This window comes from Acetomicrobium mobile, from assembly GCF_937920065.1.
Genome location: NZ_CALETC010000208.1, coordinates 1 through 41,186 on the forward strand (window position 1 = coordinate 1; position 41,186 = coordinate 41,186).

Genomic DNA, 41,186 nt, shown 5'->3' on the forward strand with positions numbered 1-41,186 from the left:
CTTAGCGCATAAGTTTTTCCATGGGCATACCAGGCAGTTATGCGTATTTTTTTTATAAGGGCCATTTGCCGATACGAAAGCCGCGTCCTTAATTTGTTTTTCAACGTCGTCGAAGGAAATATTGTCAGTTTTTACCCCGATAGCCTTGCCCTCCCTTAGGAGGTATAGTCCCATTTCCACGGGCTTGTGGGGGAATTGACGCCTTACTACATATCCATAGAATTTTACCTGATGGCTATAAAGTCCCATGAGTGACTTGCTGTCGATACTGGCCTCTTCCGTTATTTTATAATCCCAAAGATGAATCCCCTCTTTGTCATGATAAATCAGATCTATTTGTCCGGCCAGTCGAGTTCCGATGTCCAAGTTGACGGAAAAGGGTATCTCTCTGTGGACTTGGCCTTTGAGCCTTTTTGAGCTTAGTACGTTTTGAAGTGAGAGCCCTAACGGACTTTCTCTAAAAGCCTCAAGCCATCTCATCAAGATGGTCCAATGGGTTTTGTCCTTGAGCACCGGGCGGAGACCGGTTGGCAATAAGCGCAACAAGGCTTCGAGGTCATCGTCTTTTTGTGGGAAAAACCCGGCGAGGCTTTCTTTTCTTAAATCCCAGCGCGCTAATATCCAATGTACCAAGCTTCCAACGTCAGGTCCACCGTAATCCTCCGATCTTGGCAGCTCCCATTTTAATGGTAATCCTTGCTTATATCCTAGTCTGTATGCGTGGGGACACCACGAAATTATTGCATATTCGGTGGCGCTTAACTTGTCAACTGGCGAGGTTGGGATCATCGATGACAATTTCTTCAAAGAAACTGCTTGGGATAAAATTTTCTTGGTCCTTTTCTCGTCCGAAAGCTTGGGCTTGGGTTTGCCAAGGAGAGCTTCTGGGATGACAATTTTTTCGGCTTCAGGCCAGCCCAGCAAAGCTTTTAACCAAAGGCCTGTTCTTTTCGAGGGAGCCCCATCTGAGTCTAAGGCGCAGCTTCCGCAGAGTATTAACCTGTTTTTTGCACGAGTACAGGCGACATAGAATAGCCGTAAGCTTTCTTCGTCTTGTGCTGTGCCTTCAAGGTAATCATGCACTGCCTTCGATGGCGGGCTTTCCTTTTGGCAAAGGGGGTCAGGGTAAGAACTTGCCACGGCACCTACAAAAATCGAGGGAACCAGGGATGAGCCGCTTCGTGGATGTCTGTGATGTTCAAGGCCGAAGACGGCCACTACAGGAAATTCCAATCCCTTGGCGGCGTGAACCGTCATGACCCTCACTACATCTTCATCTTCGCCCAAAGGAGTGGCTTCCTCGTAGGGAACATTAAACCTCGTTGTGTTTTTTAGATAATGAGCTGCTCCAGCAACATCTTTGCCCAAGGCCTCTTCGTATCCCCTTAGAATCTGTATTAGATGCCTCATGTTTGAAAAAACTCTTGGTCTTTTGTGGGGCGGCGCAGAAAGCAGCCACAACGGGTCTTCAAGCAAGTAGTTCAAAGCGTTACTAGGACCGCGCAAAAAAGCCCTGTGTCGCAGATCTTCTATTTTACGAGCAACGGTTGGAAGGTTGGCCTTTACGTATTTCCACGCTCGGCCACGGCCATTGCTGTCTTCTTCAATAGATGAAATGGCCTTTAGAGCGGCTTCTTGAGATAGCCGGAGAAAAGGCGATGATAATAATCCAATCAGAGCAAAGTCATCCTTTGGATCGCTTAAAGTCGATAATAAGGCGGTGGCGTCGAGCGTCTCTGATCTCGAGAAAAAACTTTTTTGTTCTACAAAAACTGCTGGAATATTGTGTTTTTCGAAGGCCTCCTCGAGCGGGTCGTAATAATTTCGTGACGGGACTAAAACCACCATGTCCTTCCACTGAGTTCCGCCTTCGTGCAGCATGTCAAAAAGGCCTGCAAGGTTTGAGGCTAAGAGATTTTTCCTGCGCGTCGCACCGACCTTTTTCCCTTCTCCGTCTTCGGTTGTTGTCTCGAGTAGTAACATTAAATCGCCTATCTTGTTATCATTTGCTGATTGAACATCTTCATTCTTTAAAGCATCAGGATACGCCAATGGTTCGTAAGGATGTCTTAAGGAGGAACTTATGCCTTCACGCCAAAGGTGACCGAAAAGGCTGTTTATCTCATCTAAAAGCTCATTGGTCATCCTGAAGGATTCGCTCAAATATACGTATCGCCCAGATCCTTCTTGTGCCCTTTTTATGTAGTCTGCAAATATTTCAAGATTGGCGTGGCGAAATCTGTATATGGATTGTTTCAAATCGCCCACGATGAATAGCTTTGCCGGCTGGTCATTCTTTGCAGTCTTGATATTTTCAATCAGCATGCTTTGAACGCCGTTTGTATCTTGAAACTCGTCCACTAAGATGTATTTGTATCGGTTAGCTATCTCAGGGTGTTGAGTAACCATGTCTTTTGCCTTAATTAGCAGGTCATCGAATGAGAGGATGCCTAATCTTTTTTTGTGCTCCTCCCAAATAGCCCAAATGATACTCGCAAATTTAAGCAGCATCTCACGAAGCGGCCTATCTTGAGTTGTGTCTTTTATCCATCTTGCCAGAGCCACGTCTTGTGATAAACTTTCACGGTGAATTTTGAGCCCTTCGTGACCTAAACGATGGAACAATAAGGCTTCCAATTCTTCTTTGAATGTTCCTCTGCCTGGAATATTTGAAAGCACTTCGTCATTTAGGTCCACCAAAAAGCGAGCCCATTCAGGAGGGGAGTCAGGATAAGTTTTTTCCCAACGGTTTTGAAAATCTCGCACTCTTTGGGATAGATTATCTTTATTTCCTGCATCTACATTTACTTCCTCGATCCAAAAATTATAAAGGTTACTATATAAGCCTTTACGATCGGCTTTAGAGTTAAAAATGAGTTCTATTGCCTTTTCGTCGATCTTTTCAAGAGTGGTAGATATTCTAAAAAGTTCATCGGGGTTTAGGCTCCTGCTTCCGAAGATGCTGCAGGCTTCTCTTCCAAGATCGATCAAAACCCTAGGGCCATAAAAGTCAAGAACGTCTCTAAATGCTTCATCTGAAATTAAGTCCATGATTTTTTGGTGCCACGGTAAAGGCGCATTTTGAGAGAACCAATTTTCGTCGAGCAAATCCAGGGCGTTGACGGCAGATTCATAGAATATATCCTCCTGTTGCGGAGTAACGATATTAAAATTTGGATTTATCTCCAGGAATTGACCGTAGGATTTTAGCAGGTTCATGGCAAAGCTGTGTATGGTTGAAATTTGCGCTTCATCGAAGCGATTGCAAGCCAGAGTCAGTCTCTCTGCAACAGCCTTCTTTTCTTTAGGCGCAATGTCCGACGTTTCCAAGGCCTTAAGCCAATCATTTAAAGTCGATAAAATTTTATCTTCCATCTCTTGAGCCGCTTTTTCGGTGTAAGTGATGGTAAGTATTTCGTCATGCCTTGCACTTCCTGTTGCGACGAGCCAAGCAAATCTCCACGAGAGCGTGCGCGTCTTGCCGCTTCCGGCGCCAGCGCTTACTACGACTAAGTCGTCTTCCGATATCACCGCCTCGCGTTGCTTAGACGTAGCCACACCCAAGAAAAGTTCGGCTAATGTAGTCTCGTCATTCATTATCCTGTCTTTCCTCTCCTCCGATTTCGCTTTTTCTGCAAAAGGTTTTGTATTGACATTCCTGACATGTCTTTGGATCGTAATGTGGCTCAAAGGATCCCGACATTAAATCCTCTGCCCATTTTGTGAGCGCTTCTTCTGCTCGCTTTGCGATATCCTCCAGCTTTTCACGCTTTATCTTGAAATTTTCCGGAAAATCCTCAGGTACCAAAGCTTTTATGAAGTCCTTATATTCCTTGGAGACGTGACCGATGCACATGCTGTTTCCGTGGCAAAGGTAAAGGGCGCCTATTATTTCTATGTCGTTTTTCATAAAAGCTGAAGCATAAGCGGCAAGCTGAAGGGAGCTTTCGTAGTTATGCGAACCACCAGTCTTGTAGTCCCAGAGGATTTGCCCCTTTTCGTTCAGGCAATCGATGCGGTCGGCTCTTCCAACAAAAGACACAGCGTCGACGTGCATTGTAGGTAACTCCACTTCCCAATACTGAGAGATGGAGAAATTGCCAAGATTTGATTTTATGCCTTCTTGGATTAAAGCCAGTCTTTTGGCTTGTGCGTATAACCGCTCATTATGGCGGAATAACTTTTTATTACTTAAAAGCGAGGGGTAGACCGATTTTACCGTTTGCTCCCAAACTTCTTCTATGCAAGCTTCAAGGCTAGAGTCTTTGTATGTCAAACGCTTGCTCCATGCTTTTTGCCATAGCTGATGAAACAATATGCCACAACGCTGCGGGTCAAAACCTGCCTCCTTTGGTTGGTATAGATTGAGGATGCTTTTGTATGCATAAAGGGCAGGGCATTGAGCCCACGCGTCTATGTCGCTTAAATATCCCTTAAACTTGGGTTTTACTTTAACTACAGGTTTTCTTCTCCGCCTGGAAAGTTTATCCTGTGGTACTTCAGATTCTCTCAGATATCTTTCTCCCTTTGGCATCAGTTTGCTCAAGGGTCTTTCTGTTTTGCCTGTCACCTCGCATAAGCCATCTTTTAATGCGCCTTCCAAAAATGAAGAAAGTTTCCTAGGCTTACCCTGTGCATCGATAGTAGAGTATGTTATCCATGTAGCATCCATTCCAGTGCATAGGTGCCTTCGAAACAGAGCTTCAAGTTGCTGTCTTCTTTCGTGCCTCAGGGGAAGGTGTACGCCAGCAAGGCCTGTGTTTTCATGTATCATCATCCTTGCTTCATCGTTTAAGAGGGGCGGTTCAATTATCTTTCCCGGCCACTTTTCAGTAGTAGCGTTTACAATTGTGTACAGACTGTGAGTCGCAAGCACAGGAGAGTTGTCTATATATAGGGTGATGGAATTTAATTGCTTTTTGGGGGGAAGTAGCCTCGTTTCTTCCGCGAAGCGATACAAGAATTCCCAGGCTTCAGATTCCGAAAGCAAATCTCTTTGGGCCGAACCGAGACTAGGAAGCGATTCCTTTAAAAATAAGGCCTTTCTTTCGATGGCTTCCAGAAATTTGGCTGTTTCAAACAAAGTCTCGTCATATTTGGGATCTGTTATGAGGTCTTGTACCTTTTCTTGGACTTTTATGATATCGCTTAGCAGTTCGAAAAGTTTCTCAAACAACTTTTCCGCATTAATACCCTCTTTAATATCATTGAAAAAGGAATCGCATGCCTCAATGATATTAAGTAAATCTTTCATGTCATTTCGTCTTAAAAAATCCCGCCATTCTTTAATTCCTGAAGGCATTTCTTCATTTAGCAGCTCTAAGAGCTCATCGGATAAATTAAATCCAAGGAATGGGCTGAAAAAGAATCGAAACACGAAAGAAAAGGGCCAATTTTCATCCTTTAACTTTTTTAAGCGCATTAGCAAATCCCAACAGAGGGTTTCACTCAAAAGCGTACCTGAATTAAAGGTCCAGGGGATGCGGTAGACATCCAACACCTCCTCAGTAATCTTTCGGTAGGAGGCCGGTATTTCTATGGCCATATCGCTGAAGGAAAAGCAACCTTTTTCTACCGCAAACCATATATTGCGAGCGAGCGTTTCAAGCTCTTGCCTAGAATCACCGCAAGCAATTAAATGTAAATTTGCCGACTTATCCTGCTTTGATATTTTGCATATCGTTGCACTTTCCGCGAATTGTTGTTCAACGTCATAAAAACTTTGGCCCATCGCGGGATCAGGTTTGTATATATCTATGGCTACCCCAATTTCATCTAAAACTCGTAGCAACTCATGTTGAGACTTCATGAAACTCATAAATCCCACCAATACGAAGGCGTAATTTTTTAGATGACGCCTGAGTTGTTCGAATTCAAGCAGCAAATTTTTAGACAACAAAGGGATTTGGGCACTGTCAGCGAGGTCGTTTTCATCGAGGTAGCTAAAGTATTTCCCGTAGATGTTGCAGAGAAACCCGGTTGGATTTATTGAGTTTGGACATTTGTCGTCACAAGTGCAAATGCGTTTGTGATTTTTACAGCTTAATGCCATGGCAAGGTCTTCCTGAGGGACATCTTCGCCTATGAGTTCATGAAGTTGTTTTCCTATTGTTTCTATGAATCCTGGTTGCCTTATTGCGGGAATCGCGTCCGTTAAGTCCTTTGAAGTTTTCAAGGTGTTTTGAACGAGGTGTCTTACGACTAGCCAGTGATCGGGAGGGTCTAACTGTCGTTTTATAGGAGGACGAATGCCCAACCTTCGGAGGATGTCTGCGAGTCCTCCGTACAAATCGCCCCACCGCCATATGGCGGGAAAGTCGTGCGCAAGGCCTTCTATGGATAATATTTCAAGCAAGAGATTTTTATCTTCCTTAGAGGGCACTATGAAGATGAGGTCTTTGTGCTCATGGTGAATTTCTTTTAGAGGTTCTTCCAGCTCAGTTGCAAATCTGTACGTGTGAATCATAATACTCAAAAAAGGATCACCTCAATAAATTTTATGCTATGTGGTATATTTAAAATCACGGAACATCTCTAGTAAATATCAATTTTTACCTTGCCTTGTGATATTATAATACCTCGTTTTTTCTGATCTTGTGCAGAAATTGCAATTCGCAAGTATCGTAAAAACTGAGTTTTACATTGCATGATTGTTAAATGGAAAAGTTGCAAATTAGCTTTAGGGCACGGGGAGGATGGTTTTAAGTGAGCATGAATAAACTTCGAAAAATGTTGTTACGCTTACGTATCATTTTAAAACAAGAGAAAGACAGCTTCCTGATAATAAGCTTCGGCACTACCATATCCGTCATCGCTACAGTTACTCTCATTATGCCTTACAAATTTCCCGACGCCGGATTGACGGGTTTGGCTGTGCTTTCGTCTTATGTATTTCATATTTCTCCGTCGTGGTTGTTTGCGATTGGAAACGCGGCTTTGCTGATTTGGGGATGGAAGGAGCTTTCTCCACGATTTGTGGTACTTACCATTTACGGCGTTGGATTATTTTCCCTGCTCTTAAAGGTTTTAGAATTTGTGCCCGTCCCTTCCCTGGATGACCTATTCTTGATTGCCGTTTTTGCCGGCGTTATAAAGGGCATCGGTGGCGGGCTGGTCTTTAGATCCGGAGCATCGCTTGGTGGGACGGATATCGTAGTTGTAGCCCTGAGGAATAGATATGGCATTGAGGTGGGCAAGTATGGCTTTTATATGAATCTGGTCGTACTTTTGATCTCGGCTCCAGTGATCGGCATCGAACGTACAATTTACGGATTAGTGGCGATATACATAAGCGGCATAGTTGTTGACGGGGTCTTGCGGTCATTTGATAGAAGAAGGCAAGTTTTCGTAATATCTCAAAAATACGAACAAGTTAAGGACTTTATCATAAAGGAGTTAGGGCGAGGAGTGACCTTGCTTCATGGGGAAGGTGGATTTACCGGAAAAAGTCAGAAGGTCGTCATGTGTCTTTTAACCCCAAGGCAAACGATGGACTTGAAGCGTTTTTTGGCATCGACAGATAAAAGAGCATTTATGGTGGTAGCCGAGGCATCTGAGGTAGTAGGCAAAGGCTTTAAATCTTGGAAGGAGTTTTAGTTACCGGGATTATGGCGATTAATGCAATTTGATTCACTTTTTGAGGCTGGTGATGGATTTGGCACCACTTTATGGCTTATTACTCCTAATAGGGGGAGTAGGTCTGTTTTTATATGGTTCAAACGAATGCCCTGACAACATTAGAAAATACCTTGGGAAAAGCGGCAAGGCTTTTCTGTCTCACGTTGGGGCCAAAAGAGGCTCATCTTTTCTTTTTGGCACGCTACTTTCGGTTATGATGCAAAGCAGCGCCGCGGCGTCGTCTTTTGCCGTAGGATTGGTCGAAGTTGGATTGCTAGCCTCGGAGCGTGCCCTTTTAGTTATAATGGGCGCAAGCGTGGGTACTGGCTTGATTGTGTATTTTTTGAGCCTCGACTTAATCCTTTTTAGCCCGCTGATATTCGCGGTTATAGTCTTTTTGGGGCGTTTTACGAAAAGGCGCTTAAAAGAGTATTTTAAGATAGCTGAAGGCATCGCAATCGTGTTTTTTGGAATGTCTTTGATCAAGCTGGGATCTTACCCGCTAGTTTATTCAAGTCATATACAAAATCTTCTTTCTTTCCTGACTCAATCGGCCATTCTTTTGGCGGTGACGACGTATTTGCTTACTTCGGTTGTTCAAAGCAGCACGGCCACTTTAGCTATCGCAATAGGAATGGCAAGTTCGGGTCTTTTGCCCTTTAGCGCCATATTGCCGCTGGTTTTAGGGGCTTATGTTGGATCCTCTAGCTCCGCCCTTTTGGCGGCTTTGGGGAAAAAGCGAAAATCTCAAGGACTTGCATGGAGCGCATTTTTGTACAGAGCCTTTGGAATTGTTCCGATGATTCCTTTGGGCTTGCTCTATCTGAAAGTCGGAGAAAACTTACCCATATCAATGGGTGCCCATATAGCGTTATTGCAGATGCTGCTCGTCTTGGTAAATGTGATTGTATCGTTGCCTTTTACTTCGGTTCTTTCGAAAATGGGAGAAGGGCTAGCCAGTTTGAGTGAGAAAGAAGCTATAGAACCTTTATATTTGGATTGGGACTTTGTAGACGTCACAGCGTTAGCTGTCTCGCTTCTTTCGAAGGAGATAGTACGAACATCCAATTTTTTGGAGGAATTTTTATACGGTTTATTTTATGGTAACATTGACGAAGACCATCTTTATTTACTAAAAGCGAGCTTACCCGATCTAGTGAACTCCTGTATCTTTTACCGTTCGGCCATTACATGGGTTTCAAATGAAGATCAATCGCTTACAAGGGAGTTCGTCATCACCTCCTATTCGCTAAACGCTCTTAAAAATATGGTTACCCTCGCAACTGAAAGGCTTTTCCCTTTGATGACAGGGAATATAGATATGAGAAACCCTCTTCTTTCTTTCAAGTGGGAGGATGTAAAGAGGTGTTTTTTCGACGTTTTCACGAGCAGCTTAGGCGCATATGCCCTTGATGACCCATATTTTGCAAACAAAGCATTTCGATCATATAGTAAGCTTTCAGTGAAATTGGGAGAGGCAAAGAACGAATTAATGTTGTCTCATTGTACGATCGAAGATGGCATGGATTTGATCGATTTATTGACGTTGCTCGATGCTTTTTTAAGGGAATCGCTGGAATTTGCACGCGCTGCCAGGCGTTACGAAACCGAATATGATGAAAGATCATTTGTTGATTTACAAGGGGAGAAGGAATTTGATCTTTAGAAAACGAAACACTAAGGAAAAAAAGGTCGGAGGACTTTTTGAGCGCGATAAGAGCTGGCTTTTTAAACAGCTGTACGCGATGGCTGATTTAGTTGAGCGAGCAATAGACGATGCGTTAGGAGCCATAATGAAAAAAAGCGATGATCTAGCCCTTGAGGTCATCAGAAAAGATGACGATGTAGACATTATCGAGGTCGAAGTCGAGCAGGAATGCTTGCGCTTATTGGCAATGCGCCAGCCCGTGCGCGAGGACCTGCGCTTCGTTTTCACTATAATAAAAATAATAACCGAATTGGAGCGCATAGGAGACCAAGCTGTAAACATAGCAGAAAGAGCCCTTGAGCTAAATAGAGAGGGCTTAATTAAGCCCTTGATAGATATACCTAAGATGGCAGATATTGTAATAGAGATGGTAAGAGAAGCCATTGAAGCTTTTGAGGCAAGAGACATAGACAAATTGATGGAAGTCTATAGACGTGATGACGAGGTGGATGCTTTAAACAGGGTGAATTTTGCGGAGACTATCCAAATAATGGCTTCGACGAAAATGGATGACCCCTACTCCGTGAAGAAGGCAACGGATTTGTTATCTGTTTCAAGGTACTTAGAACGGGCGGGAGACCACGCGACCAACATAGCCGAGCGTGCCTTTTTTAGCGTGACGGGAGAAAGAATCAAGGAAAAGCTTTTGCGTACAAGCTAAGAAAGGAGATGGGCATGCATTGAATTTCGCCATGAATCTAAAAGATAAACTACATCAAGCAGGGGCGTCGTTGGTTGGGTTTGCAGATTTAACGGGGGTTTCCCCTGAAGCAGATATGCCATTTGGGATATCGATAGCTTACGCCTTAGACCCAACGATAGTGTCACAAATCGGCGAGGGGCCCACGAGCGAATACGCAGCACTTTATCACAGAGCGAATGACATTCTTGGAGCGTTAGGGAATTTGGCATCGGAGATGATCGCCTCGCAGGGATGGAAGGCAAAATGTATCCCCCCTACCGCTAAAGTAAGCGCTGCTGAGCTTTCCACTCCTTTACCGCATAAAACGACTGCCACTAGGGCAGGCCTTGGGTGGATAGGCAAATGTGCTCTTTTGGTGACAGAACGATATGGATCGGCTGTGCGCCTGGCATCAGTGTTAACTGATATGGAACTTCCAATCGGAGATCCCATCGAAAGATCAAAGTGCCAAAGCTGCAATTCTTGCGTCACTTCCTGTCCGGCAGGTGCGCCTTCAGGTAAGGAATGGGACGTATCTTTCAAGAGGGAGGATTTTTTTAATGTTGAGCTTTGCTACAGTGAAACTAGCAAAAATGCCCAGCGGCCGGAAATCGGTGCTACCATATGTGGCATATGCATAGCCGCTTGTCCTTGGACTAAGCGTTATTTAGGATCGAAAAATATCAAAAGTGGAAGGTGATATTCATTGAAAAAGCCTCATGGTATATTTGCTCCTATAGCTACGATTTTTGATGAGTCTGGTGGCTTAGATTTAAAGCGGTTTAGCGAAAACGTAAAGAAGTTCAGTGAAACCAAGCTTTCAGGGTTAGTAGTTCTTGGAAGCAATGGCGAGTTTGCCTTATTGAGTTACCATGAAAAGGTGGCCCTGGTTAAAGCTGCCAGAGAGGTCATTGCGAAGGACAAAATTCTCATAGCGGGCACGGGGTGTGAGTCTCTGCGCGAGACAGTAGAGCTAACCAATGAGTGCGCAAAACTTGGAGCTGACGCTGCCTTGGTGGTTACGCCAAGTTATTATAAAAGCGACATGACGGACGAGGCATTAGAGCGATATTTCACGTTCGTTGCAGATGAATCTACTGTTCCCGTGATGCTTTATAACATGCCGAGAAACACCGGAGTTAACATGAGCGCAAATTTGGTGGCCAAGTTATCAAGGCATCCCAACATAGTAGGCATAAAAGATAGCTCAGGGAATATCACCCAAATAGCCAGCATAATAGCAAAGTGTCCAAAAGACTTTGCCGTCTTTGCCGGTTCCGGCAGTTTTCTTTTGCCCACGTTGATGCTTGGAGGCGTAGGAGGGACTTTGGCCGTAGCTAACGTTGTTCCGAACTATTGCGTAGCCATTTACGATCTTTGCAAAAACGGCGAATTAGACAGGGCAAAAAAATTGCAGCTCGGGCTTCTCGAACTTAACGCTGCTGTTACAACGCGTTATGGCATTGGTGGAATGAAAGCAGCGATGGAAATGGTCGGATTTCATGGAGGATCGCCAAGGTTGCCGATATTGCCTGCGACGAATGAGGCCAAAAGAGAAATATCCGATATAGTCAATGCAGCACTAAAGCTTTTTCATGAAGTTTGTGGCAAGAATTGCCTTTAAAATAAATATAAAAAAATAACAAGGGAAGAATGCCCATGAAATTGCTAGTAATAGTCACGAATGAAAGAGGTAAGGTAGAAGAGGTGTTTAAGGAGTTCCTTGAAATTGGCGTAGGAGGGGCTACTGTTATAGATACTCAAGGAATGGCCCGCATTTTGTATGATAAAAACGTGGATAAAGTTCCTATTTTCGGTTCGCTTAAAATGCTTATTGACGATAAATATCCGTTTAATAAGACTATTTTTGTTGTGCTTGACGATGATCTCGTAAAGCCAGCAATACAAGCTGTGAAAAGGGTTTTAGGCGATTTAACTAAGCCAAATGTAGGGATTATTTTCGTTTTGCCGGTGGAGTATGTGGAGGGCGGTTCTTTAAGTTATTGCCAATCTGATGTTGGCCTTTAATTAATACTAAAGTAAAAGTAAATGAAGGAGTAGATAAGACAGTGCATCCCTTATATTATCTTTCTTTAATTCTTCTTGCCGGACTTTTTCTCGCAAGGATTGTAAATGTGTTCAAATTGCCCAACGTGACGGGATATATTTTAGCAGGAATGCTCATTGGCCCCTCATTTTTAGGCATCATTCCGCGAGAAGTTGTTTCTTCGTTTAACATTATTTCAGAGGCGGCTCTTGGATTTATCGCCTACAGCATAGGCGGAGAGCTAAGTATTAAACATTTGCGAAGAATGGGCTCTTCAATCCTTGTGATCACGCTTGCAGAATCGCTGGGCGCCGTTTTGGTCGTTATAGCCGCGATGGCTTTGATCTTCAAGCAGCCGCTACCCTTTAGCTTCATGATCGGCTCAATTGCAGCTGCAACGGCTCCCGCCGCAACAATTATGGTAATAAGACAATATAATGCCAAAGGTCCTCTTGTAGATACGCTTTTCCCCGTGGTCGCGCTGGATGACGCCGTGGCTATCATGGTTTTTGGCATAGCTGTTGGTATTTCCCAGTCCTTACCCATGGCGAGCACGGGAGTCATAGCGATGATTATGTTAACCGGGAGGCTCATACTTGAAATTTTCATAGCCCTTGGCTTAGGGCTTTGTGTGGGCTTGTTTCTCTCGGTGATCTCAAGATATCTGAGAGGTCATGATACACTTCTGTCTTTTGCTATTGCTTGTATCTTTTTAACAGTTGGAGTGGCGTCCTACTTTAACGTATCGTCCCTTCTTGCATGTCTGGCTCTTGGTGCCGCGGTTACAAATCTGGTGTATCGCAGTGATCGAGTTTTATCCGTTATTGATCGCTTCACACCGCCAATATTTGTAAGTTTTTTTGCTATTTCAGGTGCGGATTTACAGATTTCGGTTCTACGTCAAGTTGGACTGCTTGCAATAGGGTATGTGATTTTCCGAATGATAGGAAAGGTTTTAGGAGCTTACTTGGGAGCAAAGTGGACAAATGCTCCTGCCGTTGTTCAAAAATATTTAGGCTTGGCCCTAGCCCCTCAAGCCGGAGTAGCGATAGGGCTTTCCCTGGTAGCTGAAAAGGCCCTTCCGGGCATAGGGATAGTGCTTAGGAATATAATTCTTGGTTCCACAGTTATTTATGAATTAATAGGCCCCGTCGTAGCAAAGCAAGCACTTATGATGGCAGGGGAAATATCTTCTGACCGACAGTAAATTAAATAACTTACAGCGATTAAAAATTTAAGCCTATAGATTAAGTTTTTGATCGCTGTAACAATCCAGTCACGAAGATAAGTCATGTTTACTTTTCTTATTTACTAACCAAAGTCCCAAGGCGACTAAAGATGCGCCAGCGATGTCCCTGGGTGACAAGGTCTCTCCCAAAAGCACAACGGCCGTAGCTGTGGCCGTCAACGGGTTAAGGTACATGAAGACGCCAACTTGAGATGCTGGGAGGACATAGAGAGCATCGTACCAAAATATATAGGCAACCCCTGAGCATAACACGCCTAAAAAAAGTAAGCTTGCCCAAGCCTGCCAAGAAAGCGAAAAAGACATGCCGGAAATGTAGGCGGGGATGTTTGAAAAAAGCCAACCAAAGGACATGACATAAAAAAGGGAGACGATCTGATCTTTTCCCCCGAGGAACTTTCTGGAAAATACCGTGAAGGCTGCCCAGTTGACTGCGCTTAAAGAGATCAATATGTCACCTACCCTTATGCTCTCAGGCATAAGGGAGCTGCCTTCCCCAAGTACCATCAACACGCCTAATGCAGCCGAAAAAAGGCCTATCAATCCTGTTTTGGCGATCTTTTCTTTTAAGAACATCCAGCCTAACAGGGCAATGATCACGGGGGTGGTCGATACAATCCAGGCGGACGTAGCTGCTTGAGCCGTCTTCAAAGCTTCTGCTTGAATTAGGTTATGAAAGGTTACTCCCATAAATCCAAGTATCGCAAGATAAATCAGGTCCTTCGATGGCAGGGATAGGTTAATATTCTTTTTGACAAGTAGCGATACCAGCAATACCCCAATGCCTGCTAAAGAACGTACCCATACTATCATCGATGGAGAAGCTTCTTCTACGGCTATTTTCATAGCTACGAAAGAGGCACCCCAAAACATCGTAGCCAATGCTGCTTTTGCGAAGGCTTTGTATTTTGTTTTTAAGTCCATTGATTCACAAGGCTCCATTCGGCTTTTACATTTTAAGAATTTTTAACGTATTGCCGTCAAAACGACTCTATCATAACTAAAGAATTTGTCACGAATATGTATAACGTATAACAAGAAACGCTCGGCTACAATTATAATAGCCGAACGTTTCTTGTTGCACAATTCGCTTGTAAGTGGCTTAAAATTCCTTATATATCCCTTTTTTGGCTCCACAAACGGGGCATTGGTTTGGAAGTTCATCAGTTACAGTGTGTCCACAAATGGGGCAGATATAAATTTTATTTACTTCGAAGTCTTTGCCTTGTTCTGCGGCCTCCTTTGCTTTCTTGAAAAGCTCGGCATGTATCTTTTCGGCTTCCAGGGCGAAGGTAAAGGATCTAACCGCTTCCTCTTCTTTTTGCATCTTGGCTACTTCTAAATATGCAGGATACATTTGATCTACCTCAAATTCTTCTCCTATGATGCCGCCCTTGAGGTTTTCGGTAGTGTTTTTTAAACCGAACACTCCGCCAGCTGTTACAGGATGGTCTCCTATGTCGCCGTTTAGGACGTTAAAATGATTTCCGGCATGGACTTGCTCGGCGTAGGCGATCGCCTTAAAAAGACGAGCGATGTTGGGAAAACCTTCTTTTTCGGCTACTTCGCCCCAGGTTAAATATCTCATGTGGGCCATGCACTCTCCACCATAAGCTGAACGCAAGAAATCTGCAGTCATAGCGTTTTTTACGGCCATTTTGCAATCCCTCCTCGATGGATTATAATCTAGGCATCATATACAATTTAAAATTAATTCAACTTGCTTGTCAAGATCTCATGGCGAGTGACATTTGAATCTAACAGAGTAAAATAGCATTGAAATTGGTGAGGGATGCTTGAAATATTGGATCAACATTAGAAGAAGCAAAAGAAGAGAAGCTTGTCAAATCTTAAATTGTCGGGGAGGAGTAGAAAATGAAGCAGACCTCGGAAAGCAAGAGCATCGAAAGGGCTTCAATGCATTTTATACTTATGATGGGATTGGTAAGCCTTTTTGGAGATATGGCTTACGAAGGCGCTAGAAGTTCTACGGGAGCCTTTATGGCCACTCTTGGAGCGAGTGCCGGAATAGTCGGATTTGTCGCAGGATTTGGAGAGCTTCTAGGTTATGCGGTGCGCATATTTTCCGGCCACTTGGCTGATCGCACAAAAGCTCACTGGCCGTTGGTATTTTTAGGTTATGGCCTAATTTTATGTGTTCCCCTACTTGCCCTTGCCCCTACATGGCAGATAGCCACCCTATTCATATTATGCGAGCGATTGGGAAAGGCCATAAGAAGTCCTGCCAGGGATGCCTTGCTTTCTTATGCTACCAAGCGCGTCGGAAGAGGTTGGGGTTTTGGAATACACGAGGCCATGGATCAAATAGGTGCCATAATTGGCCCGCTTATAATGTCACTTGCCTTATACTTCGGATTGGGTTTTAGAGGGGGGTTTTCCCTTCTTTTAATACCCGCTGTTTTGCTTTTAGTTGTGTTGACGTTAGTGAAAAGGACGACGCCGGCTCCACAAAAGTTCGAGATGGAAGAAAAAGTAGGTGAAGATGCAAAAGAGGGCAAATTGCCGATGGTTTTTTGGCGATATATGTTATTTGTCTGCTTTGCAGGAGTTGGGCTCATTCCTTTTCAGATAATGGCGTATCACATGAAGACTGGCGCCTTCGTTGCAGACGTAAATATACCAATATATTATGCTATTGCCATGGGCATTGACGCTTTGTTTGCGCTAATCGTTGGGAGGCTATACGACAGCATAGGTTTGAGAAGCCTGCTTTTCGTTCCCGTGTTTACGCTTCCTATACCCTTATTTGCACTTGCCAGAGATCCGATTTCTCTTGCCATAGGAGTTGGCTTATGGGGGTTGGTTATGGCCGTTCATGAAACTATAATGCGTGCGGCCATTGCGGATATTGTTCCTCCGGCACGTCGAGGTACGGCATATGGCATATTTAACGCCGGTTACGGAATTTCGCTATTTTGCGGAAGCTTCATTATTGGGTGGCTTTACGACATATCGTTAGCTTACGTAATTCTTTTCGTGTTGATAGCCATACTTCTTTCTTTTATGACCTTTGTGATGTTCTTGGGAAAATACAGATGATTGAAAATATATCTCTAGTGCAAAAAGCAGGCCACTTTTCTGCCGTCCTTCACCTCCTTTAAAGGAGGTGGGAGCTTACATTTGTCGAAAACATAGGGGCACAAGCTGAAATAAACACAGCCTTCCCAGCTTGATGGAAGCGGTTTCCTTTTGGCCTTGATTTTGATCGGCCTGCCGAGCCTTGGCAGGGCGGCTGAAAGCGCCTTTGTATATGGATGTAAGGGATCTGTGAGCAATAGTGCGGTGGGTCCTTCTTCGCATACCAGGCCTCTATAAAGGACTATGCCCTTTTGTGTGATGGTCTTTGCAAGCAGCAAATCGTGGGTGACAAAGACAAGAGACATACCTCTTTGGTGATAATTTTTTAATTGATTTACGAGGTCCCATCGTGTTGATACGTCCTGCATGGACGTAGGTTCGTCGGCAAAAAGCAACTTCGGATCCGTGATGAGCGCTCGAGCCAGCATTATTCTCTGGCGCTGTCCCCCTGAAAATCCTTGGATCAACTTTCTGTTCCACAGACTTTCTTCTATGCCAAGGTCCGATAGAAGCGCCTTTGCCTTGTTAATTTCATCTTTTTTCAAACTTGAGTGCGTTACAACAAGTGGCTCGAGGACAGCTTGAAGGGCCGTAAGGGTTGGAGGTAAGCCCCCGAAGGGATCTTGTGAGATATAGCCGCAATTACGTCTGATTTTACGAAGCTCTTCGTGGCCTATTTCGTCCAAAGATTTACCAAAAAGGCGCACCCTTCCTTTAGTCGGTTCTATGAGGCCAAGAAGGAGTCTCAGCAAAGAGGTCTTGCCGCTCCCGGATTCCCCAACCAAGGCAAAACTTTCGCCAACTTTCACGGAAAAGGACACGTTTGTCAGGGCCGCTTCAGTTTTTTTGTCAAAAACCAGCGTTACCTTTTCTGAGCAAGCTATTTCTTCTATCAATGTTCTTCCTCCATCATGGATAGGGATCTTATCAAATCAATGGTATGCGGATGTTTTGGACGGTTTACAATCTCCTCGCTACTTGCGATCTCTACTATGCGACTTTGATGCATGACGGATATTTTATCGGCTATAGAGGTGGCCAAAGCCAAATCATGGGTGACGATGAGCATGCCCATGTTGCGTTGTCTCACGATCCTCTTTAAAAGATTGATTATCTCGGCCTGTGTGATGACATCCAAAGCAGTGGTGGGTTCGTCTGCCAGCAGGTAGTCCGGGTTGCAGCACAGAGCCATGGCTATTGCGCATCGCTGTTTTTGCCCGCCCGATATCTCGTGAGGGTACCGGAAAAGAAATTTAGGATCTAAACCCACTTCCTTTAAAAGCTCGCCTGCCCTGTTTATCGCGTCTGCGGGTTTTAGGTTTAAGTGTTCCTCCATCGCCTCGACGAATTGTCTTTTCATTGTCAAGACGGGAGTAAAGGCGTTCATCGTGCCTTGAAGTACCAACGATGCCTTCTTCCATCTGATCTGCCTTTGCTCTTCTTCGGGAAGGCTCAAAAAATCCAGATGATCGAAAAAGACCTTGCCCGATATCTTTGATCCTCTTGGCAAAAGGCCGAGACAGGCGTAAAGAAGGGTGCTTTTGCCGCTTCCCGATTCGCCGACCAAGGCTAAAATCTTTCCGGGCGAAAGGGTCAAAGTGGCTTCCTCGACAGCTTTGACTCCGTTTGGATATGCGACGCTTAAAGAGCGAACTTCCATCATCTTTTCAAGCTCTCCTTCAGTCGCGGATCTGCTTGCTCTTCCAGCTTTCTACCTATGCCCATGAATATCAAGCATATCACTACTATTCCAAACCCCGGCGGAAATATCAGCCACCATGCACCGCTGGTGAAAGCCCCAAATACATGGGCTTCGTGCAACATCCTTCCCCACGAGGGCATTAAAGGATCGGATAATCCAAGAAATGATAATCCCGCCTCAGCCAAGATCGCTCCAGGTACGCCCAGTGCCATTTGAGCAAGCAGCAGGGGTAACGCCTCAGGTATCAAATGCCGCGTTAAAATGTACCTCGTTGAAGCTCCCAGGGCGCGCAAATTTTCAACGTAGGGAGCTTCCCTCAAGGACAACGTCATGGAACGCACCACTCGGGCCGTTCCCATCCAGGAAAAGATGGACAACACAAGCACTATTTGCCATAAGCCTCTTCCCCAAACGCCCGATATGACCATCAAAATGGGCAGGGTCGGTATGGCAAGCAGGACGTCAATGACCCTCATTATCGAAGAATCTATGAGGCCGCCAATATAGCCTGCCAGAAGGCCTAAACCCATTCCAAGTGTAGAAGCTATAATCGTTGCAGAAATTCCCACCAGCAAAGAAATTTTGATACCCGCCACGAAGAGTCGAAACACATCTCTTCCTCTCTGATCCGTTCCAAATAATCCCCATCTACCTACGTGAATGGCCACTTTCAAATTTATTCTCGCCTCCGAGTCGGATTTTACTGTTAATTTGTATTCGCCTCTTTCCGAAAAGACTAAACTTGGAAGATCAACGAAGGGATCCAAACCCAAGTAAAATTTTAAGGGCACGTCCCTTGAGTCGATATCAACATTGAAGTATTGACCGCCTGAAAAGTCTGCAAGTTTATAAATCCGGTCCGGGGTGATAAGCAAAAGAAAGGCTTCTTTTGGGGGGCTTTCGAAGGAGACGGTACCCTCAATTGAAAAGGTCGTAGGAGGTTTATCGTTCCATCGAAATGAAAGAGTCTCTTCCTTTACGTTAAACGATAACGGTCTGGCAGAGCCCAGGTCGAGCCAGAGAGGTTTGGAAAAGGGAGGAGCCACCGCTTCGTTTGCGGGTCCCATGAAAAGAGGGGCCAAAAAGCTCAATAAAATTAAAAAGAATAAAAATAAGGTGCCATAACGTCGCAAGGTCATCGCCTTACCTTTCTAAAGCTTATCCTCGGGTCTACGAGGGTATAAACTACATCCGCAAGAAGGTTGCATATCACGGTTATGAGCGCAAGCAGATAAAAGGCCGCTCCGGCCGCGGGGTAGTCGTGTCCCGAAACAGCCTCGAGCAGAAACTTTCCCACTCCGTGAAGCGAAAAGACGGTCTCCGTTATTACTGCCCCGGATATGACCCCTGGCAGGGAAAGAAAAAAGATCGTTATGATAGGTGGAAGCGCTGTCCTAAAGGCGTGTCTCCAAAGGATTTGACGTTTCTTTAAACCTTTAGCTTGGGCGAGCAAGATGAAGTCCTCACCCAGCGTTTTTACCATCAAGTTTCTTACGTAAAGTGCCCATGATCCAAAGCCAAGCAACACCAAAGAAGCGACGGGTAAAGCCATGTGCCATATCCTGTCAGTCAAAGAGCTCAAGAAACCTACTGGCGGCGGTATGGAGGTGCTTCCCCTGAGCGGAAAGAGGGGAAAGGTATGTGCCAACAATAAAAGAAGTACAAGTTGCACGAAAAAGGAGGGGAAGGAAAAAGAGATCGCTCCTGACATCAGCACGACCCTTTCAGTGAATTTGCCCCTTCCCTTTGCGGCCATCACGCCAAGAAAGGATCCTAAAATGGCAGATAGACAAAGCGAGGGCAAAAGCAGGGCCAATGTATTGGGAAGCCTTTCGGCCAGCTCTTGCCATACCGGCTTTTGTGAGAGGAAGGAAATCCCAAATCTAAAGGTAAGCATTTGCTTGACGTAGATAAAAAATTGTTGGACCATTGGCTTGTCCAAACCGTAGGACCTCAAAAGCTCTTGCTTTGCTTCGGGCGAAAAGCGAGGGTCAAGCAAGGTGCTCGTTGGATCGCCGGGCATCAGTCTAAAAAGAAAAAAGTTGAGCGATAAGACCAATACTATCACTAAAAGACCCGTAAAAATTCTACGAATCCAATAGTTTTCATGCATTTGAGAAATCCATAGCTTAAACTTTTTCAAGGAAGAACTCTCCTCCAATAAAGTTCGTTTTTGTGGAGCTTGACGTATTCTCCCGGCTTGTAGCTCGAAAATGCGAACGGTCCTGTGCCGATGATCTGTTCCTCTGGCAACGTTCTCCAGTCATTTATGCCTGATAACACGTGAGCAGGAAGCATGGGAAGCCCCCCAATTTGGTGCAGGTACCAAAAGCTTCTCTCCAAGAAGGTTATGGCGACGACGTTTCCCGTCACTGTGATGTCATCTACGTCTTTAACGCTATCAAAGTACCTAGGAATGGAATGCTCTCGGATAAATTCTATCGTAGCCTTTACATCATCTGCAGTAAAGGGTTTGCCGTCTTGCCATTGGATGTCCTCTCTAATAATAAAAGACAAACGCGTCCTTTCTTTCCCGCCATCGCCAACAGTCTCAATTTTCCAGCTTTTTGCAAGCCATGGAACGTCTTTTAAGGTGAAAGGATCTGTGCCAAGCAATGATTCGTATATCAAAGAAAGAACTTGCCAGTCGTAGGCGCTGGTTGCAGAGAGGGGGTTTAAGTTGCGGGGTTCCTCAGGCAAACACCAATAAAAGGACTTCCTGTCTTCTTTGTGCTCTAAGGACAAAAAGGAGTATATGTTATCGGGAGTTATATATTTAGATGTCACGGCATTCTCCCACTCCTTTTGCAAGGCCGTTATGTAATACCTTGAATATATCGGAACCTGGGGAACATATTTATAAAGCAACCTTTGGGCTTTTTCGGCGGCGATGTATGCTTCTTTTTCGTCTTTTGCGTATTTAAGGTCCTCTAACGCCTCGTCTAAATCAGGTGCTTTTATACCGCTGATATTGTAACCACCTATTATGTCCATGGAGGAATGATAAAAGGCGTATAAGTTGTCGGGATCGCGAGAGAGCCCCCAGGCTATGACGTAAGCATCAAATTTGCGCTGGTCTAAGCGTGCTATCATCATGGAAAAATCCATGGGTTCCGTTTCTATCGGAATTCCTAAGCTTCTCATGGATTCGCAGATTCGTTCTGCGATCTCTGCCGTGGTAGGAGCCACTTGGGCCATTGGCGTCATGAGTTTCATCCTGGACAAAGGTTTAGTTTGGCCAGGGTAAATTAAGATGCCCTTTTCATTCCAGCGCCAGCCACTTCTTTTAAGTCTTTCTTTCGCCCTTTCGAGATTTGAGTCTGGGATTGAAAGTTCTAATAAATAGGGAGACGCAGGTGGCAAAAAAGAAAAAAGCGGCAAGGCGTAACCTCCAAAGATATCGCGCACAATCTGTTTCCGGTTTACAATCTCCCATATGGATTGCCTGAGCTCCACTCTATCCCAGGGAGGTCTTCTCAAGTTAAGACCAAGATAGAAGGCGTGAAAACCCTCTGCCAGGTAAAGGTTTACTTTATCGCTGTCACCGAGTCTTTTTATGTCGGAAAAGCGAGCTATATCTCCCAATAGGTCCACCTGACCGCCTTCTAGTGCCAAAAGTTGAGCATCGCTATCTTTTATGATTAGACAATAAAGATCTTCAATATGTGGCATGTTAAATTCTTTTAGGGGCGCAGCCGAGGCGGGCGGTAAAAACAGAGCAGCCACAACTAAAACGATCATGAAAGAGCAAAAAAAGTATGCCTTTCCTTGGATTTTATTTTTGCCAAAAGTCACTGGTATACCCTTTAAAGGTGTATTTAACACTCGGGCAGTGGTGCCCAAATGCCTTCAGTTGCATCACGCATAACGGGGCAGTAAACTATCCCCGATTTTCCCGTCCTTGAACAAGCGTTGCATGAGATGCACTCAGAGGGCTCTCTATTGCCATCAATCCAGCGATTGATGAGGTCGGGCTCTGCGATCAGCGGACGCGATAATGCAAAGCCGTCAGCTACGCCTTTATCGTAAAAATTGGCCATTACCTCAATAGAGCGCAAACCTCCCACGAGGATCACATGCGTACGCCCCTTTATTCGTTCCCTTATTGCCCTGGCCTCTTCGGCAAAATAACCCTCGTTTTTTCCTGCTATTATGCCTGTTCGAGAAGGCGTGAGGGTTTCGTTTCCGTAAAAGGTTCCTCCTGAAACTTCAATGGCGTCAACTTTTGACTTGGCTAACTCTTCAGCCAGCCTTATTCCTTCCAAACTTGTGTAGCCTTGTTGTATTCCTTCCATCACGGATATCTTGACCCATAGGGGAAAGTCATCTCCAGCGCGGTAACGAATTTCTTCTAAGATCTCAAAGATTATGCGTGCCCTTTTTGCGATATCGTCTCCGCCGTATGCATCTTTTCTTTTATTAAAGAGGGGAGACAGAAATTGCGTCAAAAGAAAGCCGTGAGCTAAATGTATCTGAGCGCCATCGGCGTTTGAGTCTTTTGCGCGTACAGCTGCTTTTGCAAAGTTAGAGATAGTTGAATGAATCTCAGAAACGGTCATCGCCCTACAAGATGTTCCGGTTTTTGGGTTTTTAACGTCCGAGGGCGCCAAGGCAGGTTCACCTTCTTTTGCTTTGAAAGCACCTGCGTGCGATAACTGAAATAATATTGGACATCCTGCTTCGTGTACCTCATTTACTAACCTGCTAAGTTCGAGAACGTCATCGTCAGAGCATATGGAAAGCTGACGAAAAGAGGCTTTGCCTTCTACGTTTACGTAAGCGTGTCCAGTTATAATCACTCCAACGCCGCCGGCGGCAAGTTCTTTATACCTTCCTATTAAAGCGGAAGAAGGATTACCCGTCTTTTCATCAGCCCCTGACAAACATGTAGCGGACCGTATGATTCTATTTTTTAAGCCTACTTTTCCCAGCATTACCGGCTTAAAGATGATGTTTTCCATTGATGACACCTCTTATCCCTCCTTTTCTTAAGGTGTCTCTATGCTTAGATTATATGTCATTTCGCAATCCTTTGATGTAAAATATAAAATTGAAAACGACTGAATAACTTTTTTGAATACCATCGAATAAAAAGAGGAGATAGATATGAAACGTTATTTTGCGGGCATAGATGTTGGTTCTTCTGCGATCCATAGTGCTATCTTGGATGAATTTGGCAGAGTTGCCTATGTGTCCCCTAGCGTTCCTCATTTTGGCACTCCCTTTGATAGGCTTGCCGAAGTGTGGAAAGATCTCGTGGCGAATTCTGTTGATGGCAAAATTGTCTCTACGGCTTTTACGGGCATAGGAGCGCAATATTTCAAAGACGTCTTTCCAGAACTATTATTTGATTATGAGAGCGTGACAATTCCAAAAGGAGCCTCGCTTTTGTGTCCCGATGTGGTCTATATCTTTCATATGGGTGCAAAGGATTCTTACTTTTTTAAGGTGGGCCATTTGGGAGAAGAGATTAATTTGCTCGAGTGGTCGGCCAACAGCAAATGCGGGGGCGGCTCGGGCACACTGATCGAAAAGCAGTTGAGGCGTCTCTACCTCAAGGAAGACGAATTGCTTTTTAACTCAAGCAGTGCCAAGGAAAAGATGGAGTTAATGCAGAGCTTATATGAAATGGCAGAAGAAGACCTAGCTATGCACGGCGTAGCACGAGGTTTTAATGCTCGATGCGGAGTCATTATACAGTCGGATTTGATACACGAGCAAAACGAAGGCGCAAATCGGGATTACTTGGTGTCGTGCCTTTACGCTACAGTTGCGCGAAATTATAGAAATGATGTCGTTGGCGTGAGAGATTTAGACCAATCGGCGCCTTCCATAGCAACTGGAGGCGTTTTTGCAAGCGACTATCTATTAAAGCGAGTTCAAGATCTTTTGGGATTATCTTTAAAACGACCAAAGCATTTTAGAGCGGTTGCTGCGATTGGCGTGGCCCTTGAGGCCATCGAGAAAAACAACACCTACGTTATGGATTTTTCAAAGCTCGAGGAGATTACCTCCTTTGTTAGAGGCAAGCGTCCCTGCGCACCACCGCTTCACGCTTATTTGGATAAGGTTCATGTGTATGATGGAGAGATAGAAGATGTAGAAGTTAACGATGTTAGAAATGTGACCATCGGTGTAGATGGGGGCTCGACCACGACCAAGGCTGCCGTAGTGGACGTTTCCACCGGGGAGCTTTTGGACAAAATATATATAAGTACCCATGGAGATCCAGAAGGGGCGTTAAAGGAAGTTTTCAGATATTTGTCGAGAAGGGCAGATAACTATAACGTCTTGGGCGTATGCACGACTGGGTCGGCCAGAAAGTTATATGAGCGAATCCTCGTAAGTCGCGCTAGAAAGGAAGCCTTGGAAGCGGAAGGCTACTTCGTGCTCGACGGCGCCGTAGATGAAATAACATGTCATGCTGTTGGCATTAAATTTCATGATCCTGCCATAGATACCATCTTCGAAGTGGGTGGACAGGACATGAAGTTTACAACCTTTAAAGTTACAAATGGAGTTTCAACCGACGAAATCGAAGAAGCGCGCATGAACTATTCTTGTCAAGCTGGAGCTGGCCAAACTCTTGAGAATATGGCTCAACTTTTGGACCTCGATGTCAAATCGAGCTTGCAGGAAGCCGCGTTGAAGGCCGATATCGTGCCTTTAATAGATTCTACCTGCGGTGTCTTCATGGAAATGGAAGAAAACAGGCTCATATCAGAGGGCTTTACAAAAGAACAAATCGCTGCCGCGATCATTAGGTCTACAGCTGCAAGTTACTTCAATAAGTTTGTGGGAGGTCCGCAGCACGTCAAAAACAAATGTTCCTGTCAGGGCGGTCCGGCTCTGGGCAAGGCTTTTCTGGCGGCCATGGCTCAAGTCACAGGCAAAGATATTTATGCCTACCCTCACAGAGAGCTTTTTGGAGCTTGGGGGGCGGGTTTGTTCTTGCGCAATCAAATCTTACAACTTCAAGAGGAAGGCAAAGAAGTGTGCTCGGCCTTCAGGGGATTCGAAGTCGTGGATATGGTCTTTGAGAAGCGCGACGTCATGTGCAGCGATCACTTCGGTCCTCTCTCTTGTGGGATGAGAAATTGCAAGTTAAAGGTGTTCTCGATTGGCGGGGAAGAGGTGATAACTGGAGGCTTTTGCCCCAGGGGAAATAGCGAAGGAATGGGGCAAAGCAGGAAGGATTACGTAGAGATATACCATAAATTGCTTGAAAAACATTTTGATGGTGTCTTATATGAAAATCTTGACGCAGACAAGCAGCCTGATTTGCCAACCGTGGGCATACATAGGGGCGGAGCAACCTTGGGAGATCTGGGCATATGGACATCGGCGATCTTTAAAAAGCTTGGCTTTCTCCCAGTGCTGACTCCCAAGTCAAATGACGAGATAGCTCAAGTTGGCATAAACATTTCTCCGACAGAGTTTTGCATAGCTATGAAGCTTGTGATAGGTCATGCAGCGTTGTTGCATCAAGATAAAAGAATTAAGCATCTTTTTAACCCCTGTTTCATCGAAGAGGTAAGGCCCATAAAGCCCCATCGTAAGTTCTGTATTTACACGGAAGCCGAAGGGTTCTTGCTTCAGGACATATTGGGAATAGAACCTGAGAGGGAGTTTTTGAGTGTTCTTTACTTAAATGACGAAGAGACAACTGCTAGGGCATTGCTCGACGAATTTCGCAGGCTAGGCTATGATTTTACCCTTGATGATATCTTGGCAGCGATATCTTATGCCAATGAAAAACTAAAGATCTTTAAAGAAGAGCTTTACCGATATGGAGACGAGTTTTTAGAGGAGCTCGAAGAATCTGGGGAAGTAGGATTTGTTGGTTTGGGCAGAGATTACGTAATATTGGATCCTCAAGCCTCATCTAACTCCGGATCCATGTTTTCGAAGCAGCGTGGCATGAGGTACATCCCGCAGAGTTTTTTAGAGAAATATTTCAAGGACATCCCAATCGATGAGCTTTCTTACAACGAATATTGGTATCAAAATGCCCATATCCTTCAGGCTGCTATATACACGGCAAGAAACCCAAAACTTTTTCCGATAAGACAGATGAACTTCGCCTGTGGTCCTGACTCTATGAAGTTTTACCATGAAAGCGAGATCTTTAGGAGGGCAGAAAAACCCTTCCTTCATCTGGTGACCGACGCTCAAACTAATAACGCTCCCTTCGTCACTCGAGCCGAAGCTCATGAGCGAGTTGTGCAAAAGGCAAGACCTAGAAACGATCTGTCCTTATCGGATTTTGTCCTCTTTCCTCACGATAACGAGAAGGAGAAATTAAACTTGGGGTCTCGCATATGGCTTATACCTTACATGGGAGAGGCAAGCCGCTTGGGTGCCGCTGTTTTAAGGCATTATGGCGTGACTGCTATGGCGATGCCTACGGCTACACCTGAATCTAAGGACGCAGCAAGTCGGTTTATAACGACTGAAACGTGTTTCCCCTTGCGAGGTGTGATAGGAGACGTCATGGCAACCATAGAGGATTTGGCTCAGGAACGGGGCAAAGAGTGGGTCATAAACAACATCGTAATATTTTTGCCAACTACCTCCGGTCCGTGCAGATTTGGCAAATACGGAGAAGTGCTGAAGATATTTTTAAAACAGGAAGGAATTGATCGCGTTCCCATAGTGAGCCCTTCCACGGACAGCAGTTACATAGAGATTGAAGCTCCAGAGCAATTCGGTGGGACCTTAAGCAAGGCCAACGCCCTTTTAAACGTATTTAGGGCAATCAAGATGGCCGATATGGTTGACGATTTAATTCGTAAATTTCGCCCTTACAGCGACGATAAAAAAGCCTTCGATGAATTATGCTCACAGCGCATGGACTTATTGGAAAAGTTGTTGATTGAATGCGGGGCCTCATATTCTGTCTTAAAAAAGTGGACTAAAGAGACCATGGACCTTTTTTTAAAGGAGGTGCCTAAGGCAAAAAATCACTCACTGCCCCTTGTTCTTTACGTGGGAGAAATCTACACGAGACAACACGATCCCTACACTGAATACGTCATAAAACGTTTAGAAGAAGAGGGATTGGAAGTAGTTAGGGGAAGCATTACGGAGTGGCTTGAATACATAAATTACTTAACAATTAGAGAGGACCCCAAGTTTGCCTACAAATTTGCTCAATTTTACATGGAATACGCAGATTGGCGCTTTAAGCGAATCTTTGGCGAAGTTGCAAAAGAGCGCAAGGTCTTGCCCAAGCCAAACGTCATCATTGAAGACTTGCAGGAAAGCAGGCGCTATCACGGCGATATTACGGGAGAATCTCCATTGGTAATAGGGATTTTTTTGAAGTTTTTGCGCGGAGAGTTGCCAGGCAATGGGCAGAGGGTGTGCGGGATCTTCCACGTTGGCCCCTTTACCTGCATGCAGGAGGGCGTAGCAATGGCCAAGATGGACGCCATGTTAAAAGAAGAGGCCAAGCGCGATCCGAACTTGGTAGTTCCCATGGTTCACGCTTTTTTTGGAGATTCGGCCAATACTAATTTAGAAGCCGAGATAGCTGCCTTTAGGGAGCAGTGTCGCCTTAAAGCTAAGATGAATCATCCTTTGGATCGCGGCAAAAGAAGGATAAGCCCTGCCATAAAGGGAAATCTCGTCATTCAGGAAGAGTCCTCACGCTGAGGAAAAGCGCGAGGCTGTAGCTAGATTTACCGGTTCACGAATACGCCTTCAAGAACGGATTCAACGTCGTGAACCGGTGTTTTTTGTTGACATACATGCTATATACTGCTACTATCCGCTATGTACTGACGAAGGGGAGGAGTGCAAATGAATCGCGCTCAAAGATTAGAGGCCATTAAAGGGATTCTTGAAGAGGCAACCTCGCCAGTGAGCGGTTCTTATCTTGCAGAGCTGTTTGGTGTTAGTCGTCAGACGATAGTCCAAGACGTAGCACTGCTAAGAAACCAAGGCTTTGAGATAGTTTCCACGCCATCTGGTTACTTTCTCGATAAGGTCAAAAAGATACGCGAAATTATCGCTGTTCGGCACACTAAAGAAGAAGTTTTTGACGAGCTGCTTGCGATCGTGGAGGCGGGAGGGAAGGTACTTGACGTGATGATAGACCATCCACTGTATGGGGAGCTTAAAGGCAGCATTGGAGTTGCTTCAAAGGAAGAAGTGATGCGCTTCGTCAGCATGCTCGAAAGCTCAGGTCAGGAGCCGCTGCTTTCCCTTACAAGGGGTTTTCACTTGCATACCATAGAAGCGGACAATGAAGAAACGCTAAAACGTATAAAAGAAACTTTGAGAAAGCTGGGTTTTCTTTTTCTAGGTTAAAAACTTGAAAGGTTGTGATCCTTTTGACCAGAAAGGAAAAGTGTTTAGTTGTTTTTGCCCTATTTCTTGGGATCTGTAATGTAATAGTGCCTTATTGTTTTCTTCGCGAAGGCGGATCCTTCGTCTTTTGGACGTCGGTTACTGCCTTTGTGCTCATAACAGGCACGATATATACAAAAAATTGGAGCAAAGGAGAAAGGAAAGAACTATGACCGCTTCCTTTTTGATGTTCAGCATAGGCATTTGGTTTATCGTTGGTACGTACATTTCTTACACATCTCGACAAAAGGGCAAGGTTGATTTGGAAGATTATTTCTTGGGGAGTCGAAGAATTGACGGATTTATTTCAGCGATGACCTATAGCGCAACCACCTACAGTGCCTTTATGATGGTTGGTCTTGTAGGGCTAACTTATCGCTATGGCGTAGCAGCCCTCGGATTTGAGCTGATATATCTTATGGGCACGGTGATTTTGTTGCTCTTGTTTGCTCCCAGATATTGGGTTGCTGGGAAGAGACATAATCTCATTAGCCCTTCTGAGCTTTTAAGTTTTAGATATGAAAACAAAGGCGTCGGAGCCATTAATTCCATGCTGTGTCTTGTAATGCTCATACCTTATGCCTCGGTTCAGCTTATGGGTGCTGGTTATCTCGTTGAAACGTTATCCGACGGTTCTTTAAGCTACACCACGGGAACCGTGATTGCTGCAATTGTAACCTTCGTCTTTTGCTGGTGGGCAGGATTACGTTCCGTTGCTCGCACAGATGCCTTCCAGGCTGTAATAATGTTGATAGCAAGCTTCTCACTTCTTGGCTACCTCGTGTTTGAATTGAAAGGCGTCGGGTTTTACCGCACTCTTATCCGAGAAAGAAGTGATTTGCTTAGCGTAAACTGGCCGCCATCCTTTTTCATCGGGCTGACGTTGCCATGGGCGTTTTTCGCCATAACAAACCCACAAGTAGTTCAGCGCCTCTTCATACCAAAGGATAGGGCTAGTATGAAAAAAATGATCCTAGGCTTTTCCTACTTTGGATTTATTTACACATTAATATGCTGTGTTTTAGGGTTGATGGCGGCTCTTTTGATCCCGGGTTTAGACCTCCCCGATAACGCCATGCCCATGTTGTTAAAGCAAGTTCCAGCTTCGATCTCAGTCGTCGTCTTCGTGAGCATTATGGCTGCGGCGGTATCTACAATGAATTCCATAGTTTTAACCTTGAGCAACATGTTCGGAAGGGATTTGCTCAAAGCTTTTTATCCTGAACTTTCTGAGGAGAAAGAATTGGCGTTTTCGAAAATAGTCATAGTGGTTCTGATAGCCGCCTGCCTATTATTTGCTCAATTGAGGCTTGATTTAATCGTTGTGTTGTCATCTTTAGCATCGGGAGGTCTGTTAGTGCAGTTGCCCTCTGTCTGGGGAGCCTTTTTTTGGCGAAAAGCTACGGCGAAGGGTGCGATGGCAAGCATATTATTTGGCGGAGTGACGGTGGGATTTTTGACGCTCGCTAACTATAAATTTCTGGGCCAATGGCCAGCCGTGTGGGGGCTTTTGGTTGCAACCGCTAGTTTTATCCTGGTAAGCCTAAAGACAAAAGCGCCTAGCACGGCTAAACGCTTCTTGGATGGCCTAAAGGAAGAAATGCTGGCGAAATTTTAGGTTTGGCCTTTGAGGATCATGTCTCTTTTGTGAGGTTTTGTTCCTTTGAAGTGACATCATATAGGGTCTTCATTTATATTTCCGTTGAGCCTCGCATCGTCTGTGGTAAGATATCTAACGAGTGCAAAAGGAAGGAGTGTCGCTTTTTGCTCGTGCGCACACACCTTTGGCTTTCGGGGAGAGTTCAAGGGGTGGCCTTTAGGTATTACGCGACGATTAAAGCTAAAGAGTTTGGAGTTGCCGGTTATATAAAGAACCTTGGCGACGGCAGGGTCGAAGTCGTGATTCAAGGAGAGTCAGAAAGCGTTAAAAGAATGATTAGTTGGTGTAGCAAAGGACCACCTCATGCTATCGTCGAAAACGTAATTTTAATTTACGAGGATCCCGACCCGGGGTGTGTTACCTTTCAAGTGGAAGGTTGATTGATTAAATGAAGAAAATATCTGTTTTTGGCGCTGGCAGTTGGGGCACGGCATTAGCTAATTTACTCGGCGAAAATGGGTATTCTGTGACGCTTTGGTGCAGACGACTAGATCAGGCGCGTGCCATCAACATGAGGGGCGAAAACCCCAATTATTTAAGAGGATATCGCATATCTCCCAATGTCATGGCCACTTCCCAGATTGAGGAGGCCATGGGGTCATCTAAATGGGTGATAGCCTTGCCTACCCAAGCTATAAGAGGCTTTTTAAACAAAGTTGCGGGAAAGATGACAAAGGTACCAGACATATGTAACGTTGCCAAAGGCATCGAAATTGAATCCATGTCCACTGTCAGCGGGATCGTCAAAGACGTTTTGGGCGATGTTACTTATTCTGTCTTGTCTGGGCCAAGTCATGCAGAGGAGGTAATTCAAGGTCTTCCAACTGCTGTAGTAGTGGCCTCCTCGAGTTTTGAAGTTGCAGAGCAGTGGCAAACAATCTTTTCTCGCCCTAATTTTAGGGTTTATACTTCAAACGACGTTAGTGGCGTAGAGATAGGAGGAGCCGTCAAAAACGTGATCGCTATAGCTGCTGGTATTGTAAAGGCGATGGAGTTAGGCGATAATACTTTGGCTGCTCTGGTTAGCCGTGGGTTGGCTGAAATAATGCGATTGGGTGCAAAGACTGGCGCGAATCCTCTGACGCTTTCAGGGCTTGCCGGCGTTGGAGATTTAGTCGTGACTTGTTTTAGCGATCATTCCAGAAATATGCGTTTGGGTCTTGCTATCGGTAAGGGCAAAACCATGGAGGATGCTTTAAGTGAATTGGGACAAGTAGCGGAGGGAGTTTTTACCGCTAAGGCCTTGAAAAAAATGGGCGAAAATGTGGGAGTAGAACTTCCAATTGTTGATGTGGTGTATGATATATTGTACAATAACCTTCCGCCAGCCGAAGCCTTGAGAACTTTGCTATTGAGAGACCCTAAGCCTGAGTTGCCTCCAGCTATGCAATGGATGTAAAATTTAACATGATGTTGTTTTTAAAGCAATTTCAACAAAATTTAGGAGGGATTATTTATGGCAAAAGCGGTTGTTGATAAGGATGTTTGCATAGGATGCGAAGCTTGTGTAGGCGTTTGTCCGGCAGAGGCGATAAGCGTTGTAGATGGCAAGGCTCAAGTAAATCCCGATGATTGCATAGAGTGCGGAGCCTGTGTATCCACCTGTCCTGTTTCGGCAATATCTCAGTAGGGTGTTCATTTTTAGTGTCTTGAGGGCCTAGGTGACTAGGCCCTTTTTTGTGAGGGTAAAGATGATCAAAGATAAGTTATCTAGATCTTGTGATGTTTTAAGGCTCTTCAGGGAAAATGGATTTGAGGCTTACATTGTCGGAGGAACGGTCAGAGATCTCATATTAGGATCGCGCTTTACTGATGTGGATATCGCAACGTCTGCTCAACCAAAGGATGTAATGGATATTTTCCCTGAGGCCAAGATAGTGGGCAACGAGCCGTTTTGCACCTTGGTCATTCCTCAAGAAGGATGGACGATCGAAGTAACGCCCTTTCAAGGGGATACTTTATTTGCCGATCTTTCTCGGAGGGACTTCACCATAAATGCCATGGCGATGAATTTCGTCGGAGAGTTGATAGATCCCTTCGGCGGCCTCCAAGATATAACAAAAAGAATCATTCGTTTTACAGGTTCTCCGGGAGACAGGATCAAAGAAGATCCCATACGGTGCATCAGGTTGTTTCGCTTCGCGTCAACTTTAAAAGGGTTTAGCATTGACGGTCCTTCGATGGAAGAAGCAAAAGAAAGTCTGCCTTTATTTGAAAATATACCGCCTGAGCGGGTTGGCAAGGAAGTTTATAAAGTTTTAAGAGGAAGCCCCTTTAGGTTCTTGGAACTCTTGCATGATACGGGGTTTTTAGCTCCGGTCTTACCTCAAATCTATGCCCTTAAAAACGTTTCACAAGACCCATATCTTCATCCTGAAGGAGATGTGTATGAACATACAAGGTTGTGCATAAAAAACGCCGAAATACTGACGAACAGAATCGATGTACGGGCCGCCGCATTGTTTCACGATATAGCAAAACCAAACACCATAAAAGAGGAAGAAGGTCGAATACGATTCATCGGCCATGAAAAAGATGGAGGAAAATTAGCTAAAGAGATAATGACTCGATGGGCGTGGCCCAGTTATTTCGTTAGAAGTGTTGCAGCCATGGTGAGATGGCATATGGTTCCCCTAATTTCTTCAGCACCCAGGCGAATACCTAAACTTTACATGCAGTATGGGAGATCCTGGCTGGATGGCCTGTTTTTGCTTTCCTACATCGATATAACCTCAAGTAACGGAGACTATACTAACTGGATGGAAAACCGGGAAATAGCCCTGTCTTGTGTCTTTAAGTTCTCTGGCAAGAGAAAGTTGATTTCCGGGCGGGATGTTATGGATATCCTCAATATAGAACAAGGTCCCGAGGTTGGGCGGATTCTTTCCTCGATTTACGAACTAATGGCCAGGGGGAAGATCAAAAGCCGAGATGATGCCCTTAATTACCTCAAGCATATGATAAAATATAAATAGTAATGGATAGCCTGAAGAGAACAAAATTAATAATCAAGCGGGGTGATTGCAAATGGCATGGAATCCGAGAGAAATAATGAAAGAGCTTGAAAAAAACATAAAAGAAGTTGGGAAAGAAAGACCTGAGGTTCAAGCTTTCCTAGAATTTACCGGTAAATTGATGGCGCCGAGTGCATTGGATTTGAAAACTAAGGAATTGATATCTGTAGCTATAGCTGTATACATTAAATGTAAGTACTGTATTGTGACACATGTTTATAATGCCTTGAAAGCTGGAGCCACTGAAGATGAAATCATGGAGGCAGCCTTGGTGGCTGTTCAATTTGGCGGGGGTCCTGCAATAAGCCATTGCGTTACCTTAGTGAATGAAAGTATCAAGGAATTTGCCCATGAATTTGAAAATTAGACCTTAGCACGATAAGTTTCTTCGGACCGGGGTTAAAGTTTAAATTAATCACAAGGTTATTAAAAAACCGCCTTTCAACCTGAGCTTAAAGGACGGGTTGAAAGGCGGTACATATTTCAGCGGGCAACTTTCAATAGTCCTTGTGTTCCCACGTATACCTTTGCGATGGCACGCATGAGGGGAGATGTGGATAGTATGGAAAAGGAAAACAAAATAAGGATAACCTCACAGTATTGGTTAAATCAAGTGAGGGCTCGCGGTGGGCATTTTATGATTTTAATACGCACTAATATAGCTGGATGATGAATGGCCTACGTGGGCCCGGCGGGCCTGATAGGTCGTCCCGATGAAGGTGAAGAAAGCGACTATTTGCCCTGTAGCGTGGAAGGAGCTAACGACATTACCTGTTGGATGCATAAAGATGTAATAGAGCACTTAAAAGAAGTTAAGCCTACAAGGGAAGGCGATTATTTATTTGCTTGTGAAGGGGCAGGAAAGCTGCGATTTAAATTTTGTGATGCAACTTAGTGAAGTGTGATTTTATTTGTGCAAAGGGCTCTGCATGAAAAACAAATATTCTTTATCTTTTGATTTGTTCTAAAAAAGACTTCAGTGGCTGTGCGTTTGCCACGTCTGACCTCTTTAGCCAGGCACGCCTTGCCTGGGCCACCCCGAAGAACATGTATTCCTGCTCGTGTATATCGTGGGCATCAGTGCTTATCACAAATTTACAGCCCAGATTGAAAGCTTGTCTTATCTTTTTTTCCGATAAATCGAGCCTGCTTGGATGGGCATTTATCTCGAGCAATGTGCCAGATGAAGCTGCTGCTTTAAAAATCCTTTCCCAGTCCGCATTGGCTTCTTCGCGCACTCCGAAGAGCCTGCCCGATGGATGCGCTAAAATATGAACTAAGGGATGAGATATGGCTTTAATATACCTCTCGGTCAATTGTCCTCTGTCTTGCCTCAAATTAGAATGAAGGGCAGCTACGACCACGTCAAGGCGCTCAAGAACTTCATCAGGATAATCTAAAGTGCCATCGGTTCGAACCTCTACCTCGGCACCTTTAAGGATGACCAGTTTGCCTTCAAATATTTCATTTAGCTCGTCTATTTCGTGCCATTGATCCATTAATCTCCCGATAGATAATCCTCCCGCTATGCCTAATCCCTGTGAGTGGTCAGTTATCAGAATGTAGCTTCGACCTAGAGCGTAGGCTTTTTCAGCCATCTCCTTTATGGATCGCTTTCCGTCACTCCAAGTAGAATGCATCTGCAAGTCACCTTCTATATCGCCAACTTCCACGAGTCTTGGTAACTTACCTTCCAGGGCCAAATTTATTTCTATCGTGCCTTCTCTTATCTCTGGTGGTATCCAACTCATTCCAAGTTTCTCGTATACTTCTTCCTCGCTAGAACACAATATTTCTTTGTTGTTTATTTTGTCGGTCAAGGCATATTCGCTCAAGCTCAAGTTTTTCTTGAGCGCGATTTCCCTCAGGGAGATGTTATGTTGTTGGCTGCCAGTAAAATACTGCAAAGCCGTTCCCCATCTCGAAGGCTCAACTATTCTCAAATCGCCTTGAAGACCGCCCTTAAATCTAATGCTCGTTTTCGTTGGTCCTGAAAGTAATACCTCTTCCACTATTTCCAAATCAGTGAAAGCTTTAATTATTTTATTCGTTGCATCTTTTTCAGCCGCCACTAGAATGTCCAAGTCACCTATCGTTTCCTTCATACGTCGCAAAGAACCTGCAGGAGATACGAAGACCACTCCCTCAAATTCGCCTAAACGGTTAACTATAATTCGAGATAAATCCCAGCCCTCCCCCAAGGGATATCTTGAGACCAAGCGCCTTTCTTTTAATGCCATGATGCCTTCAAGTATTTTGCTTTCGATCTTTGGCCCAAAACCGGGCAAGCTCCTTAAGGTCCCTTCTAGTGCCGCCTTTTCCAGTTTTTCCACCGAATCAATGCCCAGCTTTTCCCAGACCAGTTTAATTCGCTTTGGGCCCATTTCCGGCACTTCATATAATGAAAGCAGTCTTTCGGGAATTTCCGCTGTCAGTTTATCGTAAAATTCCAGCTTTCCATTTTCCAATATCTCGGTTATTTTCTGGGCAATGGCCTTTCCTACCCCTGGAATCTCCGTCAATTTTCCCTCTTTGTACAGCTCGACTATATCCCTTGTCTCTCTTCGCAAGTTTTCTGCGGCGCGCCTGTAAGCATTAACTTTAAATGGGTTTTCGCCTTTTATTTCTAGTAATATAGCTATACGATCGAATAGGTTCGCTAGAAAGTCGGCATCTATTTCGCGTCGCACCTATAACTACCTCCCAAGGATGCATAACTTTCTTAATATTGTCTCAACCTATGGTTAGAAATATCATATACTCAAATTAGCCAAACTTACCAATCGTTCTAGATTTAAACTTCATTGGCAGGCGAGAGAATTGGTTGATGAAAGAAAATATAGGAAAAAAGGACCCCTATTTCTACCCATCGTCATCTTGGCGATAGGCGTGATGGCCATATCAACGGGAGCCACTATGATTCGTCTTGCCGATGCGCCGGCTTTGGTTATTTCAGCTTACCGGGTTGGGCTTGCCTGCCTTATCTTAATTCCATTGGCTTGCCTTTTTGCAAGGAAAGAGATAAAGTCACTCGCCTTTAATGATGTCAAAATTGCTCTCGCTTCCGGAGTTTTTTTAAGCATCCATTTTGCTGCTTGGATTTCCTCCCTAGATTATACTACCGTGGCCAGCAGCGTGGTGCTTGTCAATACCAATCCCATATGGGTTGCCCTATTGACGCCATTCTTGAGCAATGACAGATTTACGAAGATGTCGATACTTGGAGTGGTTTTTAGCGTAACTGGAAGCGTGATAATAAGCGCTGGAGATTTTTCTTTGGGTGGGAAGGCCCTGCTTGGTGATTTTCTCGCCATCGTGGGCAGTTGGTGTACTGCCTTTTATCTTTTGTTAGGACGCAGGTTGAGGCAAAAGGTCTCACTTCTTTCCTATATAACCATATGTTACTCTACTGCGGCGGTGGTATTGTTTGCCATCGCAATCTGTCTTGGGTATTCATTGTGGGGTTATCCTTCGAAGACGTGGTTGTGTCTTTGGGGTCTTGCTATTTTTCCTCAAATCATTGGGCATAGCAGCTACAACTGGTCCCTCAAGTATTTTTCAGCGGGCTTTGTGGCAGTAGCTTTGTTGGGCGAGCCCGTGATGAGTCCTATATTAGCTTATTTCATATTGGGCGAAACCATAATGCCAGTGACAATATTTGGTGGTTCTTTGGTGTTAGCCGGTATTGTGCTGGCTGCACTTGGAGAGCGCAGATAAATTATAGAAATATTAGCTTGTTTAACCTGAATAAAAGGGGCGGCATTTACGGTTAGCTTTATGACATTAATAGCATCATGCCAACACTAGTTTTTTGGCAAGCTCTTCACGTTTTCATAAAGGAGTGCTACTATATTTGCAGTAAAGGAATCGAGTGGGGGATTGTAAAAAGGGGGGGACTCTTCAGTGTCAAGTACTACCTCGGATATGGTGGTTGATGCCTTATTGGCCCAATACGAAAGAAATCCACGCTTTTTGCTACAGGTGCTTCTGGACGTGCAGGATAGATTCCGCTATGTGCCAACCAGTGCAATGCGTTCAATAGCCGAGTATTTCGATATACCTGAAAGCAGGGTCTTTGCGGTGGCCACGTTCTATAAAGCACTAAGTTTGACCCCAAAGGGAGAAAAGATCATAAAGGTTTGCCAGGGAACGGCATGTCATCTTCGCGGCGGAAAGCAAATATTAAAAACAATAAGCGAAAATTTGGGAATAAGTGCTGGTGAAACCACTGAGGATGGGATCTTTACTTTAGAGACGGTGAATTGTCTTGGGTGTTGCGCTATGGCGCCTGTCATGACAATCGGTGATAAGGTTTACGGAAAGTTGAATGTGAATGATGTTGAAAATATCTTGGAGGCGGAGAGAAAAGATGCCCTTTTTCTTAAGGCCAAGTGATCTCGAATATTATCGCGATAGCTTAAAGGAAGATTTGTGGAAAGCTAAAGATAAGCCTAAATTGCGCGTGTGCTGTGGTACCGGATGCGTCTCAAACGGCAGCTTAAAGGTTCTGGAAGCTTTTAGGGAGGCTGTCGGCGAGATTGTAGATGTCGAACCTGTCGTTAAATTTACGGGATGTCACGGATTTTGCGAAAGAGGACCGATAGTGATAGTTTCCCCGGGTGAAATATTTTATCAGAATGTAAGGGTGGAAGATGTTCCTGAGATAGTACAAAGGACCATCCAAAATGGCGAAGTAATAGAGCGTCTGCTTTACCGTGATCCCGTAACAAAAAAGACTTACAGAAGCGACAGCGAAATACCCTTCTATGCTAATCAACAGAGGTTAGTATTGCGCAGATCGGGTCACATCGATCCCACGTCCATCGAGGATTATATAGCCACAGATGGCTATAAAGCCTTGGAGTTGGCCCTTCAGCTTGGCAGCGATGAGATTATTAGTAAGATTACCGATTCTTATTTGCGCGGTCGTGGTGGCGGTGGCTTTAGAACGGGATATAAATGGAAAGCCTGCAGGGACGTAGATGATTACCCTAAGTATGTGATTGCTAACGGTGATGAAGGAGATCCAGGTGCTTTTATGGATAGAAGCTTGATGGAAGGGGATCCTCATAGCGTCATTGAGGGTATGATGATAGGCGCTTATGCTGTAGGTGCTTGTGAAGGCTACATTTACGTCAGAAACGAATATCCTCTCGCAGTGAGAAGATTGGAGATTGCGATCGAGAAGGCTCGCGAGTGTGGTTTGTTAGGCAAGAACATCTTAGGATCAAGCTTTGATTTTGACATAGAAATATGCAAAGGTGGAGGCGCCTTCGTATGTGGTGAATCTTCTGCTTTAATGCGTTCCATCGAGGGATTGCCAGGCGTTCCGAGGGTCAAATACATCCACGCCACTGAGCAGGGACTTTGGGATAAGCCAACTGTCTTAAATAACGTCGAGACATGGGCTAATGTTCCCATTATTTTAACGGGTGGCGTCGAATGGTACAAGACGCTGGGGACTGATAATAACAACGGCACGAAGATCTTTGCCTTGGTTGGAAAAGTTAAAAACACAGGGTTGGTTGAAGTGCCGATGGGAGTGACTTTGCGCAAGATAATATATGAAATCGGCGGTGGGATACTAAAGGATAAAGCGTTTAAGGCCGTGCAGACGGGAGGGCCGTCGGGAGGGTGTATCCCTGCATCTTTGCTGGATTTGTCAGTGGATTTCGACACGTTAGTTGCGGCAGGTTCAATGATGGGTTCAGGTGGCATGATTGTAATGGATGATCGATCTTGCATGGTTGACGTCGCTAAATATTTCATAGATTTTCTCGTCGAGGAATCTTGTGGTAAATGCACCCCTTGTCGCGAAGGATTAAAGGCCTTACAAAAGTTGCTTCATGATTTGACGGAGGGGAAGGGCAGCTTGGACGACGTGAAGCTTTTGGATGAAATGGCAAATGAACTAAGCAAGACCGCCTTGTGCGGTCTTGGTAAAACGGCGGCAAACCCTGTCCTTTCTACTTTGAAGTATTTTCACGATGAGTACCAAGAACACGTGGAAGGTTATTGCCGTGCCGGGGTATGTCAAGGGCTTTTTGTAGCGAGCATAGATGAGGGCCGATGTGTAGGTTGTGGCCAATGTGCTAGGATATGCCCATCGAAAGCTATTTCTGGCGAGGTTCGAAAACCTCATATTGTAGACTCCTTAAGATGCATAGGTTGTGGTCAGTGCCTGGATGTATGCCCAACCAATTCGATAACCTCCATGAGGAGGTGCTCATAATGAAAAAGGATATTAATATTGTTATGGATGGCATACGTCTATCGGTACCATTGGAAACGACCATTCTGGAGGCCGCGGGCATTGCTGGCGTAGAAATTCCCACACTTTGCCATCACGAGGCACTTCCGCCCGATGGCAACTGCAGGTTATGCATGGTAGAAGTATTTCGACCGAAAAGAAGGGGGCAGCTCGTTATATCCTGTATGTATCCGATCCGTGGCCCTTTGCAAATTAAAACTAAAAGCGATGAGGTCATAAGGGCGCGCAGGTTCATTATAGGTCTTTTGTTGAGCCGGGCACCCAAATCCAGGACCATCCAGGCTTTGGCGGAAGAATATAGCGTAGAAATTGACCCTCGATTTTTATTCGACCCCGATGAGTGCGCAAGGTGCGACAGATGTGTCAGAGCGTGCGAGACTCTTGGACTCTCTGCCATTGGGCAGGCTTGGAGGGGTTTTGGCAAGAAAATAACGCCGCCTTTCATGGAACCGCCAAAAGATTGCATAGGATGTGCGGCATGTGCGGATGTATGTCCTACCGACTACATTCAGTGCGTTGACGAAGGCGACACGAGAACCATATGGAATCGCAACTTTACTTTAATTAGATGCCCAATTTGCGGCGAAGCGCATACCACCGAAGAGGCTTTAGAGTATCTTGGGCTCGAAGATCTGGATGCAAGGCTCTGTCCCAGGTGCAGAAAGCGCGAATACGCCGCAAAATTTAAGATTTTTGTGCCATGATTTAAGGATTTCCTGCTAGATTAAATTAGGCGTGAAAGTCTGCTTAGGGGGAAGCAGATTAATAAAGTATCTAAAAAAGAATAGGGGGGATTGGAATGGAAAGAGTGCTTCTCATTTCTCCGGAGAAGTGTGTTGGGTGTGGCAGTTGCGAGTTGGCCTGTTCTTTAATCAAGGAAAGTGAATTTAGGCCCTCTTTATCGCGGATAACTGCTTATCGATTTGAAGCCGGAGTCAACGTGCCCATGACTTGTCAGCAGTGTGACGATGCTCCTTGTATTAGTGTGTGCAAGACCGAGGCGCTTTCGAGGGACGATAAAAACGTCGTTAAAGTTGACTCATCTAAGTGTATAGGTTGCAGGATGTGTGTGATGGCCTGTCCCTTCGGGAATATGTCCTATCATTGGGAGCAAAACACAGCAATCAAATGCGATCAGTGCGATGGCAGTCCCTATTGCGTGGAGTTTTGCCCGACTAAGGCTTTGGAATACGTGCCGGCAGATGCCATAAGCCTCCAAAAGAAGAAGGAATTTTCGGCCAAGTTTGCCAAGATAGTCCTGGAGGTGAGCGAATGATGTTTGGCTACATGGGCAAGGTATTGCGTGTAAATTTATCGACCAAAAAGATAACGACCGAACCCTTAAGAATGGACTGGGCAGAAAAGTTCCTAGGAGCTAGGGGTTTGGGAAGCAGATATTTGATCGAGGAGGTAGATCCAAAAGTTGATCCTTTGAGCCCGGAAAACAAACTGATATTCGCCACAGGGCCCGTCACCGGAACGCTAGCCACATCTGCAGGAAGGTTTAACGTTGTCACAAAAGGACCACTAACGGGGACCATAGCTGCCTCAAATTCAGGGGGTTATTTTGGCCCCGAGTTGAAATATGCGGGCTATGACCTCGTAATTTTTGAGGGCAAAGCGGATAAACCCGTGTATCTGTGGATCTACAACGATCACGTGGAGTTAAAAGATGCCTCGCATCTTTGGGGAAAGGATTGTTACGAAACGACAGACGCCATTTTAGCCGAAAACGACCCAGAGGCGAAAGTAGCCTGCATTGGTCCTGCGGGAGAAAACTTGGTGCT

The 41,186-nt window shown here is 44.9% G+C and carries 34 protein-coding genes; 23 read left to right on the forward strand and 11 right to left on the reverse strand.

All coding sequences use genetic code 11. The features are described 5' to 3' along the window. Both Q7P41_RS08045 and Q7P41_RS08050 read right to left on the reverse strand, forming a co-directional pair. Nucleotides 1-3,597 (reverse strand): exodeoxyribonuclease V subunit beta (locus Q7P41_RS08045; protein ID WP_303883337.1); only part of this gene is annotated, 3,597 nt, incomplete at its 3' end. Continuing rightward, nucleotides 3,590-6,466, reverse strand: a complete 2,877-nt coding sequence (locus tag Q7P41_RS08050; protein ID WP_303883378.1) for a PD-(D/E)XK nuclease family protein — start codon at nt 6,464-6,466, stop codon at nt 3,590-3,592. The genes Q7P41_RS08050 and Q7P41_RS08045, both read right to left, overlap by 8 nt. A gap of 245 nt (nt 6,467-6,711) precedes the next feature. On the opposite strand from Q7P41_RS08050, the gene Q7P41_RS08055 reads away from it, so the two are divergent. The 7 genes from Q7P41_RS08055 to Q7P41_RS08085 are packed head-to-tail and all read left to right on the forward strand — an operon-like array spanning nt 6,712 to nt 13,261. Then, entirely contained in the window at nt 6,712-7,596 is an 885-nt protein-coding gene (locus Q7P41_RS08055) for a YitT family protein (RefSeq protein ID WP_303883379.1), read from the forward strand. A 52-nt stretch (nt 7,597-7,648) separates the two neighbouring features. Beyond that, the gene (locus Q7P41_RS08060) at nt 7,649-9,283 is read left to right on the forward strand and encodes a Na/Pi symporter (protein WP_303883338.1); all 1,635 of its coding nucleotides are present in this window, start codon (nt 7,649-7,651) and stop codon (nt 9,281-9,283) included. After that, entirely contained in the window at nt 9,273-9,986 is a 714-nt protein-coding gene (gene phoU / locus Q7P41_RS08065) for a phosphate signaling complex protein PhoU (protein ID WP_303883339.1), read from the forward strand. Before Q7P41_RS08060 ends, phoU begins: the two co-directional genes overlap by 11 nt. A gap of 19 nt (nt 9,987-10,005) precedes the next feature. Next, a complete protein-coding gene (locus tag Q7P41_RS08070; protein WP_303883340.1) occupies nt 10,006-10,707 on the forward strand; it encodes a 4Fe-4S double cluster binding domain-containing protein in 702 nt (233 codons plus the stop codon). Nucleotides 10,708-10,713: 6 nt separating this feature from the next. After that, nucleotides 10,714-11,631: a dihydrodipicolinate synthase family protein gene (locus Q7P41_RS08075; RefSeq protein WP_303883341.1), complete on the forward strand. Its 918-nt coding sequence runs from the start codon at nt 10,714-10,716 to the stop codon at nt 11,629-11,631. A gap of 35 nt (nt 11,632-11,666) precedes the next feature. Beyond that, complete coding sequence (locus Q7P41_RS08080; protein ID WP_303883342.1) at nt 11,667-12,035, forward strand: hypothetical protein; 369 nt, start codon at nt 11,667-11,669, stop codon at nt 12,033-12,035. 41 nt (nt 12,036-12,076) lie between these two features. Then, a complete protein-coding gene (locus tag Q7P41_RS08085; protein ID WP_303883344.1) occupies nt 12,077-13,261 on the forward strand; it encodes a cation:proton antiporter in 1,185 nt (394 codons plus the stop codon). A gap of 69 nt (nt 13,262-13,330) precedes the next feature. On the opposite strand, the gene Q7P41_RS08090 is transcribed toward Q7P41_RS08085, so the two are convergent. Both Q7P41_RS08090 and Q7P41_RS08095 read right to left on the reverse strand, forming a co-directional pair. Then, on the reverse strand, nt 13,331-14,224 hold the full coding sequence (locus Q7P41_RS08090) for a DMT family transporter (RefSeq protein ID WP_303883345.1): 894 nt from the start codon (nt 14,222-14,224) through the stop codon (nt 13,331-13,333). 178 nt (nt 14,225-14,402) lie between these two features. Further along, nucleotides 14,403-14,957: a rubrerythrin family protein gene (locus Q7P41_RS08095; RefSeq protein WP_303883346.1), complete on the reverse strand. Its 555-nt coding sequence runs from the start codon at nt 14,955-14,957 to the stop codon at nt 14,403-14,405. Between the two features lie 218 nt (nt 14,958-15,175). Between Q7P41_RS08095 and Q7P41_RS08100 the strand changes: the two genes are divergently transcribed. After that, entirely contained in the window at nt 15,176-16,360 is a 1,185-nt protein-coding gene (locus Q7P41_RS08100) for an MFS transporter (protein WP_303883347.1), read from the forward strand. 14 nt (nt 16,361-16,374) lie between these two features. On the opposite strand, the gene Q7P41_RS08105 is transcribed toward Q7P41_RS08100, so the two are convergent. Genes Q7P41_RS08105 through Q7P41_RS08130 form a run of 6 tightly spaced genes read right to left on the reverse strand, consistent with a single transcriptional unit; the run spans nt 16,375 to nt 23,062 of the window. Next, nucleotides 16,375-17,295, reverse strand: a complete 921-nt coding sequence (locus tag Q7P41_RS08105; RefSeq protein WP_303883348.1) for an oligopeptide/dipeptide ABC transporter ATP-binding protein — start codon at nt 17,293-17,295, stop codon at nt 16,375-16,377. Continuing rightward, the gene (locus Q7P41_RS08110; RefSeq protein ID WP_303883349.1) at nt 17,292-18,062 is read right to left on the reverse strand and encodes an ABC transporter ATP-binding protein; all 771 of its coding nucleotides are present in this window, start codon (nt 18,060-18,062) and stop codon (nt 17,292-17,294) included. The genes Q7P41_RS08105 and Q7P41_RS08110 overlap by 4 nt, the downstream gene beginning before the upstream one ends. After that, nucleotides 18,059-19,240: an ABC transporter permease gene (locus Q7P41_RS08115; protein WP_303883351.1), complete on the reverse strand. Its 1,182-nt coding sequence runs from the start codon at nt 19,238-19,240 to the stop codon at nt 18,059-18,061. The genes Q7P41_RS08110 and Q7P41_RS08115 overlap by 4 nt, the downstream gene beginning before the upstream one ends. Further along, nucleotides 19,237-20,214, reverse strand: coding sequence for an ABC transporter permease (locus Q7P41_RS08120; protein WP_303883380.1), 978 nt, complete (start codon nt 20,212-20,214; stop codon nt 19,237-19,239). The genes Q7P41_RS08115 and Q7P41_RS08120 overlap by 4 nt, the downstream gene beginning before the upstream one ends. A gap of 26 nt (nt 20,215-20,240) precedes the next feature. Then, a complete protein-coding gene (locus Q7P41_RS08125) occupies nt 20,241-21,896 on the reverse strand; it encodes an ABC transporter substrate-binding protein (protein WP_303883352.1) in 1,656 nt (551 codons plus the stop codon). Between the two features lie 23 nt (nt 21,897-21,919). Next, complete coding sequence (locus Q7P41_RS08130; RefSeq protein WP_303883382.1) at nt 21,920-23,062, reverse strand: NADH:flavin oxidoreductase; 1,143 nt, start codon at nt 23,060-23,062, stop codon at nt 21,920-21,922. Nucleotides 23,063-23,207: 145 nt separating this feature from the next. Here Q7P41_RS08130 and Q7P41_RS08135 point away from each other — a divergent pair, with 145 nt between their 5' ends. The 9 genes from Q7P41_RS08135 to Q7P41_RS08175 all read left to right on the forward strand — a co-directional run bounded on the left by Q7P41_RS08135 (nt 23,208) and on the right by Q7P41_RS08175 (nt 34,023). Further along, the gene (locus tag Q7P41_RS08135; protein ID WP_303883354.1) at nt 23,208-27,758 is read left to right on the forward strand and encodes an acyl-CoA dehydratase activase-related protein; all 4,551 of its coding nucleotides are present in this window, start codon (nt 23,208-23,210) and stop codon (nt 27,756-27,758) included. A gap of 147 nt (nt 27,759-27,905) precedes the next feature. Next, nucleotides 27,906-28,415, forward strand: a complete 510-nt coding sequence (locus Q7P41_RS08140; RefSeq protein ID WP_303883355.1) for a transcription repressor NadR — start codon at nt 27,906-27,908, stop codon at nt 28,413-28,415. A gap of 208 nt (nt 28,416-28,623) precedes the next feature. After that, complete coding sequence (locus tag Q7P41_RS08145) at nt 28,624-30,072, forward strand: sodium:solute symporter family protein (protein WP_303883356.1); 1,449 nt, start codon at nt 28,624-28,626, stop codon at nt 30,070-30,072. A 152-nt stretch (nt 30,073-30,224) separates the two neighbouring features. Further along, nucleotides 30,225-30,494 carry an acylphosphatase gene (locus tag Q7P41_RS08150; protein WP_303883383.1) on the forward strand — a complete coding sequence of 90 codons (270 nt, stop codon included), beginning with the start codon at nt 30,225-30,227 and terminating at the stop codon, nt 30,492-30,494. Between the two features lie 8 nt (nt 30,495-30,502). Continuing rightward, nucleotides 30,503-31,513, forward strand: coding sequence for an NAD(P)H-dependent glycerol-3-phosphate dehydrogenase (locus Q7P41_RS08155; protein ID WP_303883357.1), 1,011 nt, complete (start codon nt 30,503-30,505; stop codon nt 31,511-31,513). Nucleotides 31,514-31,570: 57 nt separating this feature from the next. Next, nucleotides 31,571-31,744 (forward strand): 4Fe-4S binding protein, encoded by a 174-nt coding sequence (locus tag Q7P41_RS08160; RefSeq protein WP_303883359.1) that lies wholly within the window; start codon nt 31,571-31,573, stop codon nt 31,742-31,744. Nucleotides 31,745-31,805: 61 nt separating this feature from the next. Further along, complete coding sequence (locus Q7P41_RS08165) at nt 31,806-33,089, forward strand: CCA tRNA nucleotidyltransferase (protein ID WP_303883361.1); 1,284 nt, start codon at nt 31,806-31,808, stop codon at nt 33,087-33,089. A 52-nt stretch (nt 33,090-33,141) separates the two neighbouring features. Continuing rightward, the gene (locus tag Q7P41_RS08170) at nt 33,142-33,495 is read left to right on the forward strand and encodes a carboxymuconolactone decarboxylase family protein (protein WP_303883362.1); all 354 of its coding nucleotides are present in this window, start codon (nt 33,142-33,144) and stop codon (nt 33,493-33,495) included. A 306-nt stretch (nt 33,496-33,801) separates the two neighbouring features. Next, nucleotides 33,802-34,023, forward strand: coding sequence for a trimethylamine--corrinoid methyltransferase (locus Q7P41_RS08175; protein WP_303883363.1), 222 nt, complete (start codon nt 33,802-33,804; stop codon nt 34,021-34,023). Nucleotides 34,024-34,075: 52 nt separating this feature from the next. Here the strand turns inward: Q7P41_RS08175 and polX are convergent, their stop codons facing one another. Further along, nucleotides 34,076-35,818, reverse strand: coding sequence for a DNA polymerase/3'-5' exonuclease PolX (gene polX, locus Q7P41_RS08180; RefSeq protein WP_303883365.1), 1,743 nt, complete (start codon nt 35,816-35,818; stop codon nt 34,076-34,078). A gap of 130 nt (nt 35,819-35,948) precedes the next feature. Here polX and Q7P41_RS08185 point away from each other — a divergent pair, with 130 nt between their 5' ends. From Q7P41_RS08185 to Q7P41_RS08210, 6 genes are all read left to right on the forward strand, one after another. Next, nucleotides 35,949-36,845 (forward strand): DMT family transporter, encoded by an 897-nt coding sequence (locus Q7P41_RS08185; RefSeq protein ID WP_303883367.1) that lies wholly within the window; start codon nt 35,949-35,951, stop codon nt 36,843-36,845. Nucleotides 36,846-37,031: 186 nt separating this feature from the next. Then, nucleotides 37,032-37,523: an NADH-quinone oxidoreductase subunit NuoE gene (gene nuoE / locus Q7P41_RS08190; RefSeq protein ID WP_303883370.1), complete on the forward strand. Its 492-nt coding sequence runs from the start codon at nt 37,032-37,034 to the stop codon at nt 37,521-37,523. Next, complete coding sequence (locus Q7P41_RS08195) at nt 37,498-39,360, forward strand: NADH-ubiquinone oxidoreductase-F iron-sulfur binding region domain-containing protein (protein WP_303883371.1); 1,863 nt, start codon at nt 37,498-37,500, stop codon at nt 39,358-39,360. The genes nuoE and Q7P41_RS08195 overlap by 26 nt, the downstream gene beginning before the upstream one ends. Further along, nucleotides 39,360-40,103 (forward strand): 2Fe-2S iron-sulfur cluster-binding protein, encoded by a 744-nt coding sequence (locus Q7P41_RS08200; RefSeq protein ID WP_303883372.1) that lies wholly within the window; start codon nt 39,360-39,362, stop codon nt 40,101-40,103. The genes Q7P41_RS08195 and Q7P41_RS08200 overlap by 1 nt, the downstream gene beginning before the upstream one ends. 95 nt (nt 40,104-40,198) lie before the next feature. Then, nucleotides 40,199-40,675 carry a 4Fe-4S dicluster domain-containing protein gene (locus tag Q7P41_RS08205; RefSeq protein ID WP_303883374.1) on the forward strand — a complete coding sequence of 159 codons (477 nt, stop codon included), beginning with the start codon at nt 40,199-40,201 and terminating at the stop codon, nt 40,673-40,675. Further along, the coding region (locus tag Q7P41_RS08210) for an aldehyde ferredoxin oxidoreductase N-terminal domain-containing protein (RefSeq protein ID WP_303883376.1) at nt 40,672-41,186 on the forward strand (515 nt) is incomplete at its 3' end. The genes Q7P41_RS08205 and Q7P41_RS08210, both read left to right, overlap by 4 nt.

Coding starts and splice junctions, on each gene's coding strand:
- Q7P41_RS08195 (WP_303883371.1), top strand. CDS start 37,498: ATGCCCTTTTTCTTAAGGCCAAGTGATCTCGAATATTATCGCGATAGC.
- Q7P41_RS08145 (WP_303883356.1), top strand. CDS start 28,624: ATGACCGCTTCCTTTTTGATGTTCAGCATAGGCATTTGGTTTATCGTT.
- Q7P41_RS08110 (WP_303883349.1), bottom strand. CDS start 18,062: ATGATGGAAGTTCGCTCTTTAAGCGTCGCATATCCAAACGGAGTCAAA.
- Q7P41_RS08155 (WP_303883357.1), top strand. CDS start 30,503: ATGAAGAAAATATCTGTTTTTGGCGCTGGCAGTTGGGGCACGGCATTA.
- Q7P41_RS08090 (WP_303883345.1), bottom strand. CDS start 14,224: ATGGACTTAAAAACAAAATACAAAGCCTTCGCAAAAGCAGCATTGGCT.
- Q7P41_RS08080 (WP_303883342.1), top strand. CDS start 11,667: ATGAAATTGCTAGTAATAGTCACGAATGAAAGAGGTAAGGTAGAAGAG.
- Q7P41_RS08175 (WP_303883363.1), top strand. CDS start 33,802: ATGGCCTACGTGGGCCCGGCGGGCCTGATAGGTCGTCCCGATGAAGGT.
- Q7P41_RS08120 (WP_303883380.1), bottom strand. CDS start 20,214: ATGCATGAAAACTATTGGATTCGTAGAATTTTTACGGGTCTTTTAGTG.
- Q7P41_RS08170 (WP_303883362.1), top strand. CDS start 33,142: ATGGCATGGAATCCGAGAGAAATAATGAAAGAGCTTGAAAAAAACATA.
- Q7P41_RS08140 (WP_303883355.1), top strand. CDS start 27,906: ATGAATCGCGCTCAAAGATTAGAGGCCATTAAAGGGATTCTTGAAGAG.
- Q7P41_RS08095 (WP_303883346.1), bottom strand. CDS start 14,957: ATGGCCGTAAAAAACGCTATGACTGCAGATTTCTTGCGTTCAGCTTAT.
- Q7P41_RS08200 (WP_303883372.1), top strand. CDS start 39,360: ATGAAAAAGGATATTAATATTGTTATGGATGGCATACGTCTATCGGTA.
- Q7P41_RS08055 (WP_303883379.1), top strand. CDS start 6,712: ATGAATAAACTTCGAAAAATGTTGTTACGCTTACGTATCATTTTAAAA.
- Q7P41_RS08060 (WP_303883338.1), top strand. CDS start 7,649: ATGGATTTGGCACCACTTTATGGCTTATTACTCCTAATAGGGGGAGTA.
- Q7P41_RS08115 (WP_303883351.1), bottom strand. CDS start 19,240: ATGACCTTGCGACGTTATGGCACCTTATTTTTATTCTTTTTAATTTTA.
- Q7P41_RS08130 (WP_303883382.1), bottom strand. CDS start 23,062: ATGGAAAACATCATCTTTAAGCCGGTAATGCTGGGAAAAGTAGGCTTA.
- Q7P41_RS08160 (WP_303883359.1), top strand. CDS start 31,571: ATGGCAAAAGCGGTTGTTGATAAGGATGTTTGCATAGGATGCGAAGCT.
- Q7P41_RS08165 (WP_303883361.1), top strand. CDS start 31,806: ATGATCAAAGATAAGTTATCTAGATCTTGTGATGTTTTAAGGCTCTTC.
- Q7P41_RS08100 (WP_303883347.1), top strand. CDS start 15,176: ATGAAGCAGACCTCGGAAAGCAAGAGCATCGAAAGGGCTTCAATGCAT.
- Q7P41_RS08205 (WP_303883374.1), top strand. CDS start 40,199: ATGGAAAGAGTGCTTCTCATTTCTCCGGAGAAGTGTGTTGGGTGTGGC.
- Q7P41_RS08135 (WP_303883354.1), top strand. CDS start 23,208: ATGAAACGTTATTTTGCGGGCATAGATGTTGGTTCTTCTGCGATCCAT.
- Q7P41_RS08050 (WP_303883378.1), bottom strand. CDS start 6,466: ATGATTCACACGTACAGATTTGCAACTGAGCTGGAAGAACCTCTAAAA.